This is a genomic window from Marinobacterium sp. xm-m-383, from assembly GCF_013283255.1.
GTDB lineage: Bacteria > Pseudomonadota > Gammaproteobacteria > Pseudomonadales > Balneatricaceae > Marinobacterium_E.
This window is the reverse complement of record NZ_WBYT01000006.1, coordinates 57,672-114,770: the sequence shown is the minus strand read 5'-3', so window position 1 is coordinate 114,770 and position 57,099 is coordinate 57,672. Positions and strand designations below refer to the sequence as shown.

Here is a 57,099-nt window from a genome sequence, read left to right as displayed (position 1 = left end):
TTGTCTTGTTAAGCTTTTGTGCTCAACCTCAACAAGCGCCCACACGCATTACCTGATTAATTGTTAAAGAGCGTGCCACCGATCTCTTGGTGGCTGCTTGAGTACTCGTCTCAAGCGAGGTGCGTATATTACCGACACCCGATTTTTATTCAACCCCTTTTTTGTAAAAAAACACACTTTTTTGAACATTTATTTTTACTGGGTTTGCAGTAATGAAAAACGCACCTTTAATAAGGTGCGTTTTTTGTAGGAGTGGGAGAAAGATCAGCGCTTACGCTTTTTATCTTTCGCTCGCTTCTTCATCTCTTTAATGTGCTGACGATGTCTCTCTTTTTTAGCCTCCTGGCGACCGGAGAGTTTATTCACTCTGCCAGAAAAAGGGTTATCGCCCGTTTTAAATTGGAAGCGAATCGGTGTTCCGCGCACTTTTAGAAGCGAGGTAAAGCGATTCTCAAGATAGCGCTTATAAGAGCCCGGCAGTGCGTTGGTCTGATTTCCATGCACTACAATGATAGGCGGGTTTGAACCACCCTGGTGAGCAAAGCGCAACTTAATACGGCGATTATTGACCGCTGGTGGCTGATGATCAGCTACAACATCTTCAAGCAGACGAGTCAGCTCATTAGTCGACCATTTTTTCATTGCACAACGGTAGGCTTCGTTCACTGACCGATAAAGATCGCCAACACCCGTTCCATGCAGCGCCGAGATGAAGTGGAAACGAGCAAAGGTCGCAAACCCCATGCGGCGCTCTACTTGAGTCTTAACCTTCTCTTTTGCTTCATAGTCCATGCCGTCCCACTTATTCAGTGCAACTACCAGAGCTCGGCCAGAGTCGATCACGAAGCCGAGCATGTTTAGATCTTGCTCAGTGACACCATCACGCGCATCAATGATTGCGACAACAACATTGGCATCTTTGATAGCCTGAAGCGTTTTGATGATTGAGAACTTCTCTACCGCCTCTGTCACTTGACGACGACGGCGAACCCCGGCCGTATCAATTAGAGTGTATGGCTGGCCATCTCGCTCGTATGGAATGTAGATACTGTCTCGAGTCGTCCCGGCATGGTCGTATACCACTACGCGCTCTTCACCAAGCATTCGGTTTACCAGCGTAGATTTACCCACATTAGGGCGACCAACAATGGCGATACGAATATTGCCATCATCTTCCTCTTCCGGCTCTGCGCCCTCTTCAGGGTATGGCACACCGGCTTCATCTAATGTCATATCAATCAACTGACGAACACCGCGACCATGAGCCGCTGCAATGGAGAGCGGATCCCCAATACCCAGCGCATAGAAGTCAGAGCGAGCGATATCAGGATCCAATCCATCGGTCTTATTGACTACAAGGTAGACTTTTTTCTCGTGACGACGCAGATGATCTGCAATCATTTCGTCAGCTGGGTTGATACCTGCACGAGCATCCACAAGGAACAGAACGATATCGGCTTCATCAACTGCTTGAAAAGACTGCTGTGCCATTTCACGGTCAATACCGCTCTCGTCACCCGTGATACCACCAGTATCTATGACAATATAGTCTCGCTCCCCTAGATCACCTTCACCGTACTTACGGTCACGTGTCAATCCAGGAAGATCGGCAACCAGCGCATCACGCGATCTGGTCAAGCGGTTAAACAGGGTCGATTTACCGACATTAGGGCGCCCAATTAGGGCAATTACCGGAAGCATATTGCTCACCTGATTCCAAAAAACAGAAGGCGGCAACCCGCTAGTCAGGTCACCGCCTTATATAAAATTAAAAGGCTTTTGCTATTTTAGCGTTAAAGCACTCAATTTACCCGAGTTACTGAGTACAAATGTTGTATCCCCTACCACGACCGGATCCGCCGTGACAGGTGAACTACCCAAATTGACTCGAGCGATAGGACGTCCGTCGATTTGCGACAGGGCATGTAGGTAACCCAGAGCATCCCCAAAAATTACTTCGTTACCAACCACTACCGGTGCCGATAAGCCTCGATTAGCAAAATCAGAGTTGCGCCAAACACTGGCTGACGACGAGACATCAAAGGCCTCAACCGCTCCCTTTGCATCGACCGCATAGACATTACCAAAACCGACCGCCAGCTCTTGATAAGTAGAGAAGGATTGAGTCCAGACTGTTGACGCCGTGCGCGGGTTGATCGCTACCACACGACCTTGATACCCGCCGGTCAGAATAAGATCGTTTGCTATTGCAAAGCCACCATCCAAATCCATTAGACGCTCAAACTCAGAACGACCCATCGCATCAGCCGCACGAATCTCCCAGGCTGGAATACCTGTTTCGCCCGCCAGTGCGACTACCTTACCGTTAGCAAATCCAGCTACGACACCATCACTCAGCATGAGGGGAGTACCGGTACCACGAAGCGTCAGTGCAGGCTCTTGAGCATCATAGACCCAACGAGATTCACCGGTAATGCGATCAAAGGCGGCTAGCTGACCATTCACCTGCTGAACAACAACCAGTGACGTGCCCACTTGTGGCTGAGCCGTCACTTCGGACTTCAGCTGAGCTCGCCACTGTTCCGAACCATCTTTTGCAGATAGCGCCACCAGTTCAGCGCTATCAAGAACCACTAACGCTAGATCAAACCCTGCACCGACACCTGCACTGATTTCGGCATCCAGGTCAACGCTCCAGTTCAGCGCACCCGATTCCAGCGCATAGGATGAGATTCGTCCTTGCTTATCAGAGATCAGTAACGAATCGTTTGTCACACCTGGCTTAAACTGGTGAAACTCATCCCCAAACGACGCACCCACATCTGCACTCCAAACAAGGTTGAAGGCTTTCTCTTGTTCAAACGCGACCAACTCTTGTGGGCCGGACTCTTTTTCACCAGAAAAAATACCGCAACCAGACAAAAGACTGGTTGCAGCTGCTACAACAAAGGCACGTCTAATGAGATTCATTACGATGCATCTCCAGTCGCTAAATCATCATATTTCAGTTTAATCACCTGCTTGCGCTGAGGATCGGCCGACGCCATTGCCGCTTCATACGAAGCTCTCGCTTCCGAAGCGTTACCCATTGCAGCAGCCACATCTCCCTGAACCTCAGCAAATAGTGATGGGAAATCTGAGCCACTTAACTGTGCTAATGACGCTTTAGCTGCTTCAGCTTGCCCTAATCCTAATTGCACTTTCGCTTTACGGATTGTAGCCAAAGACTTCATATCTAATGGCGAGACTTCACTCGTAATCACATAATCGAGCTGCTCAAGCGCACCTTCTAAATCGCCAGCATTCACTGATACACGAGCTAACACCATTGCCGCCATAGGGGCATAAGCGCTCGATGCATAATCTGCGCGAAGATCTTTCCCAACCTGTATCAAGGACGTAACCGCGGCATCATCCAGTGGCAAAGCGGTTGCGACAGGATTGAGAATCGACTCATACATAGCGGAAGCGTTTGCAGCAAAGTCATCTTGATACTGATTCCAGCCACGCCACCCAAACACAGCAGCCACAGCAATTACGACACCCATGATTAGGGATTTACCGTTCTCTTTCCACCAACTTTTGAGCGCTTCAACCTGCTCTTCTTCTGTACGTAGCTCAGCCACTATACTCTCCAACCTAAAGACTAAATTTACCTTTCAATTCACTGACCAGTGAATCTTGAGCAACTCGAACTTGATCGCCATTACCACGCAGCGGTTTTAAACTCACTTCGGACGCAGCACGCTCATCGTCACCGATAAGAATGGCAAAATCTGCTCCACTCTTATCAGCCTTTTTCATCTGACTTTTAAATCCACCGCCGCCGCAATGCAACTGAACTCGAAGGCCCGCCTCGTGACGAAGCGTTTCAGCAACACTCATCGCGGTCGCTAGATTATCATCCCCCATTCCGATGACATAGACATCGATACGTTGACGAACACTCTCAGGAACCAGTTGCAGCTCTTCAAGGAGAAGAACCAGACGCTCGACACCCATTGCGAAACCGACAGCCGGGGTTGGCTTGCCACCTAATTGACTCACCAGTCCATCGTATCGGCCACCGGCACAGACAGTACCTTGGGCGCCTAACGCATCGGTCACCCACTCAAATACGGTCTTACCGTAGTAGTCTAGACCACGCACCAAGCGAGAATTAACACGGTATTCGATACCCGCAGCCTCGAGCAGTGACTTCAACTGTTCAAAGTGTGCTTTGGACTCTTCGTCGATGTAATCATGAAAATGAGGTGCATCGTTCAATAGCTGCTGGGTGTTTTGATCTTTAGAGTCCAATATTCTGAGTGGATTAGACTCAAGGCGACGCTGACTGTCAGCATCTAGCTGATCTTTACGAGCCGACAGATAGCTGACAAGGTCCTCTTTAAACCGTGCACGAGCTTCAGCTGAACCCAAGGTATTTAATTGAAGCTCAACGGAGTTGATCAACCCTAAGCGCTTCCAAAGTTGAGCACTCATGATGATCACTTCTGCGTCAATATCAGGACCATCCATACCGAAAGCTTCAGCACCTACCTGGTGGAACTGACGATAGCGACCTTTCTGCGGGCGCTCATGACGAAACATTGGACCAGTGTACCAAAGGCGTTGGACTTGATTGTAAAGAAGGCCGTGCTGTTCTGCTGCACGAACACAACTTGCAGTCCCTTCCGGGCGAAGTGTCAAACTATCACCGTTACGATCTTCGAAGGTGTACATTTCCTTCTCAACGATATCGGTTACTTCACCAATTGAGCGTTTGAATAACTCAGTTTGTTCTACGATAGGGGTACGAATCTCAGCATAGCCATAAGCCTGCAGGACCGTTTTTACTTGAGTTTCTAGATACTGCCAGACCGGTGACTGGTCTGGCTGAAGATCATTCATACCACGAATGGCTTGTAGCTTTGCCAATTTTATAACCCGTAATGTGCGATCTAATTATCGCGATAATGTTAAACGGGCTACATTCTTTCTGGTATGAGGTTCTAAATCAACTGTTGAGCCATCAAAAGTTACAGAACTGACTGCATTCGCACGTCCAATGACAATTGAAAACGGGGCTTTACCTTTGATTGTCAGATCCTGTCCTTTTTTTGATAGCCCGTTAAACAGCGCTTCACCGGTAGCATCTTTGATATTCAGCCAACTGACATCGCTAAATTTAATCGTCACACCATCTGAACCACTCGTATTAACAGGTGAAGCGGTCAAGGGTTCGTTAGGCTCGGACTTTTCCGCCGGTTTGGGCTGCTCTGTTTTGACTGGAACGGCCGCCGTTTTAGATTCGAGATCAGGCGTTTCAGCAGGCTTAGGTAGCTCAATCGCTTTGGGCGCTTCAACCACCGCATCTTCATTAGACTCTTGAGTCATTGTTTTGATAGGTATTGAAAGACCCTCAGACTCTCCTGCCAATGGCGGAAGCGCCTGACTGCTCTGCTGCTCTTCAGGTTCAGAACCACCAAACAAACCGGACATCCCAAGTGTCGGCCAATTAATTTGAGAAGCCCCAAAAGCAAGACCTGCTAAAAGAGCCGCAATGATGACCAACCGAAAGAGGAGTGTTAATAGCGAACTTGCACGACGCGGGTTGAGTTTCATCACCGTACCGGCGGTCGCTGAACCCGCTGATTTAATGGCTGAGCGGCGTTTAACAGGCCGCTGACCAATAGCCGCATTGTACTGTTCAACAAAGGTCTCGGGATCCAACCCAACTCGATTACAGTAGTTACGAATATAACCACGCGCAAACACCGGCTGACCCAATTGATCAAGGTCACCCGCTTCAATCGCAGAAAAAACAGCACTGGTTAGCTTCAGATCTCGCTGCAGCGCACCAGCAGAGATACCCAATGATTCACGGGCAGCAATCAGCTTGTGGTTTTCAAATCCTGAGAGGCTATCGCCCAATAGATCATGGTCTGTCACAGGCCAGTATCCTTAAATTTATTATACTCTTCGGAATTCGGATAAAGGTTCTTCAAAAGCAGCGCATAACTTGCCGCTTTTGATGGGTTCCCACTATATCTGGCTAACCTTACACCAACCCAAAGACTTTTGGCAAAGTGCTGGGTCTCTTGAGCATCAAGTTGCTGTTGAAAGATTGCATAGTGTTGAGCGGCCAGTGAAGCCTGTCCTTTATCTAAGTAAAGATCTGCAAGCTCAATATGAGCCGTCACCCGAAGTGGTGACAGTGTCACTGAACGATTAAAGACGTGCTCCGCAGCGGAATCACGATCGATCAGACGGTAGCAGCGACCCAAGTTTTCAAATGCTTGTGCTCGCTGTGTATAGAAAGGATCTTCAGTTGATCTTGCTAAGGCTTTACAGGCCTCTTCAAACCGCTGCTGAGAAAAAAGAAAGGCGCCATAGTTGTTAAAGATCATGGCAGAGTTAGGGTCTGCTTGAGTGGCTCTTTGAAAATATTGATCGGCCAGTTCTGGTTCACGCTCGGCTTGAAACACCATTGCCAAACCATTCAACGCTGGGGCATAGCCAGGGTCGGCCAAAGCAGCCTGTTGAAGAGACTCTTTTGCCGATGCCGTATCACCCGCCTGGAGATATTGCATACCCAGCTTGGTGTAGGCTGCTAGGGCAGATTGATCTATTCGCCCTTTAGGTTGTTCACTCGATGAAAAAGCGGAACAGCCTGCCAAAGTAATAGAGCAAAAAAGAGTTACTGCTTTGAATAGGGACACAAAATACCGTTTAGAAACTTAAAGTTAGTTTCATTAACGATAGTAGAATAGTGTCAATAAATCTAGCTCGTTTGATTGTGAAGTTCGATGTACTTCGCACTGCGACGAGTCTTATCCTCAACCTGACCGACGAGCTGACCACAAGCCGCATCCACATCATCGCCACGAGTACGGCGAACGGTCGTAAGGATATTCCCTTTCAACATCTCAGACTTAAATGCCTGAATTGCCTGCTCAGAGGGGCGATCGTATCCAGAATTTGGAAAAGGATTAAATGGAATCAGGTTAAGCTTACAAGGCACCTGACGAAGCAACTTAACCAGCTGACGAGCATGCTCACGCTGATCGTTCACACCAGCAATCAGTGTGTACTCGATCGTTGCTACACGTCGATCCGACAGCTTATCGAAATAGCGTTTGACCGAAGCCATTAGCTCTTCGATCGGGTAGCGCTTATTGATAGGCACTAACTGATCACGCAGTTCATTGTTTGGAGCATGCAGAGAGATCGCTAATGAGACATCAGCACCTAACTCAGCAAGCTTGTCGATTTTAGGAACCACACCGGCCGTACTCAGGGTCACACGACGCTTAGAGAGACCATAGGCGTTATCTTCCATCATCAACTGTACTGCATCAAACACAGCATCAAAGTTCATCAGCGGCTCACCCATACCCATTAACACGACGTTGGATACGCGTCGTTCACCACTTGGGTCAAACGGCCCAAAGGAACGGATAGCAACACGAAGCTGAGCGATGATTTCGGCAGCGCTAAGGTTTCGGTTGAAGCCTTGCTTGCCTGTTGAACAGAAGCTGCAGTCCAAAGAACAACCCACCTGTGAAGAGACACAGAGCGTGCGGCGATCCCCTTCAGGAATCAAGACCATCTCAATCGCTGAACCACCATCCATCTGGATGACCCATTTACGGGTACCATCTTTGGACGTTTTATCCAGTAACACCTCTGGCTCACGAATTTCAGCAACCTCAGATAGGCGTTCACGTAGGGCTTTGCTGATGTTCGTCATCTCATCAAACGAACTGGCACCCTGCTGGTGAATCCACTTTAGGACTTGAGTTGCACGAAAACGCTTCTCACCCATCTCCTCAAAGAAATCTTCAAGCTTAGTAGGTGATAGACCGATAAGGTTTACTTTCTGTTCTGCCATGAGCTTTGGACCAAAAAAAAGGCGCCCTCCGATCAACGGAGAGCACCTTGGGCGTCATTATGCGCCGAAGAAGTATTCGATTTCGCGTGCTGCAGAAGTAGCAGAGTCAGAACCGTGTACTGCGTTCGCATCGATAGACTCAGCAAAGTCACGACGGATAGTGCCTTCAGCTGCTTCTTGTGGGTTAGTTGCACCCATTAGTTCACGGTTTTTAGAGATAGCGTTTTCACCTTCAAGAACCTGAACAACAACTGGACCAGACGTCATGAAAGAGACTAGGTCGCCGAAGAAAGGACGCTCTTTGTGCTCTGCGTAGAAACCTTCAGCATCAGCTTGTGAAAGCTGTTTCATCTGCATAGCAGAAACTTTTAGGCCTGCTTTTTCGAAACGAGAAACGATCTCACCGATAACGTTTTTAGCAACAGCATCAGGTTTGATGATAGATAGAGTACGTTCAGTAGCCATGACTGTGTAATCCTTTAATTAAATTATGGGTTAAAATTTGTGCGCGGATTATACGTTATGCGACGAAAGATAAATAGCCCTTCAACCACAACAAAAAAGGCCCGCTTTACGGACCCTTTTCAGAGATGCTTTAGAAGGATCAATGCCCTTCTGATACCTGATTGATGGTGTATTTAGGAATCTCAACAACAAGATCTTCATCACCGACAACGGCCTGGCAACTTAGTCTCGATTCAGGCTCAAGGCCCCAGGCCTTATCGAGCATGTCATCTTCTAACTCGTCGGACTCCTCGAGGCTATCAAAACCCTCACGGACGACGACATGACAAGTAGTGCAAGCACAAGATTTTTCACAAGCGTGCTCAATATGAATATCGTTCGCCAGTGCTGCATCACAGATCGTAACACCCGGCTCCACATCGATCACTTTGCCGTCTGGGCACAACTCTTCATGGGGTAGGAAGATCACTTGAGTCATTACATTTACCTAATCTAATTGATCAACGCGCTGGCCTTGCAACGCTTTTTGGATTGATTGATCCATTCTGCGGGCTGCGAAGAAGTCACTTACTTGGGCGAGATGCTCTACGCCGGACTCTATCGCTTTAGAGCTCGCACCATCACGAAGCGAACGCAGAACGTCAATTTCTGAAAGAAGATCCTGTCGCTCCTGATCGCTCAGCAACTGCTCGCCATCTTCAGCAATCGCCGCTTCAAGCGATACGATTAAACGATCTGCCTCAACCTGCTGTTCACGCAAGGCGCGCCGCTCTTTATCATCTGCAGCAAACTGATAAGAATCCGTTAGCATCTGAGTAATTTCAGAGTCACTCAAACCGTAAGAGGGTTTCACTTGAACCGCACTCTCAATACCGGTTGATAGCTCTTTGGCTGAGACATTCAATAGACCATCCGCATCAACCTGAAAGGTGACTCGGATTTTAGCGGCGCCAGCCGCCATAGGAGGGATACCGCGCAGAGTAAATTGAGCCAGTGATCGGCAGTCATCTACCAACTCACGCTCACCTTGCAGCACATGCACCAACATAGCCGTTTGACCATCTTGGTAGGTTGTAAACTCTTGAGCGCGAGCAACAGGAATCGGCGTATTGCGATGAATTACCTTCTCAACCAAACCACCCATAGTCTCCAACCCTAAAGAGAGAGGGAGCACATCTAACAGCAGCAGCTCTGCATCCGGTTTATTGCCCGCTAAAATATCGGCCTGAAGAGCTGCACCCACCGCCACCACACGATCAGGATCTATGTCGGTATGAGGCTGGCGATTAAAGAACGCCTCGACCCCAGCAACAACGGCTGGCACACGAGTTGAACCACCCACCATCACAACATCGTTGATCTCATCTGGCTTGATGCCCGCATCTTTTAAGGTACGTTTGCAGGCACGAAGCGTTTTCGACACAAGGGGTGCCGTCAACTGTTCAAACTGCTGACGCGTCACCAAAACTTCTTGATCATTAGCCAAGGTTAGAGTGACTGAATCTGAATCCGTCAGTGACTCTTTTGCACGGCGCGCTTGAACCATAAGAGATCGCATAACCGCAGGTGTACGCTCTAGTTCAGGCGCTTGTTCTAGCAACCATTCAGCTAAAGCGTGGTCGAAATCATCGCCTCCCAGCGCCGAATCCCCACCCGTAGCCAGCACCTCAAACACACCCTTGGTCAAGCGCAGTATAGAGATATCAAAGGTACCGCCACCTAAATCGTAAACCGCTACGACGCCTTTATCCTGTTGATCTAAACCGTAAGCGACCGCTGCCGCAGTAGGCTCATTCAGAAGGCGAAGAACTTTCAAGCCGGCCAGCGTGGCCGCATCTTTGGTGGCCTGACGCTGTGCATCATCAAAGTAGGCTGGAACCGTAATAACAGCCCCTTCAAGCTCACCACCCAAAGATTCGGCAGCACGAGCTGAAAGCGCTTTAAGAATATCCGCAGAGATTTGAACCGGACTCAAATCACCCAAGGCTGTTTTGAGGTAGGGCATCCCTCCCTCGCCTTCTGAAAACTGATAAGGAAGTTGATCGCCTAAAGTTAACACTTCATTTGAGGAGCGACCCATTAAGCGCTTAATGGATTGAATCGTGTTAAATGGATCGTCGCTTACTCTCGACAGCGCTTCAGCACCGACGATGGCACCAGCCTCTGAGTAGTGGACAACCGAGGGCAGCAAATGGCGCCCTGCCTCATCAGAAAGTGTCTCTGCAACACCATTTCTAACCGACGCCACCAGTGAATTAGTGGTGCCTAAATCGATCCCTACCGCCAACTTACGTTGATGGGGATCCAAACTCATTCCGGGCTCTGCAATTTGCAAAAGCGCCATGACTAAAACTCCTCATCGAGGCGATCTTCCATGGCCTCTATCTCAGACAGTAGTTTCTTTAAAAATTGCAGCTTGCGAACAGACTCTTCAGCCGACTCCAAATCACCACCCGCATAAGCCACCTGAAAATGATCAAAGCAGGCTTTTTCCAACTCCACAGTTTGTGACTCTAAAGCTTCTAGAGTAGCGAAAGGGTCTGCGGCTTCGGGCGCTTCAGCTAAGGTTTCGCGAAGCTCCATCTGCTGCATTAAAAAGTCCATTGGCAGCTGCTTTCTTGACTCTTCACCGGTCAGCACACCTTGTAATGAGAGAAGGTACTGTGCACGCGAGAGTGGTGACTTAAGCGTTTCATAGGCGGTGTTGAGGTGAGTACTGTTCTGCACAGCCTGGCGCTGTTCAGCATCACCTTTGTGAGCAAATCGGTCTGGGTGATACTCTTTTTGCAGCTCTCGAAACGCTGTATCGAGGAGTGTACGATCAAGAACAAAACCTGCTTCAAGACCGAAGAGTTCGAAATAGTTTTGAGAAAGATTCAAGAATTAAGCCTTAACCGGTTTAAACATGGAAACTTTCGCCGCAACCACACTCACTGGCGACGTTCGGGTTATTGAACTGAAAGCCTTCGTTGAGCCCCTCTTTGACGAAGTCGAGCTCTGTACCCTCTAGATAGACAAGGCTTTTTGGATCAACAACAACCTTAACGCCCTCAAACTCGTATACAGAGTCTTCACTGTTAAGTTCGTCAACATACTCCAGAACGTACGCCATGCCTGAACATCCTGAGGTCTTAACCCCTAAACGGATACCAATGCCCTTGCCGCGTTTTTCTAAATACTTAGCCACATGGTTAGCAGCTGCTGACGTCATCGAAATTGACATAAAAACCTTCTACCTAAACTGTCTACCAGAGGTTAAATGCGATTACTTCTGCTTGCCGCGGTAATCTTCAATGGCTGCTTTGATTGCATCTTCTGCCAAAACTGAACAGTGAATCTTAACGGGAGGAAGCGCTAGCTCTTCAGCGATTTTAGCATTTTTCAGCTCAGCCGCCTCGTCCAGTGTCATACCTTTGACCCATTCAGTCACTAATGAGCTAGATGCAATGGCAGAGCCACAACCATAGGTTTTAAACTTTGCATCCTCAATCACGCCGTCATCACTGACTTTGATTTGAAGTCTCATTACGTCACCACATGCAGGTGCACCGACCATGCCGGTACCTACGTGTGGATCATCACTTTCCATTTTGCCAACATTACGAGGATTCTCGTAGTGATCAATTACTTTATCGCTGTAAGCCATGCTGATCTCCTCTCACTGAGTATTAGTGATGTACCCACTCAACCTTAGTTAAATCCACACCGTCCTTGTACATATCCCACAAAGGCGATAATTCACGAAGTTTTTCTACGGCCACACGTGCTTGTGCCGCTGCGTAATCCACCTCTTCATCGGTCGTAAATCGACCAAAAGAGAAACGGATCGAGCTGTGCGCCATCTCATCATTGAGGCCCAATGCACGTAGCACGTAAGAGGGCTCAAGGCTTGCTGATGTACAAGCAGAACCAGAAGAGACCGCCAAATCTTTCAGAGACATCAGAAGTGATTCACCCTCAACAAAGGCAAAACTCACATTCAGGTTGCCTGGGTAGCGCTGCTCAACAGAACCATTGATATGAACCTCTTCCATATCGCTGATTTGTGACCAGAAACGATCACGAAGTTCAGCCAAACGCTTATGCTCTTGCTCCATCGATGCTTGAGCAATCGCGCAGGCCTCACCCATACCAACCAACTGGTGAGTTGCCAAAGTACCTGAGCGCATACCGCGCTCATGGCCACCACCATGTATTTGAGCTTCAATACGTACACGTGGCTTACGACGCACATACAGTGCACCGACACCTTTCGGGCCATACATTTTGTGGCCACAAAGTGACATTAGATCGACCTTCATCTCGGCCATATCGATTGGTAACTTGCCAGCACTTTGCGCAGCATCTACGTGGAACAGCACACCGTGCTTACGAGTCAATTCACCGATCGCCGCAATATCAGTAATCGTGCCAATCTCATTGTTGACGTGCATCAGAGAGACAAGAATGGTGTCATCGCGAAGCGCATCTGCCACCATCTGTGGCGTAATCAGACCGTCGCTACCCGGTGTTAGGTAGGTCACTTCATACCCTTCACGCTCTAATTGGCGACAGGTGTCGAGGACCGCTTTGTGCTCAATCTTAGAGGTAATGATGTGCTTACCCTTCTTATGGTAGAAGTGCGCAACACCTTTAATGGCCAAGTTATCCGATTCGGTAGCGCCTGAGGTCCAGACGATTTCACGAGGGTCTGCACCAATCAACTCTGCTACCTGGCGACGGGCAGTCTCAGCCGCCTCTTCCGCCTTCCAACCAAACAGGTGCGAACGTGACGCTGGGTTACCAAAGTTACCATCTGGGGTAAGGCACGCCATCATCTTTTCAGCAACACGAGGGTCCACCGGTGTTGTCGCTGAGTAATCTAGATAGATCGGCAGTTTCATACTCTCTCTCCAAAAACGTTAAACTGAGTTATGGCTCTTATGCGCTGGCAACAGAGGGAATTAACCCGTCAGCTGCCGTACTTTGGCTTTGACGATCTGCAACAGCCATTACATCCCTGCGTTTCAAAAGATCTGCAAGGCTAATATCACTAAGAAAGTTGTGGATCTGATCGCTAAGATCGCTCCACAGATGGTGCGTCAAACAGGTCTCACCGGCCTGACAGTTACCTTGGCTGTTACAGCCTGTAGCATCAATCGATTCATTAACCGCATCGATGATAGATGCTACAGTAATCTGTTCGCACTCCAGATTGAGCAGGTAGCCTCCACCTGGCCCCCGCACACTGGTCACCAGTGCGCACTTACGCAACTTGGCAAAAAGCTGCTCAAGATAGGATAAAGAGATACCCTGTCTTTCAGAAATATCCGCCAAACTGACTGGTCCTTTCTCTTTGTTGAGCGCCAAATCAAGCATCGCGGTTACGGCATATCGCCCTTTGGTTGTAAGTCGCATAAGACCTTCCTACACCCTATTGTGTTAAAGGTATTATCTAAAACCCTACAAAAACAGTCAACTATTAATCCTACAATTTTAGTCAACTATTAATCTTTACGGATTGAGCGATTTATCTTGGTCAAAATGCCACGCAAAATATTGACCTCTACTTTGTCTGGTACCGCCCTTAGTAGCAGTCTTCTTAACCGAGTCATTAACTGTCTTGGATTATCAGGCTCGAGAAACTTAATATCGATCAGTGTCTGCTCAAGATGATTAAACATCAGCTCAATCTCTTTTTGATCTGCCAACTCAATATCCCAATCCACACCCCATTGCGGCGCTTCTTCAACCACCGACTCTTGCAGCGCCATGCGCAGTTCATACGCGATCACCTGCACAGCTGCGCCGACATTTAATGAGCTAAAATCGGGATTGGTCGGAATATGAACATGCAGATGACAAGCGTGCAGCTCTTCATTGGTTAAGCCACGATCTTCACGACCAAACAGAATAGCTACTTTGAAATCACCTGAAGAGTGGGAGAGTCGCTCTGAAACTTGAGCTGATAACTCTCTAGGGTTAACGATCGGCCAAGGGATGTGACGACCTCGAGCACTGGTGCCCACCACCAACTGACAATCCGCAACTGCTTCCTGTAACGACTCAACGACCAGTGCAGATTCAAGAATATCATCCGCTCTCGAAGAGCGAGCATTGGCTTCAGGGTGAGGAAAGAGTTTGGGCTCTACCAGACAGAGTTCAGACAGCCCCATATTCTTCATAGCACGCGCAGCAGCACCAATGTTCCCTGGGTGGGTGGTATTAACTAACACGATTCGGATTTTATCTAACATCTGTCTCTCCCTGAGCGGGCGTGATTCTAACAGATGACGCCATGAATCACATCTGCTCGATAGTAGCGGTTTTGTAGCGGTCTGAGGTATAATGAAATTCGCTCTTTTAACAATTCCGGATACTTACTGATGCAACCAATGGTTAACATCGCCCTACGGGCTGCCCGTCAGGCTAGTGAACAGATCACTCACGCTTTAGAACGTCTCGACCTCATTAAAAGCGAGCAGTCGAGTGTCGCTACTTTTTTAAGCGATACGTGCAAAAACGTTGAACGCACTATTGCGTTTAACATCCAAAAAGCGAACCCACACCACAGCATCTTCGGTGAGTATTCAGGTGAGTACCCAGCTCAAGAAGAGGGCCCTAACCCTTGTGAGTGGCGAGTACACCCTATCGACAGTGTTGTTCACTTTTCAAACGCAATCCCCTCTTTTGCGCTGTGCATTACTGGAACTATCCGCGGTAAAGTTGAACACGCACTGATTCTTAACCCCATTACCGGTGAAGAGTTTACTGCGAGCAACGGTCAAGGCGCACAGCTAAACGGCAAACGCCTTCGTGTCAGCAACAGCAAAGCGCTTGATAGCACTCTGATCGGAACCGGTTTCTTGGGTCGTCCTTCAGACAAGAGCAACCTTGATCTACAACTGAACATTAACCGCGCATTGATTGAAGCGAACGCTGACATTTTCAGCACCGGTTCTGTCGCACTGAATCTAGCTTACACTGCAGCCGGTCGAATTGACGGCGTTGTTCAGAAAGGCGTGGTGGCAGAAGAGATCGATGCAGGCCTACTCATTCTTCGCGAAGCGGGTGGCCTATCGGCTGATTTTACAGGCGGAACTGACATCCGCGGCAAAGGTGAGCTGATCGCCGCTAACCCGAAACTGTTTAAAGCACTGGTTACCAAGGTTCATAGCCTTAAATAATCATTCTAAAGGCGGGTTGATCCCGCCTCTGTTTTTTCTATACTGGGTGTTCTAAAAACAAAAAGAACACAACAGTGAACGCTCAATCGATATTTACCGCTTCGTCCAGCAACAGCGATCCCGAACTGGCCGTGAAAGAGCTGAAACATCAGCTCAACGATCCCTCAATTCAATTTGTACTGTTCTTCTGTTCAGCCTCTTTCAATCTTGCGAAGTTGGGCTATGCATTAAACGAACAGTTTCATGACATTGGCATTTCAGGCTGCACGACAGCCGGAGAGATAACCCCTAACGGCTATGAGCGCGGCTCGATTACAGCCATTGGTTTCTCTAACCAGGATTTTTGTGTTCAAGTCGGCTCCGTGAAGAACCTGAAACGCTTCACTCTAGGCAATGCTCAAACCATGCTGGATCAGTTGCGGTCACAGTGCACCCTTTCAAGCGCTGCACTGAACGGCTTTGCCATTACTTTGGTTGATGGCCTTTCAATTGACGAAGATATCTTTCTTGCCACCCTCAACTCTGCACTTGGCTCAATCCCCAGCTTTGGCGGATCGGCGGGTGATGACGTCAATCTAGCCACCACCCATGTCTTTTTTGACGGTGATTTCCATACCGACGCGGCGGCCGTTTTGATGGTCAATACACGATTTGAGTTTGAGGTTTTTACAACCCACCACCTACTCCCAACCGATAACAAGTTTGTGGTGACGGACGCTGAACCGCAAAACAGAAAAGTCAATGAACTCAATGCCGACCTAGCGGCGACCGAGTATGCCGATGCACTTGAGCTATCAGTCGATCAGTTAAATAACGATATCTGCACGCTCAACCCCTTGGCTGTCAAAATTGGTGAGCAGTATTTTATTCGCTCCATCCAATCAATTGAGCCCGATTCCAGCCTGACGTTCTTTTGCGCAATGGAGAATGGCATCGCGTTAACACTGATGCAGCCCAAGGATTTAAAAGAGAATCTGATCGATCTATTCAATGGCATTGAGAGTCGCATTGGAAAACCACAGATAGTGATTGGCTGCGACTGTTTTTTACGACGCAGGGAAGCCGAACTTAAAGGTGAAGATCAGCAGGTTTCAGAACTTCTAAAAGCCTTTAATGTGATTGGTTTGAACACCTACGGTGAGCAATTCTCAGGCATGCATATTAACCAAACTTTTACTGCAGTCGCCATCGGACAGAGACGGTTGAATGAGTCAGTCTGAGTTAGACGCTGCGCAGAAAGAGAACGCAAAGCTGCGCAAGATCAACCAAGCGCTGATAGAGCGACTGGAGTCAGGCGCCGTTCAACTGGCAAACCCCTACTCCGCCTTTGAGCATTCCGTTACGCTTGCTGAACAGGTCAGAGAGCGCACCGATGCACTGAACCAAGCGCTGGAAAAGCTTAACCTAAGCCATAGAGAGCTGAGTCAAGCCAACCAAGTCGCCGAGCAAGCCAATCTCTCAAAAACGAAATTCCTAGCGGCCGTTAGCCATGATCTACTGCAACCTCTGAATGCCGCCAGACTGTTCGCCACCACTCTCGCCGAGCAACCCTTGGATGATCGTCCAAAGTCACTGGTAGATTCGATGACTCGTTCACTCAACGATGTAGAGAACCTTTTGAGAACGCTGGTCGATATCTCCAAGTTGGATGCAGGCGTTGTCCATGCGGATAAAACCAATATCAGAGTTGCACCGATTTTGGAGCAACTCTCAACGGAGTTTGAGGCTGCGGCTCAACATGCCGGACTGAAGTTTAAACATCGAACCTGTAACGCTTGGGTACACAGTGACTCGCTGCTACTGATTCGATTACTGCGCAATCTTCTGACCAACGCGATCCGCTATACCAAAACAGGCGGCGTCCTACTCTCCGCAAGGCAACGTGGTGACAAATTGCTGATACAGGTATGGGACACTGGTGAGGGAATTAGCCAAGAGGATCAGAAGAGCATCTTTGATGAGTTCAAACGACTACCCAATGCGGACAAAGCGCACGATAAAGGGTTAGGGCTTGGCCTATCGATCGTCGATAAAATTGCAAAGGTGTTAAACCATACGTTGACTGTGACATCGACACTGGGCAAAGGATCAGTCTTCAGCCTTGAGATCCCAATTTTAAATAGAGCACAGGAGCCGGCTAACGATCCATCCCCCCTCCATCCTTCTCTCTCCTCATCCCTTCAGGGTAAACAGATCCTCGTGGTCGATAACGATGCGACCATTTGTGAAGCCATGAGTCAGCTTCTCACACACTGGGGGGCTAATGTCGCGACCTCACTGAACGGTGAAGCCTTAGGGGATAAGATCGATCTGGGAAGCGTTGATCTGTTAATCGTAGATTACCATCTGGATCAGGGTACCGGCATCGATCTAGCAAAGCGTTTACTTGAGCAGAGCTCCATCGATATTCCTGTACTGGTCGTGACGGCCAACCATAGCCAGAGTCTCAATGAGACGATTCGACAAGAGGGTTTTAGCCTGCTGCACAAACCGCTAAAGCCTTTACTCTTTAGGCAGCGCTTGCGACAGCTGTTGGGCTAGAGATAGATCGAAAAGTCTATGGAAGAGGCTTGATTAGCCGCCTGAACACGGTTATCGACACCCAATCGACGCAGTATTTCAGAGACGTGCGTTTTAATTGTGCTCTCTGAAAGGTTTAACTCATCACCAATCTGTTTGTTTGAGCGCCCTTGGGCAAGCTGCTCTAACACCAAAAGCTGTTTTCGAGTCAGCGCCCTCAGCGTATCGTGAAGCTGATGACTACTATTCTGCTGAGGTGACGCTTGGCGCAACAGCTCTGCAGGCATGTAGAGATCACCCGCCAGTATTTGCTCTATCGCCTTACCGAGGGCCTGCTTAGGCAGAGACTTGGGCACATAACCCACGGCTCCAAGTGCTAAAGCTTGCAGTACTAGTTGTTTATTCTCCTCTGCGGAGACAATGGCAACCGCAACATCGGGATGGTGAGATCGAATGTGTTGCAGTCCTGATAAACCTTGAACCCCAGGCATATTAAGATCCAATAGAACCAGGTCCGGCTGCTGCGCTTCAATGAGTTGATCAACCTCGCTGAATTGACCGCACTCGGCGACTTGCTCATCGGGGTAGAGGTCGATTAAAACATTAACGACCGCCTCTCTATAGAGGGGGTGATCATCAACGACTAGGAACTGGTAAGAAGGCATAGGTTTAAGCGTCTCGAATCATGCCAATGTGAGCAATACCGCACTCATCGTAGACTTCACCATAGGATTGAAAACCAAAGCGCTGATAAAACGCCTCGACGGGTAGTTGTGCCGACAAGCGAATAGCGACACCCGGCGCGAGGGTCTCCAGTATATGAATCGCCTCTTCTGTTAGGGTGTTTGCAAACCCTTTTCCCCGTTCGGCTTTGGGAACTAGGACCCTACCGATCGAGGATTCAGCATAGACTTGGTTGGGTAAGAAGAGTCGTGCATAGGCAACCAGTTCACCGGCACTGTTTTCTAACCAGAGGTGCTGCGCAATCTGATCTTTATCATCCAGATCTTCACATTGACAGCTCTGCTCTAAGAAAAAAACGTTCGAGCGGTGTTTCATGATCTTGTAAAGCTGATCAATCGATAGCTCGTCAAAAGTTTTGAGAAAACGTTTTGTGGTCACTGACTACTCCTTGAAAGTAGTTCGATTCTATCACTACTTTCTCGCACACCACATTGCTCTTTCAAAAACGGTACTTTAGTACCAATTAAAAAGAGCCTTATGGCCGATAGGGGATCTTATCGAAACTCTTCATAGTGAGGTCAGGCTAATCAATAGCCCCTCGACTAAAAAAAACAAATGAGGATTCTTCGATGATCTATGCAAATCCAGGCAGCGCAGGCGCTGTTGTCTCTTTCAAAGCAAAATACGGCAACTACATCGGCGGCCAATGGGTAGAACCAGTTAAAGGCCAATACTTCACAAACCACACTCCTGTAAACGGTGAAGCGATTTGTGAAATCCCACGTTCGACTGAAGAGGATATCAACCTAGCGATTGATGCTGCTGAAGCAGCTAAAGATGCATGGGGCACAACCTCTGTTACAGAACGCTCTAACCTACTGTTAAAAATTGCTGACGTTATCGATTCAAACAGTGAAATGCTGGCGGTTGCTGAAACTTGGGACAACGGTAAAGCCGTTCGTGAAACCCTAGCAGCCGATATCCCACTCTCTTCTGACCACTTCCGTTACTTTGCCGGCTGTATTCGTGCACAAGAGGGAAGCATTGGTGAAATTGATAATAAAACGGTTGCCTACCACTTCCACGAGCCACTGGGCGTGGTTGGACAGATTATCCCATGGAACTTCCCACTACTGATGGCTGCCTGGAAACTGGCACCAGCTCTTGCCGCCGGTAACTGTGTGGTTCTTAAGCCTGCAGAGCAGACTCCTGCCTCAATTTTGGTTCTAATGGAGCTGATTGGCGATCTTCTACCAGCGGGCGTACTTAATATTGTAAACGGCTTTGGTGAAGAGGCCGGTCAGGCATTGGCTAGCAGCAAACGCATTGCGAAGATTGCCTTCACAGGCTCTACGCCTGTTGGCTCACACATCATGAAGTGTGCAGCCGAAAACATTATTCCATCAACCACTGAGCTAGGCGGCAAATCACCTAACATCTACTTCTCGGATGTTATGAACGCTGAACCTGAATTTGTCAGCAAAGCCGTTGAGGGTGCGGTACTAGCCTTCTTTAACCAGGGTGAAGTGTGTACCTGTCCATCACGTCTTCTTGTACAAGAAGATATTGCAGACGAGTTCCTTGCGATGGTGGTTGAACGCGCTAAACAGATCAAACGTGGTAACCCACTGGATACTGACACCATGGTGGGTGCTCAGGCATCACAAGAGCAGTTCGATCGCATTCTTAACTACCTACAGATCGGTCGTGATGAGGGTGCAGAGGTATTGATGGGTGGTGACGTTCACGCAGTGGATGGCGATCTATCCAAAGGCTACTACATCCAACCAACTCTTCTTAAAGGCAGCAATGACATGCGCGTCTTCCAAGAGGAGATCTTTGGACCGGTTGTCTCAGTCTGTACCTTCAAAGACGAAGCGGAAGCACTGGCAATCGCTAACGATACCACTTTCGGTCTTGGTGCTGGTGTATGGACACGCGATAGCAACGTTCAATACCGTATGGGTCGCGGCATTCAAGCCGGTCGTGTATGGATGAACTGTTACCACCTCTACCCTGCTCACGCAGCATTTGGTGGATACAAGAAATCAGGTGTTGGCCGTGAAACGCACAAGATGATGCTGGATCACTACCAACAGACCAAGAACATGCTTATCAGTTACGACATTAACCCACTGGGTTTCTTCTAACGCTTCCAAAGTGCTTGCCCCCGCCAGGGGGCTTTTTTATTCCCAGGATGGGATGTATCCAGCGGTTTCAGGGATGAAATAGAGCTGGGCATATCCAGGATGGGATGTATCCAGCGGTTTCACGGATGAAATGGAGCTGGGAATACCAGCTTTGCTGGCAAAAAAAAGCCGGCTTATTAAGCCGGCTTTCTAGTATCAAGCAACGAATTACGCGTCGTAGGGATCACGTAAAACGATGGTTTCAACACGGTCTGGACCCGTCGAAACGATGTCGATAGGCGCTTCCATTAGCTCTTCGAGCTTAGCGATGTATGCACGCGCATTCTCTGGCAACTGTTCTAGAGTTTGAGCACCGATTGTCGACTCACTCCAACCAGGCACTGACAGGTACTGTGGAGTCACTTTTTCGTAATCTTCACTGCCGTTCAAAGAGTATACGTCGTTACCTTCAGCATCTTTATAGCCGGTACAGATCTTGATCTCTTCCAGGCCATCCAATACGTCCAGTTTAGTCAGACAGATACCAGACACAGAGTTCACTTGAATCGCATGTTTCAGTGCAACTGCGTCGAACCAACCACAACGACGAGCACGACCTGTAGTCGAGCCAAATTCATGGCCACGTTCAGCAAGGCGCTGGCCGATTTCACAATCCAATTCAGTTGGGAAAGGACCACCACCAACACGTGTCGTGTAAGCTTTAGTAATACCTAGGATGTAATCTAGGTAGAGTGGACCAAAACCAGAACCCGTAGAAGTACCACCCGCCGTTGTATTCGAAGAGGTTACGTATGGGTAAGTACCGTGGTCGATATCAAGAAGAGAGCCCTGCGCCCCTTCAAACATGATATTTTGACCCGCTTTACGCATTTCGTGCAGTTTAGCGGTCACATCCACGACAAGCGGAAGCAACTCTTCTGCCATTTCGAAACACTCTTTAAGGACCGCTTCGTAGCTTACCGGTTCTACTTTGTAGTAATTCTCTAGCATGAAGTTATGGTACGCCATCACCTCTTCTAGTTTCTTAGCGAACATCTCGCGATCCTGAAGATCACCAAGACGTAGACCACGGCGAGATACTTTGTCTTCGTATGCTGGTCCAATACCACGACCTGTAGTACCGATCTTGGCATTACCGCGAGCGATCTCACGCGCCTGATCCAGCGCAATGTGGTAAGGCAGAATCAGGGGGCAAGCTGGGCTAAGACGTAGACGTTCACGAACAGGAACACCGGTCTCTTCAAGCTGCTTCATCTCTTTTAACAGAGCGTGCGGAGACAACACCACACCGTTACCAATCAAACACTGAACGTTTTCACGAAGAATGCCTGAAGGAATCAGGTGAAGGACGGTCTTTTCACCATCGATTACCAGAGTGTGGCCCGCATTGTGTCCGCCTTGAAAGCGAACAACCGCTGATGCTTTATCCGTTAGAAGGTCAACGATTTTACCCTTGCCCTCGTCACCCCATTGGGTACCGAGAACTACGACATTTTTGCCCATTAGTATCTCAACTATTCGTTTACTTAGAGAGTGGTAACAGTCCACTCAGAATTTTCTTTTACCAGACGACGATCGCAGTGCGTTGGCACTGCTGCATTGTCTAGCTCATAAACCACTCGTTCGCCCTGCGCACGCAGTGCTGCGACAGCTAGGACCAACGATGAATCTTCCATTTTCGGCGCCAAAATCGCCAAACCTGGCTCTGGCACTTCATCCAACGCCAATGTAACCAGTGTTTTCAGATCGGCACTGAAGCCAGTAGCGGGACGCGCACGACCAAAGTCCGCTCCGATCTGGTCATAGCGACCGCCTTTTGCTAGTGCTTGGCCAAACTTAGGCGAGTAGGCCGCGAATACAACGCCTGTATGGTAGCTGTAACCGCGCAGTTCACCCAGGTCAATGTAGATACCGATTGATGGGTGCGCTGTTTTAACACGATCAGCAATCGCAGCAACGTGATCGACAGCAGCAAGAATGGCCGCGTTATCCGCAAAGAGTTCGCGTGCACGCTCCAGCGCCTGCTCTGAGCCATTTAAGGTACCCAAGGCGGCAAGCTTGTTTTTGATCGAGTCTGATTGATCAAGCTGATCAACAAATTGCGCCAGCTCAGGCAACGCCTTACGCTCTAGAATATCGATGTAGCTGGTAATCTCTGCTTCAGAGAGGCCCGCTTCAGCCACCAATTCAGTGAATACACCTACATGGCCTAGATCCAGATTGATTGCTCCTTTGACACCGACCTGAACCAAAGTGTCGAGCATCAGAGCGATGACTTCTGCATCACTGTCAACGCCTTCGTGCCCGAACAACTCAGCGCCAATCTGCATGGGGTTGCGCGATGCCAACATATTCACCGCACGAGTGTGAAGTACTGAACCACAGTAACAGAGACGGCTCACGCCATCTGAACGCAGACGATGGGCATCAATACGCGCGACCTGTGGCGTAATATCCGCTCGAATACCGAGCATGTGACCAGAAGTCTCATCGGTCACTTTGAAGGTACGCAGACCTAAGTCACCACCCACACCGGTCAACAGTGACTCAAGGTGCTCAGCAACCGGAGGCATCACTAACTCGTACCCCCAGCCATGAAACAGATCCAACACTCGACGACGAACCAGCTCAACCTCGCGCGCAACGGGAGGGAGCAACTCTTTCATACCGTCAGGAAGTAGCCAGCGATCAGCCAACGCCATTATAAAAAACTCCGATACTCTTTATTTAGAAAGTATGAGTAGTGCAGTGCCTATTAACATAGAGGCCAGGCCAAAAGCACGAAGGGTCTTATCATTCACCATCGCCAGTTGACTCACCATAGAGCGCCAGCGGTGTGGATAGAGAAAAGGAATGATCCCTTCTATCACTAAAACCAAACAAAATGCGAGCCAAAGCTCGTGCCAAAGTTCAGACATCTTAAGTACTGCTAAATCACAAAAAAACCGGGGCACGCCCGGTTGATCAATTTTAACACGAAAACGGGTGCCAATGGCACCCGCTTTTTAACCCGACCTTGGTTTAGTTGGTCGCGTTTGGAGATGCGTTCTGCAGGTAACGGAAGAACTCACTATCCGGCTTCAGCAGCAGTACATCAGATCCATTATTGAATGACTCTTTGTAGGCAAGAAGACTGCGGTAGAAAGAGTAGAATTCACTGTCCTTGTTAAATGCTTCTGCATAGATACGTGCCGCTTCTGCATCACCCTCACCTCGAGTCACCTCCGACTCACGATAAGCGTTCGCTAGGATAACGGTGCTCTGACGGTCAGCATCTGCACGGATACCTTCTGCAAGCTCTTGACCACGTGAACGAAGCTCACGTGCCAGACGCTCACGCTCTGTGCGCATACGTTGGTAGACCGAGTTTGACACTTCAGACGGTAGATCGATTCGTTTAACACGAACATCAATCACGCTTAAGCCTAGCTCTTTTTCACTCAGCTCTGTCAGTGATGAAACGACGGTATCCATCACCTCTTCACGCTCACCAGAGACAACCTCAGTTAGGGTACGAGTACCAAACTGGTTACGCAGACTGGTCTCAATACGCGTCGACAAAAGATCTGCCGCACGGAACGAGTCACCAGAGGTTGCGGTGTAGTACTTCTCCACATCCGAGATAATCCACTTAACGTAAGAGTCTACCACTAGACGTTTTTTCTCTAGTGTAAGGAACGACTGTGGGCGAGTATCCAAGGTTTGAACACGAGCATCGAACTTACGAACGGTGTTCACAAATGGAATTTTAAAGTGCAGACCGGGTTTTAGATCGCTTTCGACCACTTCACCAAACTGCAGCTTCACGCCACGCTCGGTCTCTTTAACGATGTAGACCGAGTTACTAACAATCAACAACACCAATACGGCAAGTACCGATGTAAACATCGAAGTCGGTTTCATATTAACGACCCTCCCGTAGTGTACTAGTGCTTGAGCTGCCGATGCGGTTAATCACCTGCTGCGTTAACTCACGCATGCTGGAGTCATCTAAACGCACAGAGCGTGGCGTGTTAGCAATGGTATCTGCTTGGCGCTTCATCAATTGATCCAGCGGTAGGTACATCATGTTATTACCACCATCGACATCCACCATCACCTTAGGCGTTTTGCCCAACACCTCTTGCATCATATCGATGTAGAGACGTTCACGGGTGACACCAGGAGCCATCTGATATGCTTGCAGAAGTGATGTGAAACGATCAGCTTCACCGCTTGCTCGAGCAACGACTTCCTCTTTGTAAGCATTCGCTTCTTCGATCACACGCTGAGCGGTACCACGAGCTTCCGGAACAATACCGTTAGCGTAAGTTTCCGCCTCGTTTTTAACACGCTGCTCATCCTCACGCGCTTTGATCACGTCATCAAACGCATCTTGAACCTGCTGTGGTGCGGTTGCGTTTTTGATATTGACACGTGAAAGAGCAAGACCTGTGCCGTAACTGTCCATGTAGCTTTGTAGACGTGCCTGAACCTGTGTCGCGAGAATCTCACGACCTTCGGTCAAGATGCCGTCCAGGTTAGTCGAACCAACCGTATGGCGAAGTGATGATTCAGATGCATGTGACAGACTGGTTTCAGGGTCACGAACATTAAGAACAAATGCACGTGGATCACTGATCACATACTGAACCGTCATCTCTACATTTACGATGTTCTCATCACGAGTCAGCATCAAAGAGCCGTGGTCGTGGGTACGAACTCGAGTCACATTCACCTTAGTGACTTCATCCAGTAGTGGCGGGTTCCACTGCAGACCTGGCTGTACAGTTTCATGGTACTTACCAAGGCGAAGAACAACACCACGTTCCTGTTGATCGACTGTGTAGAAACCAAAGCCAGCCCAAGCAACCACTACAACCAGAGCAATGATGCCGAAGAAACCTGCACCAGGTCCTTTAACATCACCACCATTAGAACCACCAGAACCCCCAGAGCGTTTACCGCCAAAGATAGAGTTCAAGCGTTCTTGCAGCTTCTGCAACGCTTCATCTAGATCGGGTGGTCCCTGTTCAGGGCCGCCTGATCCACCACGGCGGCCATTATTGCCACCTGAGTTCCATGGATCCTGGTTGTCTTTACGACCACCGGGCTCATTCCAAGCCATAGTATTGCTCCATTACTTTAAAAATCTAAAACAAGCTAAACTTGTTACCACTGCTCTTCTTCAGCCGGCAGATAGCGCTCATGCGGAATATCTAAACGGCTTAAAATCTTTCTCAGCTCCTTCTCTTGGAGCCTTACCTCTAACCTAATACGACCCTCATCGGTAAACTGTTCATCGACCACCGCGTTTTGTGCAAACAACATGGCTCTGAACTGCCCCTGATTATGATCAAGCTCCACAATCTCGTGGAACATATCATTGGCCAGACGCTCGCGCAGCGCTTGAACAAGAAGATCAGTACCTACACCGGTTCTAGCCGATAACCAAACCCGAACAGGCACGCCTTGATCATCTCGATCGATACGAGGCTCTACACCCTCGAGTCCATCAATTTTATTGTAGACCTCCAGTGTAGGAACTTCATCCGCTCCTATCTCGTGTAACACATTATTAACTTGTGCAATGTGCTCACGACGCTCTTCATCTACCGCATCAATGACATGAAGAAGCAGTGTAGCTTCAACCGTCTCTTGAAGGGTCGCACGAAAGGACTCTACTAGTTTATGGGGGAGGTCTCGGATAAATCCAACCGTGTCAGCCAAAATAACTGAACCAATATCACTTAGCTCTAGCTTTCTTAAGGTTGGATCGAGTGTCGCAAACAGCTGGTCGGCCGCATAGACGTCCGCTTCGGTAATTCGATTAAACAGTGTCGATTTACCTGCGTTGGTGTAACCAACCAGAGAGAGCGTCGGAATCTCTGCACGGGCACGTGCTCTACGGCCCTGTTCTCGCTGCTTACGAACCTTCTCTAGGCGACCGGTAATCGCTTTAATTCTGGCGCGCAGTAGACGTCGGTCGGTTTCAAGCTGGGTTTCACCAGGGCCACGCAGACCGATACCACCCTTTTGACGCTCAAGGTGGGTCCAACCTCTGATTAGGCGAGTCGACATATGTTCAAGCTGAGCCAACTCAACCTGCAGCTTCCCCTCATGGGTTCGAGCGCGTTGTGCGAAAATATCAAGAATCAGGCCTGTACGATCAAGTACTCGACACTCAATTTCACGTTCGATATTTCGTTCTTGGCCGGGGGTTAGAGAATGATCAAAGATAACCAGTTTGGCATCATGCAGGCGCACGAGCTCTGCAAGCTCTTCAACCTTACCTTTGCCTAAAAAGAATTTTGAACTGGGTTCGGAGCGAGTCCCGAAGAGATACTCAACGGGATCAGCACCGGCAGAGAGAGCCAGCTCTTCTAGCTCTCTAGGATTGTCATTCGCATTAGGTCCAGGGAAATCAATGTGGACGAGAATCGCTGTCTCGCCCGATTCGGGACGATCGAAAAACAATTAGAAACCTCAGTCAGCTGGCTTTTCGTCAACCTGAGGTAGTTTTACAGGACGAGATGGAACCACTGTCGAAACAGCGTGTTTGTAAACCATCTGGCTAACGGTGTTTTTAAGCAGAATGACAAATTGATCGAAAGACTCAATTTGGCCTTGTAGCTTGATGCCGTTTACTAGGAAGATTGATACTGGAACGCGCTCTTTGCGCAAAACGTTCAAGTAAGGGTCTTGTAGGGTTTGCCCTTTTGACATAGTCATCACCTTTAGAGTAATCGTTATTAAGACTCTACGACCGCCGCCCAATATTTCAGGCTCGAGACAATCCTCGATACAGCCATTACGTAGAGAGAAAATGATATTAGATTCGTGGAATCAATGCCAAAGTTTTCTTAAAAAGATTTTCACCAAAGGGATCAATCACCTCTGCACCCTGCCAGCTGCGCAACCATGTCATCTGACGTTTAGCTAGCTGACGTGTCGCTACCACTCCTTTATGGTGCATCTCTTGCCAATCCAACTCACCCTCCAAATACTGCCACATTTGGCGATAACCAACACAACGCATTGAAGGCAGATTCAGATTCAGATCCCCACGCTGACGAAGCCTAACCACTTCCGCCTCAAAGCCTTGCTCCAACATCAGCTTGAAACGCAGCTCAATACGCTGATGCAGTTGAGCGCGATCTTCTGGCATTAACGCGACGGGAATGAGGTTCCACGGCAACTCTAGGGCTTTCTGTTCCTGCCAGTGGCTCTCAATACTTCGGCCTGTCATCAGAAAGACTTCCAATGCACGCTGGATTCGCTGTTGATCGTTGGGCCCCAAACGCTCACCCGAAGCCGGATCTAACTGAGCTAAGCGAGCGTGAACGGCCGGCCAACCCTCCTGCTCAGCCTGAGCCTCAATCTCCGCTCTGATCTCTGCATTGGCTTCGGGGAGTTTTGCCAACCCTTCTGCCAACGCCTTAAAGTAGAGAATGCTCCCCCCCACAAGAACAGGCAACTTGCCCTGCGCGTGTGCTTGATCGATTAATTGACGTGCATCCTCAGCAAAGTCTGAGGCTGAATAGACCTCTGTTGCATCTAAAATATCCACCAACGCATGCGGGTACTTTTCCAATGTCTCGCGATCAGGTTTGGCCGTACCAATATCCATCTCTCGGTATATAAGAGCACTATCAACACTGATAATCTCAACGTCCATATGATCAAACAGATTAAGGGCAAGGTCCGTTTTGCCTGAGGCTGTTGGCCCCATCAAAAAGAGTACTGGCAACTTTTCGGCCACTACTGCCCCCTTAGGAAGAGCTTATCCAGCTCATTCATGGTCATCTGCACATAGGTAGGACGGCCGTGGTTGCACTGACCACTTCGTTCAGTCGCTTCCATATCACGCAATAGAGCATTCATCTCTGGTAGCGTAAGCTGGCGGTTGGCCCGAACCGAGCCATGGCATGCCATGGTCGCCAACAGCTCATTAATGCTCTCTTCAATACGGCTGCTACTGCCATAAACCTTCATATCGGATAGAACATCACGAACCAAGAGCGAAACATCCGATCGAGCCAGTGCAACAGGCACTTCACGAATCACAACAGACTCTTGGCCCATTCGCTCAACAGAGAAGCCTAACTTAGCAAACACCTCGGAGCGCTCTTCAGCAATATCCACTTCGGCTTCACTTAAATTCAGAGTAACCGGAACCAATAGCGGCTGACTGCGCAATCCATCAGATTCCCATGCACTCTTCATTCGCTCGTAAACAATACGTTCATGCGCGGCGTGCATATCGACCAAGATGAGTCCTTCTGCAGTTTGGGACAAAATGTAGATGCCATGCAGTTGCGCCAATGCAAAACCCATTGGGGGAATATCTTGAGTCTCTGACGACGGGTTCAATGAACCATCCTGATTCAGTGTAGAGGTAGGATGAAGAGCCCCATAACCGGCTAGCTGCTGCTTCACCTCACCGGCTGATGGCGTTGCAGGTCGAACGTAATTAGAGAAGTTAATCCCTGAAGTGCTACTACCTAGCCCAGTACCTGAACCGGTTGACTGAAGTGAGATGCGCTGCTGATCAAACTGCTGCTGAATCGGTTGAGCCTGCCCCTGCAAAAGGGATGACACAGAGGTATCGCTGTTCTGTTCACCGGGACGCGTTTCCGCGATCACCCGGTGAATGGTACGGAATATGAAATCGTGAACTAAGCGCCCTTCTCGGAATCGAACTTCATGTTTGGTTGGGTGTACGTTGACATCAACCAGCGCCGGATCGAGCTCTAGATAGAGAACATAACAAGGGTGTCGACCGTTATAGAGAACGTCTGCATAGGCCTGGCGAATAGCATGAGTCACCAGCTTGTCACGAATGATGCGTCCATTAACAAAGAAATATTGCTGATCAGCTTGCGAGCGTGAATAGGTTGGTAAACCGATCCAGCCCCACAATCTGAGACCTGAGGCTTCTGCACTGATGTCTAAGCTGAGTGCATTATCAATAAAACCCGACCCAAGTAGAGAGGCTATTCGGCGCTCGCGCATCTGCTCACTGTTGGCAGGCTTCAGTTGATGAACCACACGGTTGTTGTTACTTAGCTGAAACTGAAGATCGAAACGACTCAATGCAAGACGTTTAACCACCTCTTCAAGATGTCGATACTCTGTATTCTCTGTCTTCAAAAATTTACGGCGCGCAGGGGTATTAAAGAACAGGTCACGCATCTCAACGGTTGTCCCTTGCGGATGAGCTGCCGGTGATACCTCAGCGACCATGTCACGCCCCTCCGCTTTGACCTGCCAGGCGCTATCATCATCGACTGAGCGCGACGTGAGAGTTAAACGAGAGACCGAACTGATACTGGCCAGTGCCTCACCGCGAAAGCCGAGGCTTGCCACCGCTTCAAGATCCTCAAGCGCTGTGATCTTGGAGGTCGCATGACGACTCAACGCCAGTGGCAGATCCTCTTTATCGATCCCCTTACCATCATCACGAATACGGATCAGCTTCACACCGCCCTGTTCAACCTCGACCGAGATCTTTTCTGCACCCGCATCGATGGCATTTTCCAAAACCTCCTTGACGACGGATGCGGGGCGTTCTACCACTTCACCGGCAGCGATCTGGTTGGCCAACTGCGGCGATAAAAGATGTATTCGACTGCTCATATTAACCTGCAGGTATCTTTAGAACCTGACCTACTCTAATACGATCAGACTTCAAATTATTATAACGACGCAGTGCGTCCAAACTGACGCCATTACGCTCGGCAATCATTGAGAGACTGTCACCCGGAACCACTTTATGGCTACGATTAATATCCTTAGGCACTTTCCCCTGAGCCTTCAAAGAGGCGACAAGCGTAGCCGCGGGCGGGCGCTTCCAAAAATGACTAATAATGCCGTCCGCAATCGCTTTCGCCATCCGCTTTTGGTACTTAGGATCACGAAGCTTTTTAGCCTCTTGTGAATTCGAAATAAAACCCGTTTCAACAAGAATGGAGGGGATGTCAGGAGATTTAAGCACCACAAACCCCGCTTTCTCCACGTAGCTTTTGTGCATTTTGGCAAAGCGCGCGATGTTCTGATGAACCGCTAGCGCCACCTCTGAGCTACTGGTACGCGCATAGGTCATCGACATATCCAGCAGCACACTGGCGAGCGTCTCATCTTTATCTTCAAGACTGACACTACCGACACCGCCGATTAAATCAGCTGCGTTCTCTTTTTTCGCCAGCCAACGACCCATCTCACTGGTGGCACCGCGGTTTGAAAGAACCCAGACAGAGGCTCCGCGTGCCCGTTTGTTTTGTGCGGCGTCTGCATGAATCGATACAAATAGGTCTGCATTTTTTTGGCGCGCTTTCTTGGTACGATCACGAAGGCGGATAAAGTAGTCACCGGTTCGTGTTAGCTCAGCACGAAAGCCCGGCTGCTGATCAATCAGCTTTTTAACCTCTTTGGTGATGGCGAGAACAACCTGCTTCTCTTTAAGGCGTCCGGGGCCAAGCGCACCCGGATCTTCACCACCATGCCCCGCATCTAAAACAACAACAATTTCGCGCTGCCCCGTAGGCAAAGTCACAGGCTTAGGCGCAGCAGTGGGTTTTAATTGCGCTCCACCTTGATGGGCCAGATCGATTACCAATCGATCCCCATACTTCTCATTGGGCGCTAACGTAAAACTCGAGGGTTTCACCGGTTGCGATAGATCTAGAACGATACGCAACTTATCACTCTGTTCACCGGTTCGAATGCGACTGATAGGACTTCCCGTCAAATCAACGGTACTAAAATTGGATTTCGCTCGACCCTTGGGTATATCAATAACAATTCGATCCGGATTATCGAGGGTAAACAGGGAGTGTTCGGTGGAGCTATCCAGATCAAAGACCAATCGAGTGCTGTCAGGCGACTGCCACAAGCGCAAACTATCAACCGAAGCAGCCCAAGAGAGCAGAGGAAGCACTAACAGAGCGCAACCAAAGAAGAGTCTCTTAAACTGATTCAACGCTGATTGATTCCTTAATAACATCATTAAGCCTTAACAGACCTCAACTCTTGGAGTCTCTGCACAATGGATTGACCTAACTCGGTGCGAGCGTAGATTGTTATTTTACGTCCCAATGCTTCGGGTTCAAGGAAGAGATCTAGATCAGCTGCCGGCAAGAAACCTTCGCCCTTCTCTGACCACTCCACCAAACAGAGCGAACTGTTCTCAAAATAGTCGCGAATCCCCATATACTCGAGCTCTTCAGGATCACCCAAGCGGTAAAGGTCGAAGTGATAGACCCTACGATCATCAAACTCATAAGGTTCTACCAACGTGTAGGTAGGACTCTTCACTGCGCCTTGATGGCCTAACGACTGAATTACACCACGTGCGAGGGTCGTCTTACCCATGCCAAGGTTGCCATGCAGAAAGAGGACCCCCGAACTCATTGCACGGGAAATCAATGCACCAGCAGCGATTGTTTCAGCCTCATCTGCAAGAGACCATGAGATCGATTGTGTCACGAATTCATTACCCTAATAAACTTCTGATATGAGGAAGAAGGTCTGTCGCAATCAACCCTCTTTCACCCTCGGCACTGGCCATATCACCCGCTTTAGCATGGAGCCAAACACCTATCTGCGCAGAATCTAACAGAGAGTAGCCCTGCGCCAAAAACGTTGCGATGATACCAGAAAGCAGATCCCCCATCCCAGCCGTTGCCATACCTGGATTGCCTAGGTTGCAGATAAAGGCTTTATGACCATTGCAGACAATGCTGCCGGCACCTTTTAACACGATGACACCACCCAACTGGCTCTGAAGCGCAAATGCACTCCCGACAGGGTCAGACTGGACTTCTGCTATAGAACAGCCCAACAATCTAGCAGCCTCACCGGGGTGTGGCGTAAAGACAGCATGAGGATGAAAACCAACTTTATTCTGTGCAATAAGGTTCAGTGCATCCGCATCCACCACAGTCGGTTTATCTAAAGAGTTGACCCTTTCTAAACAGCTGAGAGCCCAATCGCTCTGCCCCAAACCGGGCCCTATCGCGATGGCATCCATGGATTGAATCATCGACTCAAAGGCCGCAATGTCACTGGCTAAACGCACCATCACCTCTGGCGTACGAGAGAGCATCGCTGTGACCGCCGATTCACTATTGGTCAGTAGCGTGACCCGCCCCGCCCCTGTTCTGAGCGCAGCTTCACTCGATAGCATCGGTGCTCCGCCAAACCCAAAATCACCGCCAATTACTACGAGGGACCCTTGACTGCCTTTGTGCGCAGCGCGATTCAGTGGAGCCATTTGGCTCAATGGTTCAGAGATCAATTGACTCTGTGACTCTGGGAAGAGCTCTGCTGGCACGCCCAAGCTATCCACCATCACACGACCAACATAGTCACGCGCTTGATTGATAAACATCCCCTGCTTGGGAGCGATAAAGGTCAAGGTCGCATCGGCCTTAACGGCAGAACCCAAGACAGATCCAGTATCAGCCGACAGGCCTGATGGGATATCCAAAGAAAACACAGGCCTTTGCTGCCGGTTAATCCAATGAATAACAGCAGCTGAGTCTGAGCGAACCTCGCCATTCAGACCAATCCCTAGCAGAGCATCCACGATGAGATCTGACTCGTCATTAACAGCCGGATCAAAGGGACGTTTTGGAAGGTCAGCAGGCAGGTCATTCCAAGCCTCTAAAGCTTCACCGCTTAGCTGAACTTCAAAATCAGTGCTAGCCAGAGTGATTGTCACAGCGTGACCTGACTTAAACAGCAGTTTGGCTAACGCCAGTCCATCTCCACCATTATTGCCGGCACCACATACAAGATTAAACGAGCTGGCCTTCGGATAGAGTCGTGTGATCCAGTGTTGCGCCGATCGTGCAGCACGACACATCAATTGATAACCCGGTATCGGCATAGACTCAATGGCCAAACGATCAATCACTTTGCATTGAGCGGCAGTAAAGAGCGAAGAGCCAATTGGGGACTCATTCATTCGAGGCACTCCTGATGCTGACTTATTTGACGTATAGTAACACCTCATCATGAAAACAAGCTGATAATGACTCGCGTGCACAAGATCGAACTGTCCAATATTGCCGAAGGTTTAAAAGAGAGAGCGAAGCAGCTTGGATTTCAGCAGTGCGCAATCACCCTGCCAGATCTACAACATGAAGCGAGCCACCTGCGTAGCTGGCTGGATAAGCACTACCATGGCGAAATGAGGTTTCTTGCCGAACATTTCGAAAAGCGAATCGATCCAACCCTGCTGGTTGAAGGCACTCAGCGTATTGTTCTACTGCGTATGGACTACCTTCCCGCCGATGTCAGCCTGTTCAAAACGTTGACCAATGCCGACAAGGGTTACATAGCACGTTACGCATTGGGGCGTGATTATCACAAGTTGATTCGAAAACGCATTAAACAGCTTGGACAGTGGTTAGAAGAGCAGTGCCAAACCACGATTAACTTCCGCCCTTTTGTCGACAGCGCTCCGATATTAGAGCGCCCGCTTGCTCGTGACGCTGGTCTGGGCTGGATCGGCAAAAATACACTACTGCTCAATAAAAGCGCGGGGTCTTGGTTTTTTTTGGGCTCACTGTTTACCGATGTCGAGCTACCTATAGATCCACCAGAAACGGCTTCACACTGCGGATTATGCACCGCTTGTTTGGATGTTTGTCCCACCAACGCATTTCCCAAACCCTATGAGCTGGATGCTCGACGATGCATCTCCTATTTGACCATAGAGTACTCTGGCAGTATTCCAGAAGAGTTACGCCCGCTGATGGGCAATCGCATCTTTGGCTGCGACGATTGCCAACTGGTCTGCCCGTGGAACCGTTTTGCTCAGCACACCCAGGAGTGTGATTTCTCGCCACGCCATCAACTCGACGATATCGATCTGATTGAGCTGTTTCAGTGGAGCGAAGAGACCTTTCTACAAAGAACTGAAGGATCAGCCATTCGCAGAACGGGCTACCAGGGATTTAAACGAAACATTGCGGTAGCCCTAGGCAACAGTAAGGGTGGTGACAGAGTCATTGAGCTGCTTGAAGCTTGTTTAGCCTCTAACGAGAGCGCGCTAATAAAAGAGCACGCTCAATGGGCGGTTGAGCATTTAAGAAATCGAACGGCCGATGCGAACGCACTGAAAATTATCGATTTCCCACTTGCTCAACGTTTAGACCTGTAAAAAGTGCTCACGATAGACTTTTAACTCTTCAATGGAGTCACGAATATCATCCAGGGCTAAATGAGCCCCCTTTTTAACCACCTTTTCAGTCACATCAGGGCGCCAGCGGCGTGCCAGCTCTTTCAGCGTGCTGACATCCAAATTACGGTAGTGGAAGAAGGCTTCTAGTTCGGGCATGTAACGATGCAAAAACTTACGATCTTGATGGATAGAGTTTCCACAAATCGGCGAAGCACCCTGGTCGACATGCTCTCTCAAAAACGCCAACATCTGCTGTTCTGCTTCGGACTCACTGGTACGGCTCTGTTTAACTCGTTCAATCAAACCTGAGCCACCATGCTGCTTTGTATTCCACTCATCCATGGCATCAATCAGTGCATCGGATTGGTGAACGGTAATCACAGGACCTTCGGCTAGAGTGTTCAATTCAGAGTCGGTCACAATCGCAGCCATCTCAATGATGCGCTCACGCTCGACATCCAGACCCGTCATCTCTAGATCGATCCAGATAAGATTATCTTGTCGTGACATGCCAAAGCTCCCTTTAAAGTGTCTAATCTTTTATGAACAAAGTATGATGCACAGTATACCGACTAACACAGCGATTTAGCAGAGATTGAATGGCGCAACGTAAAGTTAATCGCCGCCAAGCATGGCGTATTAAGAAGATTCAAGAAGAGCGTGCCGCTCGAGCCAATAAACGTGACACTCAAATCGACTCACAACTCGAAGGGGGCGATTTAGGTGCCGAACAGCGTGGCCTGATCATCTCGCACTACGGAAAACAGGTCGATATTGAAGCCTTAGATGGCGATCGTAGCGGTGAAATCATTCGCTGCCATATGCGTACCCACCTAGGGCAATTGGTGACCGGGGATAGGGTGATCTGGCGTCCCTCCCCCGATGCGGGTGTGGTCGTCGCTGTTGAGGATCGCCACTCTGAACTTAAGCGCCCAAACAATCATGGTGAGTTGAAGCCAGTCGCAGCCAACATCGATGCAATATTAATAGTCATCGCCGTCGAACCCCATGCGCACGCCAACCTGATTGATCGTTACTTAGTTGCCTCTGAACTCTCTGGCATAGAGCCTATTATTGTCTTAAATAAGACCGATCTACTCGATGACAAGCATCGTGAACGATTGATACCTCTTCTGGATAGCTATGCCGAAATTGGCTACCGCACCATCTATGCATCCACAGAGAACTCCAACGGCTTAGATGAGCTGCACGAGTTCTTAAAAGATCGCACGACCGTCTTTGTTGGACAGTCTGGTGTGGGTAAATCGTCGCTGGTCAATGCGCTACTGCCTGGCGTTGATCTGAAAGTGGGCGCCCTATCTGAGTCGAATCGAACCGGGAAACATACAACGACCACTGCTCGTCTATTCCACATACCCGAAGGGGGCGATCTCATCGACTCTCCTGGCATCCGTGAATTTGGTCTATGGCACATTGATCCCAACGATCTGATTGACGGATTTAAGGAGTTTCGCCAGGTCACAGGCCACTGCAAGTTCAGAGACTGCAAGCACGAACAGGAGCCTGGCTGTGCCTTCTATGATGCGATCGATATGGGCGTCATCAGCGAGCAGCGCTTTTTCAGTTACAAACAGATTTTGGATTCCATGTTGGAATCTGACTTCACGGTGCGATAGAGAAAAAGCACTAGCTCAGGTATCATCACAACCCAACTTAAAGAATCACTCAGGCGGAGTTTTTAGTGAAAGATAAACTGTTCATTCTGTTTCAATACATCGTGCCACAGCACTTGTTATCACGTGCCGTTGGCCGCCTAGCTGAGTGCACAAATAGCCGTATTAAGAACTGGATTATTCAGCGATTTATAAAACAGTTTAACGTCGATATGAGTGAAGCGGAGCGCCAGCAACCGGAACAATTTATCAACTTCAATGACTTCTTCACTCGCGCCCTTAAAGAGGGAGCTAGACCGATTGCAGAGGGCGAAGATGTCGTGGTGTCGCCTGCTGACGGGGCAATCTCAGAGATGGGTACCCTTCAATATGGGCGTATTTTGCAAGCAAAGGGACATAGTTACAGCGCCGTTTCTCTGCTGGGTGGTTGTACCGAGCGAGCAAAACCCTTCATCAATGGCGAGTTCGCGACCATCTACCTATCACCAAAAGATTACCACCGCGTACACATGCCAGTAGCCGGTGCACTTAAAGAGGCCTACTACGTTCCTGGTGATCTTTTCTCGGTCAACCAAACCACAGCCAACAATGTTGACAGCCTGTTTGCTCGTAATGAACGCCTAGTCTGTCTATTTGAGACAGAGCGTGGCCCAATGGCGATGGTACTCGTCGGCGCAATGATTGTTGCCGGTATAGAGACCGTCTGGAGTGGCCAGGTAGCCCCTCTCAAAAAAGAGGCTATGAAACTGTTTAGCACAGAAGCTGACGCCCCTCTTCTACTGGAGAAAGGTGCAGAAATGGGCCGATTCAAACTCGGTTCAACGGTGATCCTTCTCTACCCTGAAGGCGTAATCAATTGGCGCGACCATCTAGCGGCCGGCGCACCGGTCAAGATGGGTGAAGTCATTGCCCATCAAACAGAGTCTTAAGTGATACCACAACCCTTTTTAGTGAGCTGAGCTATGAACATTGCGATAACGGATGCCAAACTGTTCTCCGTCGAAGGCGTTGATGCAGCCTCTTTTTTACAAGGCCAGCTGACCGCTGATGTTGCTGCACTTAACACTGGGGAGCACCTCATCGCCGCACACTGCTCAATTAAGGGAAGCATGGTTGGGCTCTTCAGAGTCATGCGCATCAGTGACGAATGTTTTTGGCTGCGGGTCCATCAAGAGATCGCAGAAAGCGCCTTTAACAACCTAAAAAAATACAGCATCTTTTCCAAGGTGGAGCTTAACTTCATAGATAACGCCAATGGGTTTTGCCTATCGAAAGACTATTTAGAGTCAATTAAAAGCTCAGAGAGTGACCGATCCTTTGCTGCTCAAATCGATGCCGAGCATGTTGAGTTCTGGACCACCGATCTTGAAGTACAAAACAGATTGGCCAAGGATGCTACCGACTCATTAGAGGCTTGGTATGAGATCAATGTCCGCGCCGGTATCTTCGATTTAAGAGAGGCTACCCAAGAGACATTCATTCCTCAGATGTGTAATTTACAAGCCATTGATGGCGTAAGCTTCAGCAAGGGGTGTTACACCGGTCAGGAGATAGTAACCCGTTTACAGCATCGCGGTATTTTGAAAAAAGCGATGTACGGATTCACGCTACCGCAGGGCCATTCCATCAGCATTGGGGAGCCACTGTTTAATGCTGACCAAGTTGAGGTCGGCACCGTTGTACTGACCAGTTCAACTGATCAAACCTCTCTACTTGCTGTCATTCAACAGTCAGAAAAAGAGGGGGTGATTTTCACAGAGAGTGGCGCAGCCCTAACCGCTTTGGAACTACCTTACACCCTAGATCCAAAGTTATTTGAATCCAAGCGTTAGCCATCAACCGAACAGATCTGCCTGTCCTATCACCGGCAGCTCCCAGTTGATCTCAGAAAAGCCCTTCTCAGCGAGCCAAGCGTTGGCTTTAGAAAACGGCTGACTACCAAAAAAACCTCGGTGTGCTGATAGTGGCGAAGGGTGAGGTGATTGAATCACCAAATGCTTTGCCTGATCGATCATGCTCGTCTTTTTCTGAGCATAGCTTCCCCAGAGGATAAACACCGTGCCCGTGGAGTGTTCGTTAACCTGCTGAATGATACGATCGGTGACACTCTCCCAACCCTTGCCTTGGTGTGCATTGGCGTTGCTATCCTCTACCGTAAGGACCGCATTGAGTAAAAGGACTCCCTGCTCTGCCCAGGCTTCAAGAAAACCATGTTCTGGGGCAGCGATCCCTAAATCACTACTCAACTCTTTGTAGATATTCCTCAGCGATGGTGGCACTTGAATACCAGGTAAGACAGAGAAACTTAAACCATGCGCCTGGCCTGCCTGATGATAAGGGTCTTGGCCAAGAATGACGACGCGTGTCGACTCTAGCGGGGTCAACTCCAAAGCACGAAACCACTGATCTTGAGGTGGGTATATTGTGACACCCTCAGCTGTTCGTTGATCCAGAAACGCCATAAGAGATTGATAGTTTGGCGTCTCGGATATCTCTTTCAGCAGCTGCTGCCAACCCTTCGAAAGCATCGGCACCTACCTTGAATCCGACTGATTAAAGCTGAGTTCAGCTGAGCTTTTTATGACTCGCCCGAAAAAGGGTGAGTAGTATCGAACCTTGCCAGGCGCGTGTGAGAAGTAGCCTGAAATGATGACGATCAGACAGAACAGCACCGTTGTTAGGTGAGGAGCGTTCATCGCTAACAACAGTAGAAAAATTTTAGTAATAACCGCCAAACCCCGCAGTTGAATCAACCAAATTGCATCAACGTAGAGTTCGACCAGTAGCATTAAGGAGCCAGTCGTCAGCGCTAGTATGGCATAGGGCCGCCAAAGCGATTCCGGTAAGTCATATAAGAAAAAGCCCGCAAAACCTGCAATACCAAAAAGGTGCAGTGTTCGCAGGCTTATGCTGAGATAGCGCTTCGCTGTGAAGTCACGTTTCTGTTTGGGAAACAGCCTAGACAACACAGCAAAATCCTTCTGTACGCTTAATTGCGCTTAAGCGCGTGGGCGCATTGCAGGGAAGAGAATGACGTCACGAATCGATGGTGAGTCAGTCAGTAGCATCACCAAACGGTCAATACCGATCCCCTCACCTGCTGTGGGTGGTAGTCCATACTCAAGTGCCGCAACAAAATCAGCGTCAAAGTGCATCGCCTCATCATCGCCTGCATCTTTCTCTGCGACCTGTTTGCGGAAACGTTCCGCTTGATCTTCAGCGTCATTCAACTCCGAGAAACCGTTTGCCAGCTCACGACCCGCGACGAAGAACTCGAATCGATCGGTCACAAACGGGTTGTCGTCACTACGACGAGCGAGAGGAGAGACCTCGGTAGGGTACTCTGTAATGAAGGTTGGTTGCTGCAGAAGGTGTTCAACGGTCTCTTCAAAGATCTCAATCTGGATTTTACCCAGACCCCAGCTATCTTTTACGTCGATGTCCAGACGCTCGGCAATCTGACGAGCGGCATGTTCATTCGCCAATGCTTCCGCTGTAATGTCAGGGTTGTACTGCAGAATGGCATCAAATACTGACAATCGAGTAAAAGGCTTAGCCAGGTCATATTCAAACGTCTCTAGCACTTCACCCTCTTCATTACGAACCGTATTGATGATGGTTGTTGTGCCTAGCACCTGCTGTGCAACAGTACGGAGCATCTCTTCCGTTAGGTCCATTAGATCTTTGTAATCAGCATACGCCTGATAGAACTCGATCATAGTGAACTCTGGGTTGTGACGTGTTGACAGGCCCTCATTACGGAAATTACGGTTGATCTCAAAAACGCGCTCGAAACCACCGACAACCAGGCGTTTCAGGTAGAGCTCTGGCGCGATGCGAAGATACATATCGATATCAAGTGCGTTGTGGTGTGTCACAAAAGGACGAGCCGATGCACCACCAGGAATCGCCTGAAGCATTGGCGTTTCCGCTTCAAGGAAACGGCGCTCACTTAAGAACTGACGAATCGCGGCAATCACCTTAAAACGCGTCTCAAACACATCACGTGATTCAGGGTTAGTAATCAGATCAACATAACGCTGACGGTAGCGCATTTCAGTATCTTGAAGCCCTTTGTGTTTATCTGGCAGTGGGCGCAAGCTCTTTGTCAGCAACTGGTACTCTGCCATATCAACGTAGAGATCACCTTTACCTGACTTGTGCAATTCACCGCTAATGCCGACGATATCACCAAGGTCTAGCTGCTTAGCAAAGCTACGAGCCTCTTTGTTAACGTACGCCTGGATGCGGCCAGACATATCTTGGATCACCATGAACGCGCCACGGTTGAGCATCACTCGACCGGCAATAGAGACCTTAATGCCTGCAGCTTCTAGCTCCTCTTTGCTCTTCTCACCGTGTTCAGACTGCAGATCCTCTGCGTAGCTGTCGCGACGAAAAGTGTTCGGGAAGGCTTGGCCCTGCTCACGCAGTGCAGAGAGTTTTTCACGGCGCTCTGCAATCAAGCGGTTTTCATCAAGCTGTGTGTTATCAGACATGGTGTCTATTTCCTGTGTTAACTTTTAGAGACCAGCTTTTAAGCTAGCTTCAATAAACATATCCAGATCGCCGTCGAGCACGCGATCACAATTCGACGATTGAACGCCAGTGCGAAGATCTTTGATACGCTGATCATCCAGTACGTAACTGCGAATCTGACTGCCCCAACCTATATCGGCTTTAGTATCTTCAACCTCTTGGGCAGCCTCACGACGTTTCAGCATCTCCATTTCGTAAAGCTTGGAGCGTAACTGCTTCATACAGTTATCTTTATTCTGGTGCTGCGAACGCTGCGACTGACTCTGTACAACGATTCCAGATGGACCGTGGGTAATACGGACCGCCGACTCAGTTCGGTTGACGTGCTGACCACCCGCACCGGATGCACGATAAACATCGACACGAAGATCAGCCGGGTTAATGTCGATCTCAACATTGTCGTCGATCTCAGGAGAGACGAAGACAGATGAGAAAGAGGTATGGCGGCGACCACCAGAATCGAATGGGCTCTTACGAACGAGACGGTGAACACCCGTTTCTGTTCTTAACCAACCGAAGGCGTACTCACCCTCAAAACGAATCGTTGCAGATTTAATACCGGCCACGTCACCGTCAGACACTTCCATCAACTCGGTTTTAAAGCCTTTGCTCTCACCCCAACGAAGGAACATTCGAAGCATCATATTGGCCCAATCCTGAGCCTCGGTACCACCCGAACCCGCCTGGATATCCAAGAAGGCGTTACTTGAATCCGCTTCACCCGAGAACATACGGCGAAACTCAAGTTGCGATAACATGCCGCCTAGACGCTCAACTTCACTGCGAACCTCTTCAACGGTATCTTCGTCATCCTCTTCAACTGCCATCTCCAGCAGCTCCAGGCAATCAGCAGTCCCCTCAGTCAGCTCATCGATGGTCTTAATCACAGACTCAAGGCTTGATCGTTCGCGACCTAGCTTTTGTGCATGCTCTTGATCATTCCAAATATTGGGATCTTCAAGCTCACGCTCAACCTCTTCAAAGCGCTCAAGCTTCTCGTCATATTCGAGATAGCCACGCAACTCTTTAGTGCGTTCGGCATACTCTTTAAGGCTGTTAACAATCGGATTAATTTCCATAGTCGAGCAAATGTCCAAAAGGTCTTAAAAAAGGGGGCACATTTTACAGGATTTATCCTCACCTTTAAATCACCGTCTCGGCCTTTATTTCAACGTTTTTCATGCACCTCTATTGAGATAACGGACAAGCTAGTCCATCGTATGGGAATGACAAATTTTATCGATTTAACAGGCACCCTATATGGCTACCTAGCGGTACTCACCTTCCTTGTCGGGTACTATTTTGTGATCAGCGAAGACCGCACTCACCTAGCCAAATCCAAGCCGATGATGGTGGCCGCTGGTTTAATCTGGTTATTAGTCGGCCTTAGCTATTCCATCAATGGCCAACCAGAGCAAGCTGGCGCACTACTGGAACAGACCCTGCTTGAGTACGCAGAGCTTTTTCTGTTCCTGCTCAGCGCCATGACATTTATCCACGCCCTTGAGGAGCGCCACCTATTTTTGGCATTGCGTAGCTGGCTGATTGCTAGAGACTTTTCCCTAAGAACCGTGTTCTGGGTCACGGGTGGGTTGACCTTTGTCCTATCCCCCATTGCTGACAACCTCTCGACAGCGCTACTGATGGGCTCAGTAGTGATGGCTGTTGGCACCAGAACAGCGTCGTTCGTAGTGCTCGGCTTGATCAACGTGGTTATTGCCGCCAATGCAGGGGGCGTTTTCTCCCCCTTCGGCGATATTACTTCACTGATGGTTTGGCAGCAGGAGAAACTAAAATTCCTTGAATTTACCCATCTTATTGTTCCCGCACTGATCAGCTGGTTCGTGCCTGCTTTAGTGCTTAACCATTATCTTCCGACAGGCCCAGCGCAACTCCCGCATGAACAACAATCCATGAAGCCTGGAGCGATCGGCATGCTGATACTCTTTTTAGCCACGATAACGGCGTCAGTGTTAATCCATTCACTTCTGAAATTACCCCCGGTAATTGGAATGATGACGGGGCTAGGCGCGTTAAAGATTTATGGATACCTATTGTCAAAACAGGATCCTCTGTTGCAAGAGAGTGAATTGCGTGGACACCACATGGGTGCGATGACAAAACACCTCAAAGGGGATCACGGTGAAGTCGTCATGCGTTTTGATAATTTCCGAGTGGTTGAACGCGCCAGCTGGGATACATTAATGTTCTTCTATGGCGTTGTACTGAGCGTTGGTGGTTTAGCTGCCCTGGGCTATTTAGCCCTGATCTCAACGTCGCTTTACGGCAACTTTGGAGAGACCACCACCCATCTAATCATCGGCCTAAGCTCCTCATTGATCGATAACATACCCGTGATGTACGCCATTCTGAGCATGGATATGCCGATGTCGACTAACCAATGGCTATTGGCGACCCTCTGTATTGGCATTGGTGGCTCTCTGCTATCGATTGGCTCAGCGGCAGGTGTGGCTCTGATGGGCCAGGCGAATGGCATCTACACTTTCAGAGCCCACCTCAAATGGAGTTGGGCGATACTCCTTGGGTATGCACTATCAACCGGATACCATATAGTTTTTACATTGTGATTTTGTATTCATTAGCGAGCTTATCAACATGCAGAAAAAAATTGTCACCGTCTGGGATCTAAGCACTCGACTCTTTCACTGGCTTCTAGTCATGCTATTTGGCTTAAGCTGGCTGAGTGCAGAATTAGGTGGCAACTGGATGATCTGGCACACTCGCTTTGGATTTGTAGCTGCAGGCTTAATCACATTCCGCATTATTTGGGGAGTGATTGGCAGCGACTCCTCTCGATTCTCCCAATTCGTGAAACGTCCAAGCAGCGTCATAGCCTACCTCAAGGGAGAGGGGCAAAGAGACTACAACACACATAATCCTGCTGGCGCACTCAGTGTCATAGCCCTGCTAGGCTTAATGTTTCTACAGATGACGACGGGGCTGTTTAGTAACGATGACATTTTTATTGAAGGGCCATTAGCCTATCTAATCTCTTACGACGCTCAACTAGCGATGACGGAACTGCATGAGGCGATTTTTAATCTATTGATTTTGTTTGTCGCCCTGCATCTGGCTGCCATTATTTGGTATCAACGTTTCAAAGGTGAAAAACTGGTGCAAGCCATGCTGCATGGTAGAAAGGAGAGTGAAGAGGAAGCACCTAAGATTCGAGGCGGCATTCCTCTCTTTGTAGCAATCCTAGTAGGAGCGACTGTCAGCGCACTCCTATTTTGGATCTGATTAAAGGGTTAACGTTTCTCGCGGTAGTTGTCGTGACACCCTTTGCAGGATTTCGCGACAGCACCAAAGGCTGCTTTGGCATCCGCCAATTCACCACCAGATACGGCGACTAGCTTTTCAGCGGCTTCAGTCATAGTAACAAAGCGCTGATTGACATCATCTAAATTCTCCCAAAGCTCATCTTTAGCAGACGTCTCACCAAAATCAGAACCTTCGATAAACCCCTCAGCAGCAAGCGGCGCAACCGCTAAGAACGACTTAGCGTGATGAGCAAATTGCTCTGCATCATAATCAACCTTACCGCGAACCATGGCACCCATAGCACCAAAGTGCCAACCGTAGGCTTTAAAGATCCCTTGGCGATATTCAATAGCATCTTCCGCTCGATCAGCCTGTGCCAAAGGCGCAGCCAATAAAGCACAAGACAAAGTCGTTAAAACAACTTTCTTCAAAGACATAATCTCTCTCCGAGTTAACACTTCAATTTACAATTGTGGATAGATCAGATTGAACCAACGCTCCACACGATCTCTTGTTTCAAAGGACTGTGTATCCTCATCCAAGGCCAAACCCACGAAGGCCGTTTCACAAGGGATTAGCGCTTTTGAGGACTCAAAATCGTAACCTTCGACAGGCCATTCACCTATCAGCTTAGCACCCTTTTGTGAAATCTGTGCGGCAACTGTACCCATCGCATCAAGAAACCAATCGCCATATCCCAATTGATCACCCAATCCAAACAGTGCTACGCGTTTGCCACTGAAGTCGATTTCACAAAAACTCGACCAAACTTCTTCGAAATCTTCTTGTAACTCACCAAAGTTCCAAGTGGGCACACCAATAATCAGTGACGAAGCCTGTTCAACATCGGCATTAATCATGCTATCGATTGAAATTAGCTTTAGAGGCACCTCCCCTGGCCAGCACTCAACCATGAGTTGCGCTACGCGTTCAGTATTGCCTGTAGTACTTCCGTAAATGAGAGGGATCAAAAACTATTTGCCACCCATCGATTGAGAGGCAATTTTTTGAATCTCCTCTTGGGCGTTTTGAACCGTTTTCATATTCTGCTCAGCAGCCGCTTTAAGTGCAGCCTCTAAGCGCTGTGTATACTCTTTTTGCGCTTCGATGAACTCTTCAGGTGATTTTAGACCCTGAAGTGAATTAGCCTGATTCATGGTCGCTTGGATACACTGCTGGGTGTACTCAATCTGCTGATTGGTAATGCGCTGTAGCATCTCTTGTTGAACCTTCGCCAACTCTTGAAATGATTCAACACTCTGTTCGAACAGCTTTGTCATATCTTGAAACATTTGATAATCCTCAATGTCCATTTAAATTGACAGGTTTAACCTGCGCTACATCAATCATTACGTTACTCATAATAGAAATTCAGAGCAAGCGCTGTGGATTATGCAGTGAAAAGGTTATGATAGCGCCACTTTGATAACACTAACGGTTATTGACCATTAATTTGTTGGAATAGAATAGGAGGTCAGGTTTGACCAAAGCTCGTCTATTATCACTAGCCTTTGCATTGGCTCTTCCAGTCATGTCTGTTGAAGCCGCATCCATCATCGCAGCTGAGCGTGCCATTCAGTCAGCCGATTACACCAAAGCCCTTGAAGAGCTTAAGCCTCTAGCCAAAGAAGGTGATTTAGATGCTCTCTATCTAATGGGTACGCTTTACCGTGATGGTCAAGGTGTTGAAAAGAGCAAAGAGGATGCCAAGCAGTACTTCAGCAGTGCCGCTCGCCAGGGCCACCTAAAAAGTATCAATGCGCTTCGCGTCATGCGAAATGAGGTATACCTTGCCGAGTTCACACAACTTCTTCCCAAAGCGGAAGCGGGTGATGCCGATGCACAAAACCGAATTGGTGAAATGTACGAGTTTGGCCAAGGCGTCGAACGCGATCTAAACCTTGCCCTGCAATGGTTCGATAAAGCCTCTCACAATGGTTCACTGGTCGGGCTTCACAACTTGGCTAGAAGCTACAACTTCGGAAGCGGTACCGAGCAAAACTTTGCACAGGCAGAGAAGCTATACCTGCAAGCTGCTGAATCGGGATACTCTGAATCGATGTTCTTCTTAGGCACGCTTTACGCTACGGGTAATGGTAATGACCTCTCTGTAAATCCAGACATTACTGCTTACGCATGGATGAAAGCGGCAGCCAATGCTGGCTCAACGACGGCTCAGACCATTGAAGCACGCCTGCTGATGAAACTGTCTGATACCGAACAGAGCGAAGCCAAAGCACTTGCTGACAAGCTCTCACAGCAGTACATAAAATAACCAATATCAGATGGGTCATGAAGAGCGCTACGGCGCTCTTTTTTATAAGTGAAACATTTTTAATAACTTATTTGTATATAAAATCACCAAACATTCTTGGAAGAGTTATTAAAAGATCATTAGTATTGCCACTCCTAAAAGGAGTCGAGCATGAATACTTTAAACACGACATCTACAGACTTTAAAACCCAGCTTCTTGAGCCAAACAAGCTATTTTGGCTTATGCTCTCTTCTGCTTTGTTGGTTGCTTCCGCTGTTTATGTGTTTAATGAGCACGGCACCTTTGAACTACTTGCTCTCATTTTAGGTGCAGCCCTGGGTGTCTGCTTGCTTCAAGCGTCTTTTGGTTTCACGACCGCATGGAGAGAGCTTATCTCTAAACGTCGTGGTGCGGGCATCCGCGCTCAGATGATCATGCTCTCCCTGAGTGTACTGCTATTTTTCCCGACCCTGGCCTCAGGCGAGCTGTTTGGACAATCGGTCGCAGGATTTGTTAGACCTCTCGGCCTCTCCGTTGTTGCCGGCGCGTTCATGTTCGGTGTAGGTATGCAGATCGCAAGTGGCTGTGCTTCGGGTAATCTTTACCATCTTGGCGGTGGACAACTGAGAGCCATTCCCGTCATGGCAGGCTTTAGTGCCGGTGCGCTATGGGCAACAGCTGACTATGAGTGGTGGACAACCTTGCCACAACTAGCGCCCATTGGATTGATCGAACTGCTGGGTCCAATCACCGCCATCGGTCTAAACCTGCTGTTATTCACTGCTATCTATCAGTTCACTAAACGTCTTGAAATTAAAGCTCACGGCTCGCTTGAAGAGTGTCAAAGTACTGGCACGACCAGCTTTGCAAGCAAACTGATTGCTGGACCCTGGCCACTGATTTGGGGAGCGGTTGGACTCACCATTCTAAACTTCGCGACGCTCGCTTTAATGGGCCGTCCATGGGCTGTCGCCCTGGCTTACCCTGTATGGGGAGCGAAAGTGGCTCAATGGTTAGAGCTCGATCTAGAGATCGACTTCTGGACCTACTGGATGGCACCTGGCCGTGAAGAGGCGCTCTACAACAGTCTCAGCCAGGATCCCGCGTCATTGATGAATGGTGGTGTCATCCTAGGCGCTTTCTTAGCGGCGGCGATCGCCGGCAAATTCACACTCAAGATGAAAATGCCGATTCAAAACTTCTTAGCCTCTCTGCTGGGTGGCGTGCTATTGGGCTACGGTGCAACCATCGCTTATGGGTGTAACATTGGCGCATTTGTAGGCGGTGTGGTCTCTGGCAGTTTACACGGCTGGCTATGGATCTTGTTTGCATTTGCCGGTTCAGTGATCGGACTTAAGCTTCGTCCACTGCTTCGTTTAAAGTAAACTTTTCAGTACACTACGGCTCCGACAAAGGAGTTCAGTATGCCCAGACCGTTTCACGATGATGCTAACCAACATCAACTACCCTCTCTAATCATTAGAGTGATGGCAATGGTCTATGACACTCTGATCATTCTTGCCATTTGGTTCTTAATTGGTGCTGTTGGAGTCATCCTAAATCAAGGTGAAGCGGTCGACAGCTTTCTCGGCCAAGCGGCCTTAAAGTCCGCACTGCTCTGCTCAACATTCCTATTCTTTGGATACTCTTGGACCCGTTCCGGTCAGACGATCGGCATGATGGCATGGCGACTGCGAGCGCAGAGTGAAAAGGGGTTTTCGTTAACCTGGACTCAGGCACTGATTCGCTTTTTTGGTGCCGCTATCTCTATTGTCACTCTAGGAGCCGGTTACTGGGCGACACTGTTAAGTGATGAGCGCCTAACCTGGCATGAGCGCTGGTCAAACAGTGTCACCGTTCGACTACCAAAACCTGCCAAAAAGAGTTAGCGAACTCTAGAGAGTAACCATAAAGCGATGGCAAAGCTGATCGCAATGGGTAACAGCGCGGCCAGTAACGGAGAAAATCCTAGCACCTGACTGGCCGGCGCCAAAAGATCCTGACTGAATTTAAATACCAGTCCAATCACGACACCGGTGATAATTCTTTGGCCTACCGTAACACCGCGCATCGGTCCAAAAATAAACGCAACGCCAATCATCACCAAAGCGATAATTGACAAGGGTTGTAGCAATTTATTCCAAAGGGCTAACTCATAAGAGGTTGAATCCACCCCTTGATCATTCAGATAGCTAGAGTAAGAAGATAGACCTGAGATAGGGAGTTCAACAGGGGGCACCAAAATGACTCGCAGCATCTCTTCCGTCAATTCGGTTGACCAAAAAGTCTCATCTAAATGACCTTTTTCAATACGCTGATCATTGATCAGTGCCGTTAATTCAACGTCAGTTAGCAACCAGCCTTGACGCTCTTCAGAGTAATACCCCGACTTGGCAAAACTGGTTTGTTTGAGCCTAAGCTCTGAATCAAATTGGTGACGAGTGACACCTAAAATTTGCCCGTCAGGAGTGATTGCAGAGACATGAATGTATTCACCCGGTTGACGATACCAGCCGCCATCACCGTTATTTATTCGTCCAGACTCAGATTGAGCGGAAGCTTTAATGGCCCTAGCCGACTGCTGAGACTCAGGAACGCCCAACTGACTTGCTATTAGAGCAATGAATGCGATCAAACTAATCGGCTTTGCTACCGATAGAATCAAACGCATCATTGAAACGCCTGCAGCTCGCATCACCGTTAACTCGGAGTTAGAGGCCAACACCCCCATACCGATCAACGTCCCTACAAGAGCACTCAGGGGTAATAGCTGATAGGCCAATCCCGGTAAGCTTAATAAGGTGTAGCTGAACGCCGCACCGGATGTGTAGTGTTTATCAACCTCTCCCAGCTCATCCAAATAGAGCGAAATTCCCATCAAACCGACGATAATTAACAGAACAACGGCGATAGCAGAGAGAATATGAACGGCAATGTATCGATCGATTCGACTGATCACGATGCCTCCTTATTTCGAAACGGGAGAGCTGGAATCTTAGGTAGCTTATTCATGACTCGCTCCCAAGCCCCCTCATACAACACCATGTTGACGCCCACACCTAGAGCAATCAGATGCACAAACCAAATCATCCAACTACCTGCATCGCCCTGCTCTACTGCTGATCGAGCAGCCGTCAAACTTCCGATGTATATTTGATACATCAATATTGCAGGAATTAATTTGGCGTACCGCCCTTGGCGCGGACTGGTTTTAGCCAATTGAACGGCCAACAACACCACAATGATCGGGATAAAAGGCAGAGAGAGGCGCCAGTGCAGTCGGCTCACATACGCCGGTCGATCACTGCCTATCAAATCGAGCGTAGGGATAGCATCTAGATGATCAACCCTGACCGACAGTTCTGGATCATCAATCTTCAGCCCGTACTGCTCAAAGCCTATCTCTTCTAAAGCGAAATTTTCAGGGAAGTTGTAACGGTATCCTTCGTTAAATACCAAAAAGCGGCCCTGATCCTCAATGAACTGCTGCTGACCTTCACCGGCAACCAGAAGGTAGGATCGGCCCTGTTGATCACGACCAGAGACAAACAGATCAACCAGGTTACCAGCCTCATCAATTTTGCGAGCATAAGAGACCTGAGTGTTAGAGTTCGACACTTGGAATACGCCGGGTACCAACATATCGAGTTCGCTTCTCGAGCGCTGTTCGGCAACGATACGCTTCGCCTCATGCATGCCTGTAGGGGTCAGGTAGAGACTGATTGAAGCAACGATTGCAGCGACCAATAGAGCCGGCCCCATCGCATACCCGATCAGTTTCCAGGGCCCAGCGCCACAGGCCTTAAGAACCACCATTTCACTTTCAAGATAGAGACGACCATAGGCCAGCAAAATGCCCAAAAAGAAGCCAAGCGGAAGCAGAAGTTCTAGGATGAGCGGGATTCGGTTAACAACCAAATCCAGAATAACAGCAGTATCCAACTCCCCCGTAGCGGCGTCGGTTAAGTAGCCAATTAAACGGGTGCTGACAATGATAAGAAGCAAAATCGCCGTTACTGCAAAGGTTGTCGTCAACACTTCACGGGAAAGATAACGAAAAACAATCAAACGGCCGTTCCTACTAGGTGCATGGATTTCAAACTGATGCGATACTGTAGGGCACATTATCACCTAAACCTAAGTGCTTGTCTTGTTAGAGGAAACAGAAATGGATTTTGAGATCGTTAACGGATCGATTGAGAGTGTAGAAGCAGATTGTATCGTTATTGCGATTGCGGCAGACGGTGAACTTTCGGACTCGGCTAAAGCGATTGATAAAGCCAGTTCAGGGGCCATAAGCGATGTTGTTGCATCGGGTGATTTTTCCGGCAAACAGGGCTCTCTGCTTCTATTGCGCAGCCTTCCTGGTATCAACACTAAGCGCATCCTGTTAGCTGGTGTAGGGGCACAGAGTGAACGAACCATCATCAAACAGCAGCAACTGATTAAAAGCGCGGTGGATACCATCAAAACTCTGGGTGTTAAAACACTCTGCTTTGCCCTGGATCGGATCAGCGGCAATAGCGACGACATCTACCGTGACACACGAACTCTAGTAGAAGCTTCGTCGGCCGCGCTCTACCAATACGACACCACCAAATCCAAGTCTGCACCTGCATTAACACTTGAGCACATTCATATCCACCTACCTGAGGAAGATACTGAATTTGGAGAGGGTGCCCTTCTGGATGGCGTTGCTATCGCCAATGGGGTATCAACTGCTCGTGAGCTGGGTAATTTGCCAGGCAATATCTGTACACCTCTCTACTTGGCAGAGCATGCTCAAAATCTTGCGGAAGAGTTCGACAGTGTCAGCTGTGACATTCTAGATGAGAAACAGATAGAAGAGCTGGGTATGGGTGCGCTTCTAAGCGTCGGCAAAGGCAGTGTCATTCCGCCTCGCCTCATTGTATTGAAATACCAAGGTGCAGAGGATGCTAATGAGGCTCCGTATGCTCTGGTTGGTAAAGGCATCACCTTCGATACCGGCGGCATCTCATTGAAACCAGGCCCTGAGATGGACGAGATGAAATTCGACATGTGTGGTGCAGCCAGCGTGTTAGGTGCCTTCGAATCAGTGGCAGAGATGAACTTGCCATTGAACCTTATTACGATCGTTGCTGCGGCTGAGAACATGCCTTCAGGTGAAGCCTCTAAACCAGGTGACGTGGTAACGACCATGTCAGGTCAAACAGTAGAGATCCTTAACACCGACGCTGAAGGCCGACTGGTACTTTGTGATGCTTTGACCTATGTGCAACAGTTCAATCCTCAAGCCGTCATCGATGTCGCGACCCTGACAGGCGCCTGTATTATTGCACTTGGACATCAAGCAACGGGAGTTCTTGCGAACGATAATGAGCTTGCAGCTAAGTTGCTTGATGCAGGTGAATTTGCTGGCGATCGTGGCTGGCAGCTACCTTTATGGGACGAGTACCAATCACAACTGGATAGCAATTTTGCCGATATGGCTAACATCGGAGGTCGACCTGCAGGGACCATTACCGCGGCCTGCTTCCTATCACGCTTTACCAAAGAGGTTAGCTGGGCTCACCTAGATATAGCCGGTGTTGCTTGGAATAGCGGCAAAGCCAAAGGGGCAACGGGACGTTGTGTTCCTATGCTGACGCAATATCTTCTCGATATTGCTGAGCAGATTGAGGCCTAAACGTGCCTCGCGCAGACTACTACATACTCCCCAGCAGTGATCACGACAGTCGTGAACTGCTGGCGTGTAAACTCTGTGAAAAAGCCTTATCCCTTGGCCAACGCATCCATATACACACTGAAAATGAAGCTGATCTACATCAGCTAGATCAGACTTTGTGGAATTTTCGATCGGACAGCTTTGTACCGCATGCCATACTGGGTACTGAACTTAAATCGCCTGTCTCTATAGCCTGTGGTGAATTGCCCTCAGAACCTATTGATCTGTTTATCAATCTAGGCTTAACCGCACCAGAGGGTTGTCAATCAGCTTCTCGCTGCATCGAGATTGTCACTCAATCCGAAACAGTGCTTGCAGCCACACGACACTCTTGGGCCGCACGTAAAGCAGCCGGTTGGGAGCTACAGAGACAAGACCTTAGAGATCGATCTTAAATTTGTCCTACGGAGGATATTCAATGAAAAAACTGCTTATTCTCCCCCTCCTTGCTGCTGCGGTGATCAGCTACTCGCTCTTTTGGCCAGAGCCTCCAATCAGCGTTGAGTTAGTCCAAGTTGAACAGGGCGCAGTCGAGCAGATCGCCGCTAACAGTCGCTCAGGAACCATCACCCCCTGCCGTCAGTCCAGCTTATCCCTAACCATTGGGGGCATCATAGAGTCAATCAACATTGCTGAGGGCGAGGTGGTCGAAAAAGATCAGACCCTACTCACATTGAACAGTGATGTTCAAAGGGCTCAAATAAAACTATCCAAAGGGGAGTATCAAGCCGCAAAGATCGAAGAGGAACGAGCCTGCGAACTGGCGGATCTTGCAAAACGCGAGCTCGTCCGAGGTCAGTCCCTTAAGGAGAAAGGGCTCATTTCAAACGAACAATTTGATCAACTAAATAGCGAATCAGCCAGCAGCGCCCATATCTGTGAGTACCAAAGATCACTATCAAAACTCGCGGCAGACAAAATTAATCTTCTTAGCATTGATCAGAACCAGCGTACTCTAAAATCTCCGTTTGCCGGTACCGTTAGCAAGATCAACGGTGAAGTCGGTGAATACCTGACCCCCTCACCTCCAGGCATCATGACGCCAGCGGCTGTTGAGTTGCTTGATACCAGCTGCCTCTATGTGACCGCCCCAATTGATGAGGTCGAGGCCTCCCGACTTAAGATAGGTCAATACGCCCGTATAACCCTAGATGCTTTTAGAGGTGAAATCTTTGATGGTGTCATCAGCAAATTAGGCTCTCGAATTTCTGACAATGAGAAGCAGGCAAGAACGCTTGAAGTCGAGGCTGCCTTTATCAATCCTGATGAAGATATGACGCTTTTAGTGGGATACAGTGCTGATATCGAAGTGGTGACCTCATCAACAGGCAGTGTGTTAAGGGTCCCTACCGAATCTGTCATTGGCGGATCTGAAATCGTGATATTCAACGAAAAAACCAATGAGCTTGAAATTCGACCTATTAAAGTCGGCGCCTATAACTGGACGTGGAGCGAGGTGACGGAAGGACTCGATTTAAATGACCGTTTCCTGAAGAACACCAATGATGTTGAAAACCTTCTAAATCGACGAGTTATTCCACAATGATCGAGCTTAAGCATCTCTGTAGAAGCTATCCAATGGGCAGTGAAACGGTGAATGCGCTTCAGGATTTCACACTCGATATCGAGGCAGGTGACTACCTCAGTATCATGGGCCCTTCTGGATCAGGTAAATCCACACTACTCAATCAATTAGGACTGCTCGATTCACCAAACTCCGGTGAATACTGTCTGGATGGCACTGCAACGACTGAATTAAACGAAGCAGAAAAGGCTCGATTTCGAAACGACAATATCGGCTTCGTTTTCCAAGCCTATCATCTCATCAATCGACTAACGGCGTTGGAAAACGTTGAGTTGCCGTTAATTCTTAAAGGGATTCCTGCCAGCCAACGCCGAGAAAAAGCCTCCGAGTTACTGAAAACCCTGGGATTAAAAGATTTTCTTAACCGCAAGCCACAGCAACTCTCTGGTGGCCAGAGGCAGCGTGTTGCCATAGCGCGCGCTGTGGTCACTCAACCTAAAATACTTCTCGCCGATGAGCCGACCGGTAATCTTGATCGCGCATCAGGTCAGGAGGTCATTAACCTGCTTGAAACGCTAAACAGCCAAGGAATTACTCTAGTAGTGGTGACTCATGACAGTGATCTTGGCGCCCGAGCAAAACGCCAGATAACTATGGTTGATGGTCAACTCCTAGAGATCAAAAAGAGGGGATAGCCGTGCTCTTGATTGATCATCTTCGGTACAGCCTAGCGACCTACTATCGGCAGGCATTTAAAGCGTTGATGATACTTCTATCGGTAAGCATCGGAGTCATGTCCGTTGTTCTATTAACCGGTCTTTCGGAGGGAGCAAGACAGTTTGTCTATCAGGAGTTCTCTCTGCTAGGGAAAGAGGTATTAATCGTTCTTCCAGGGCGCAAAGAGACGGAAGGCGGCATCCCTCCAGTGACTGGGGAGGGAACTCGCGACTTAACCCTTGATGATGCAAAGGCTATCCATAAACTGCCACAAGTGAATGAAATCGTTCCGATTATTGCAGGTATTACCGAGGCTCATAGCAACGGTTTAAATCGGGAGATCATCGTACTTGGGACCAACCAAAGCCTACTTACTATCTTTGGAATACCCGTAAAAACCGGAACCAATTTGACGCAAAGGGATGTTGATACGGCAGCGTCAGTCACCCTACTGGGTAGCACGCTTGCTCAGGAGATTTTCCCTAATGGAAACGCTTTAGGTGGGTGGGTCAAATTTTCTGATCGACGCTACCGGGTCATTGGTATTATCGAGCCCAGCGGCATCAACTTTGGTACCAACATGAATGAGACTGCCCTCATTCCTGTCACCTCTTCTCAAACCCTTTTTAACGCTCCCGGACTCTTCAGGATGCTAATCAAACTACAATCAGATCAACAGATTGAAGAGAGTCAGCAGCTTATAGAGCAGCTGATAATGGAGCGACATCAAGGTGAAAGAGACATCACTATCGTGACTCAAAACGCTCTACTTAACACCTTCAGTGACCTATTGAACAAGCTCACCCTGGTCGTCATCGCGATTGCTAGCATCAGTTTATTAGTGGCTGGCATATTGATCATGAACATCACTCTGATCAGTGTCTCACAACGGGTTCCAGAAATTGGGTTACTCAAAGCACTTGGCGCCTCACATAACACCGTCACTTCCATTTTCCTCTTGGACTCCATTTTAGTAGCCACAACCGGAGCCATAATCGGTGTTAGTCTAGGCATAGCTTCGCTGTATGCCATTCATCTGACTTGGCCAAGCTTTCCTTTTGCTATCCCTTATATGGCAACACTGGCCGCTCTTTTAGTATCACTCACGGTCTCTCTGATTTTTACATGGCTACCCGCCAAAAAGGCTGCAACGGTCGATCCCGTTGCCGCATTGCGAGGTGAGATCAATGCCTATCGCTGATCTCATCAAACTGGCTGCAGGGACACTGACCGTCGATATTAGAAAGAGCTTTTTGACCGCCTTAGGCATTACAGTCGGTATCTTTATGGTGACATTGATCACCAGCTTAGGCAGTGGCCTGCAAAACTATATGCTCAATAGCTTCTCTCAATTTGGCACCCGAATCATCGCTATTACACCGGGACGTACACAGACGGGGGGCGTCGGTGGCCTCATCGCCAATACTCGCCCGCTCACGCTAGACGACGCCCAATCACTTAAAACCTTATCGGGTATCCGACAGGTAGTGCCCGTTATTCAGGGTAGCGGAGCGATTGAGTATCAATATCGCGTCCGTCATGTGGATATTCTTGGCGTCAGTTACAGCATGCCTGACGCCTGGAATTTCACCATTCAGAAGGGGCATTTCTTACCTGACAGCCGGGGGCGAACCCCTCTACCCTACGCAGTTCTTGGTGCAAAAGTAGCCAGTGAACTGTTCGGTAACCAGCCAATACTTGGGCAATTTATCAGGGTTGGTGGCGAGCGCTATCGGGTGTTAGGTGTACTCGAATCTAAGGGACAAATGTTGGGTTTTGACCTCGATGATATTGTCTATATCGACACCCAGAGAGCACTCACCCTATTCAACAGAGATGGCGTGATGGAGATTGACGTCACGTTTTCAGCCAACAGCAAAACGGATCAACTGATGCAATCAATTAAGGAGCACCTGAGCCTGCGCCACAACGCAGAGGATTTCACACTGACCTCCCAAGATCAGATGCTCTCTACGCTCAATAAGATTTTAGACGTATTAAAAATTGCACTGATAGGGTTAGCGGCCATTTCCCTACTGGTCGGGTCAATCGGCATTCTAACCATTATGTCGACACTGGTTGATGAGAGACGCAGCGAGATCGGACTGCTACGTGCTTTAGGCGCCAGTAAAAAAACAGTTGCATCGCTCTTTCTGACCGAAGCGATTATGTTCTCAATCATCGGCGGAATCGGAGGTATTTTGACTGCTTATGCTGCAATTTACGGCTTTAGGCAGCTCCTCCCAGGCTTACCTCTTGAACCGAATATTCTTTTCTTAGTTATTTCACTGCTGATTGCAGCAGCAACAGGACTACTCAGTGGCTTAATACCCGCCCTGAAAGCCGCCAAAATCGAACCTATAGAAGCGTTGCAGAGCGAATAAAGAACCGCTCAACCACTGTCTATAAGGGCTCTCAAAGGGTATACTCCCACCCTTTAAATTTTTTCCA

59 protein-coding genes are annotated in these 57,099 nt (G+C 48.8%); 19 read left to right on the top strand and 40 right to left on the bottom strand.

Annotation, left to right across the window (positions count from 1 at the left end; translation table 11 throughout):
• Nucleotides 1–264: 264 nt before the first annotated feature.
• The 16 genes from der to XMM383_RS10710 form a co-directional block, all read right to left on the bottom strand.
• Entirely contained in the window at nucleotides 265–1,701 is a 1,437-nt protein-coding gene (gene der, locus XMM383_RS10785) for a ribosome biogenesis GTPase Der (RefSeq protein WP_173480725.1), read from the bottom strand.
• An 81-nt stretch (nucleotides 1,702–1,782) separates the two neighbouring features.
• Nucleotides 1,783–2,931: an outer membrane protein assembly factor BamB gene (bamB, locus tag XMM383_RS10780; RefSeq protein ID WP_173480724.1), complete on the bottom strand. Its 1,149-nt coding sequence runs from the start codon at nucleotides 2,929–2,931 to the stop codon at nucleotides 1,783–1,785.
• A complete protein-coding gene (locus XMM383_RS10775) occupies nucleotides 2,931–3,587 on the bottom strand; it encodes a tetratricopeptide repeat protein (RefSeq protein WP_173483754.1) in 657 nt (218 codons plus the stop codon). The genes bamB and XMM383_RS10775 overlap by 1 nt, the downstream gene beginning before the upstream one ends.
• A gap of 13 nt (nucleotides 3,588–3,600) precedes the next feature.
• Nucleotides 3,601–4,878, bottom strand: a complete 1,278-nt coding sequence (gene hisS / locus XMM383_RS10770; RefSeq protein WP_173495074.1) for a histidine--tRNA ligase — start codon at nucleotides 4,876–4,878, stop codon at nucleotides 3,601–3,603.
• Between the two features lie 27 nt (nucleotides 4,879–4,905).
• Nucleotides 4,906–5,892, bottom strand: a complete 987-nt coding sequence (locus XMM383_RS10765; RefSeq protein ID WP_173488647.1) for a RodZ domain-containing protein — start codon at nucleotides 5,890–5,892, stop codon at nucleotides 4,906–4,908.
• A complete protein-coding gene (gene pilW, locus XMM383_RS10760; RefSeq protein ID WP_217363641.1) occupies nucleotides 5,889–6,662 on the bottom strand; it encodes a type IV pilus biogenesis/stability protein PilW in 774 nt (257 codons plus the stop codon). The genes XMM383_RS10765 and pilW overlap by 4 nt, the downstream gene beginning before the upstream one ends.
• Nucleotides 6,663–6,724: 62 nt before the next feature.
• Entirely contained in the window at nucleotides 6,725–7,834 is a 1,110-nt protein-coding gene (rlmN, locus tag XMM383_RS10755; RefSeq protein ID WP_173480720.1) for a 23S rRNA (adenine(2503)-C(2))-methyltransferase RlmN, read from the bottom strand.
• 57 nt (nucleotides 7,835–7,891) lie between these two features.
• The gene (gene ndk / locus XMM383_RS10750) at nucleotides 7,892–8,299 is read right to left on the bottom strand and encodes a nucleoside-diphosphate kinase (protein WP_173495073.1); all 408 of its coding nucleotides are present in this window, start codon (nucleotides 8,297–8,299) and stop codon (nucleotides 7,892–7,894) included.
• Between the two features lie 139 nt (nucleotides 8,300–8,438).
• Complete coding sequence (fdx, locus tag XMM383_RS10745; protein WP_173480719.1) at nucleotides 8,439–8,777, bottom strand: ISC system 2Fe-2S type ferredoxin; 339 nt, start codon at nucleotides 8,775–8,777, stop codon at nucleotides 8,439–8,441.
• A gap of 9 nt (nucleotides 8,778–8,786) precedes the next feature.
• Entirely contained in the window at nucleotides 8,787–10,643 is a 1,857-nt protein-coding gene (gene hscA, locus XMM383_RS10740) for a Fe-S protein assembly chaperone HscA (RefSeq protein ID WP_173483756.1), read from the bottom strand.
• A 2-nt stretch (nucleotides 10,644–10,645) separates the two neighbouring features.
• Nucleotides 10,646–11,179 (bottom strand): Fe-S protein assembly co-chaperone HscB, encoded by a 534-nt coding sequence (hscB, locus tag XMM383_RS10735; RefSeq protein ID WP_173480717.1) that lies wholly within the window; start codon nucleotides 11,177–11,179, stop codon nucleotides 10,646–10,648.
• Between the two features lie 19 nt (nucleotides 11,180–11,198).
• Nucleotides 11,199–11,522 (bottom strand): iron-sulfur cluster assembly protein IscA, encoded by a 324-nt coding sequence (iscA, locus tag XMM383_RS10730; protein ID WP_173480716.1) that lies wholly within the window; start codon nucleotides 11,520–11,522, stop codon nucleotides 11,199–11,201.
• A 42-nt stretch (nucleotides 11,523–11,564) separates the two neighbouring features.
• Complete coding sequence (iscU, locus tag XMM383_RS10725) at nucleotides 11,565–11,945, bottom strand: Fe-S cluster assembly scaffold IscU (protein WP_173480715.1); 381 nt, start codon at nucleotides 11,943–11,945, stop codon at nucleotides 11,565–11,567.
• A 22-nt stretch (nucleotides 11,946–11,967) separates the two neighbouring features.
• Nucleotides 11,968–13,182 (bottom strand): IscS subfamily cysteine desulfurase, encoded by a 1,215-nt coding sequence (locus tag XMM383_RS10720; protein ID WP_173480714.1) that lies wholly within the window; start codon nucleotides 13,180–13,182, stop codon nucleotides 11,968–11,970.
• Between the two features lie 37 nt (nucleotides 13,183–13,219).
• Complete coding sequence (iscR, locus tag XMM383_RS10715) at nucleotides 13,220–13,696, bottom strand: Fe-S cluster assembly transcriptional regulator IscR (RefSeq protein WP_173480713.1); 477 nt, start codon at nucleotides 13,694–13,696, stop codon at nucleotides 13,220–13,222.
• Between the two features lie 89 nt (nucleotides 13,697–13,785).
• Nucleotides 13,786–14,535, bottom strand: a complete 750-nt coding sequence (locus tag XMM383_RS10710; RefSeq protein WP_173495072.1) for an RNA methyltransferase — start codon at nucleotides 14,533–14,535, stop codon at nucleotides 13,786–13,788.
• 129 nt (nucleotides 14,536–14,664) lie between these two features.
• On the opposite strand from XMM383_RS10710, the gene XMM383_RS10705 reads away from it, so the two are divergent.
• The 3 genes from XMM383_RS10705 (at nucleotide 14,665) to XMM383_RS10695 (ending at nucleotide 18,006) form a co-directional block, all read left to right on the top strand.
• Nucleotides 14,665–15,465: an inositol monophosphatase family protein gene (locus XMM383_RS10705; protein ID WP_254442795.1), complete on the top strand. Its 801-nt coding sequence runs from the start codon at nucleotides 14,665–14,667 to the stop codon at nucleotides 15,463–15,465.
• Nucleotides 15,466–15,539: 74 nt separating this feature from the next.
• A complete protein-coding gene (gene nosP, locus XMM383_RS10700; RefSeq protein WP_173495071.1) occupies nucleotides 15,540–16,685 on the top strand; it encodes a nitric oxide-sensing protein NosP in 1,146 nt (381 codons plus the stop codon).
• Nucleotides 16,672–18,006, top strand: a complete 1,335-nt coding sequence (locus tag XMM383_RS10695; protein WP_173480710.1) for a hybrid sensor histidine kinase/response regulator — start codon at nucleotides 16,672–16,674, stop codon at nucleotides 18,004–18,006. Before nosP ends, XMM383_RS10695 begins: the two co-directional genes overlap by 14 nt.
• Here the strand turns inward: XMM383_RS10695 and XMM383_RS10690 are convergent.
• Both XMM383_RS10690 and XMM383_RS10685 read right to left on the bottom strand, forming a co-directional pair.
• Complete coding sequence (locus XMM383_RS10690) at nucleotides 18,003–18,650, bottom strand: response regulator transcription factor (RefSeq protein ID WP_173480709.1); 648 nt, start codon at nucleotides 18,648–18,650, stop codon at nucleotides 18,003–18,005. The two genes, XMM383_RS10695 and XMM383_RS10690, sit on opposite strands and share 4 nt — an antisense overlap.
• A gap of 4 nt (nucleotides 18,651–18,654) precedes the next feature.
• Nucleotides 18,655–19,107: a GNAT family N-acetyltransferase gene (locus XMM383_RS10685; protein ID WP_173480708.1), complete on the bottom strand. Its 453-nt coding sequence runs from the start codon at nucleotides 19,105–19,107 to the stop codon at nucleotides 18,655–18,657.
• Between the two features lie 191 nt (nucleotides 19,108–19,298).
• Here XMM383_RS10685 and XMM383_RS10680 point away from each other — a divergent pair, with 191 nt between their 5' ends.
• Nucleotides 19,299–20,819 (top strand): aldehyde dehydrogenase family protein, encoded by a 1,521-nt coding sequence (locus XMM383_RS10680; protein WP_173495070.1) that lies wholly within the window; start codon nucleotides 19,299–19,301, stop codon nucleotides 20,817–20,819.
• A 207-nt stretch (nucleotides 20,820–21,026) separates the two neighbouring features.
• On the opposite strand, the gene XMM383_RS10675 is transcribed toward XMM383_RS10680, so the two are convergent.
• The 12 genes from XMM383_RS10675 to XMM383_RS10620 all read right to left on the bottom strand — a co-directional run bounded on the left by XMM383_RS10675 (nucleotide 21,027) and on the right by XMM383_RS10620 (nucleotide 33,768).
• Nucleotides 21,027–22,322 carry an adenylosuccinate synthase gene (locus XMM383_RS10675; protein ID WP_173483580.1) on the bottom strand — a complete coding sequence of 432 codons (1,296 nt, stop codon included), beginning with the start codon at nucleotides 22,320–22,322 and terminating at the stop codon, nucleotides 21,027–21,029.
• Nucleotides 22,323–22,345: 23 nt separating this feature from the next.
• Nucleotides 22,346–23,521, bottom strand: coding sequence for an ATP phosphoribosyltransferase regulatory subunit (locus XMM383_RS10670; RefSeq protein ID WP_173495069.1), 1,176 nt, complete (start codon nucleotides 23,519–23,521; stop codon nucleotides 22,346–22,348).
• 21 nt (nucleotides 23,522–23,542) lie between these two features.
• Nucleotides 23,543–23,737 (bottom strand): DUF2065 domain-containing protein, encoded by a 195-nt coding sequence (locus XMM383_RS10665; protein WP_173480704.1) that lies wholly within the window; start codon nucleotides 23,735–23,737, stop codon nucleotides 23,543–23,545.
• 103 nt (nucleotides 23,738–23,840) lie between these two features.
• Entirely contained in the window at nucleotides 23,841–24,722 is an 882-nt protein-coding gene (hflC, locus tag XMM383_RS10660) for a protease modulator HflC (protein WP_173483577.1), read from the bottom strand.
• 1 nt (nucleotide 24,723) lies between these two features.
• Nucleotides 24,724–25,926, bottom strand: coding sequence for an FtsH protease activity modulator HflK (hflK, locus tag XMM383_RS10655; protein WP_173480702.1), 1,203 nt, complete (start codon nucleotides 25,924–25,926; stop codon nucleotides 24,724–24,726).
• Nucleotides 25,927–25,970: 44 nt separating this feature from the next.
• Nucleotides 25,971–27,275 (bottom strand): ribosome rescue GTPase HflX, encoded by a 1,305-nt coding sequence (hflX, locus tag XMM383_RS10650; RefSeq protein ID WP_173483576.1) that lies wholly within the window; start codon nucleotides 27,273–27,275, stop codon nucleotides 25,971–25,973.
• Between the two features lie 9 nt (nucleotides 27,276–27,284).
• A complete protein-coding gene (gene hfq / locus XMM383_RS10645) occupies nucleotides 27,285–27,524 on the bottom strand; it encodes an RNA chaperone Hfq (RefSeq protein ID WP_173480700.1) in 240 nt (79 codons plus the stop codon).
• Between the two features lie 106 nt (nucleotides 27,525–27,630).
• Nucleotides 27,631–28,560, bottom strand: a complete 930-nt coding sequence (gene miaA, locus XMM383_RS10640) for a tRNA (adenosine(37)-N6)-dimethylallyltransferase MiaA (RefSeq protein WP_371731408.1) — start codon at nucleotides 28,558–28,560, stop codon at nucleotides 27,631–27,633.
• Nucleotides 28,560–30,437, bottom strand: coding sequence for a DNA mismatch repair endonuclease MutL (gene mutL / locus XMM383_RS10635; RefSeq protein WP_173495068.1), 1,878 nt, complete (start codon nucleotides 30,435–30,437; stop codon nucleotides 28,560–28,562). The genes miaA and mutL overlap by 1 nt, the downstream gene beginning before the upstream one ends.
• A 1-nt stretch (nucleotide 30,438) precedes the next feature.
• Nucleotides 30,439–31,779 (bottom strand): N-acetylmuramoyl-L-alanine amidase, encoded by a 1,341-nt coding sequence (locus tag XMM383_RS10630; RefSeq protein ID WP_254443137.1) that lies wholly within the window; start codon nucleotides 31,777–31,779, stop codon nucleotides 30,439–30,441.
• A 26-nt stretch (nucleotides 31,780–31,805) separates the two neighbouring features.
• Complete coding sequence (gene tsaE, locus XMM383_RS10625; protein ID WP_173483573.1) at nucleotides 31,806–32,285, bottom strand: tRNA (adenosine(37)-N6)-threonylcarbamoyltransferase complex ATPase subunit type 1 TsaE; 480 nt, start codon at nucleotides 32,283–32,285, stop codon at nucleotides 31,806–31,808.
• Nucleotides 32,286–32,292: 7 nt separating this feature from the next.
• Nucleotides 32,293–33,768, bottom strand: a complete 1,476-nt coding sequence (locus tag XMM383_RS10620) for an NAD(P)H-hydrate dehydratase (protein WP_173495067.1) — start codon at nucleotides 33,766–33,768, stop codon at nucleotides 32,293–32,295.
• A gap of 66 nt (nucleotides 33,769–33,834) precedes the next feature.
• On the opposite strand from XMM383_RS10620, the gene queG reads away from it, so the two are divergent.
• Nucleotides 33,835–34,968 carry a tRNA epoxyqueuosine(34) reductase QueG gene (gene queG / locus XMM383_RS10615; RefSeq protein WP_173480695.1) on the top strand — a complete coding sequence of 378 codons (1,134 nt, stop codon included), beginning with the start codon at nucleotides 33,835–33,837 and terminating at the stop codon, nucleotides 34,966–34,968.
• On the opposite strand, the gene orn is transcribed toward queG, so the two are convergent.
• Nucleotides 34,957–35,499 carry an oligoribonuclease gene (gene orn, locus XMM383_RS10610; RefSeq protein WP_173484552.1) on the bottom strand — a complete coding sequence of 181 codons (543 nt, stop codon included), beginning with the start codon at nucleotides 35,497–35,499 and terminating at the stop codon, nucleotides 34,957–34,959. The genes queG and orn overlap by 12 nt on opposite strands.
• A gap of 89 nt (nucleotides 35,500–35,588) precedes the next feature.
• Here orn and rsgA point away from each other — a divergent pair, with 89 nt between their 5' ends.
• The 3 genes from rsgA to XMM383_RS10595 all read left to right on the top strand — a co-directional run bounded on the left by rsgA (nucleotide 35,589) and on the right by XMM383_RS10595 (nucleotide 38,455).
• Nucleotides 35,589–36,626: a small ribosomal subunit biogenesis GTPase RsgA gene (rsgA, locus tag XMM383_RS10605; RefSeq protein WP_173480693.1), complete on the top strand. Its 1,038-nt coding sequence runs from the start codon at nucleotides 35,589–35,591 to the stop codon at nucleotides 36,624–36,626.
• Between the two features lie 65 nt (nucleotides 36,627–36,691).
• Nucleotides 36,692–37,552 (top strand): archaetidylserine decarboxylase, encoded by an 861-nt coding sequence (gene asd, locus XMM383_RS10600; RefSeq protein WP_173480692.1) that lies wholly within the window; start codon nucleotides 36,692–36,694, stop codon nucleotides 37,550–37,552.
• A gap of 33 nt (nucleotides 37,553–37,585) precedes the next feature.
• Complete coding sequence (locus XMM383_RS10595) at nucleotides 37,586–38,455, top strand: folate-binding protein YgfZ (protein ID WP_173488643.1); 870 nt, start codon at nucleotides 37,586–37,588, stop codon at nucleotides 38,453–38,455.
• A gap of 3 nt (nucleotides 38,456–38,458) precedes the next feature.
• On the opposite strand, the gene ung is transcribed toward XMM383_RS10595, so the two are convergent.
• The 4 genes from ung to prfB are packed head-to-tail and all read right to left on the bottom strand — an operon-like array spanning nucleotide 38,459 to nucleotide 42,241.
• Nucleotides 38,459–39,151 carry a uracil-DNA glycosylase gene (ung, locus tag XMM383_RS10590; RefSeq protein WP_173495066.1) on the bottom strand — a complete coding sequence of 231 codons (693 nt, stop codon included), beginning with the start codon at nucleotides 39,149–39,151 and terminating at the stop codon, nucleotides 38,459–38,461.
• Between the two features lie 6 nt (nucleotides 39,152–39,157).
• Nucleotides 39,158–39,589 (bottom strand): hypothetical protein, encoded by a 432-nt coding sequence (locus tag XMM383_RS10585; RefSeq protein WP_217363640.1) that lies wholly within the window; start codon nucleotides 39,587–39,589, stop codon nucleotides 39,158–39,160.
• 33 nt (nucleotides 39,590–39,622) lie between these two features.
• Nucleotides 39,623–41,122, bottom strand: coding sequence for a lysine--tRNA ligase (gene lysS / locus XMM383_RS10580; RefSeq protein WP_173483567.1), 1,500 nt, complete (start codon nucleotides 41,120–41,122; stop codon nucleotides 39,623–39,625).
• 24 nt (nucleotides 41,123–41,146) lie between these two features.
• Complete coding sequence (gene prfB / locus XMM383_RS10575) at nucleotides 41,147–42,241, bottom strand: peptide chain release factor 2 (protein ID WP_173480687.1); 1,095 nt, start codon at nucleotides 42,239–42,241, stop codon at nucleotides 41,147–41,149.
• A gap of 147 nt (nucleotides 42,242–42,388) precedes the next feature.
• On the opposite strand from prfB, the gene nhaD reads away from it, so the two are divergent.
• Complete coding sequence (gene nhaD, locus XMM383_RS10570; protein ID WP_254442793.1) at nucleotides 42,389–43,750, top strand: sodium:proton antiporter NhaD; 1,362 nt, start codon at nucleotides 42,389–42,391, stop codon at nucleotides 43,748–43,750.
• A 28-nt stretch (nucleotides 43,751–43,778) separates the two neighbouring features.
• Nucleotides 43,779–44,423 carry a cytochrome b/b6 domain-containing protein gene (locus tag XMM383_RS10565; protein WP_173495064.1) on the top strand — a complete coding sequence of 215 codons (645 nt, stop codon included), beginning with the start codon at nucleotides 43,779–43,781 and terminating at the stop codon, nucleotides 44,421–44,423.
• Between the two features lie 8 nt (nucleotides 44,424–44,431).
• On the opposite strand, the gene XMM383_RS10560 is transcribed toward XMM383_RS10565, so the two are convergent.
• Genes XMM383_RS10560 through XMM383_RS10550 form a run of 3 tightly spaced genes read right to left on the bottom strand, consistent with a single transcriptional unit; the run spans nucleotide 44,432 to nucleotide 45,736 of the window.
• Nucleotides 44,432–44,881 (bottom strand): cytochrome c, encoded by a 450-nt coding sequence (locus tag XMM383_RS10560; protein WP_173483564.1) that lies wholly within the window; start codon nucleotides 44,879–44,881, stop codon nucleotides 44,432–44,434.
• Nucleotides 44,882–44,908: 27 nt separating this feature from the next.
• A complete protein-coding gene (locus XMM383_RS10555) occupies nucleotides 44,909–45,415 on the bottom strand; it encodes a flavodoxin (protein WP_173495063.1) in 507 nt (168 codons plus the stop codon).
• Nucleotides 45,416–45,418: 3 nt separating this feature from the next.
• Complete coding sequence (locus tag XMM383_RS10550) at nucleotides 45,419–45,736, bottom strand: phasin family protein (RefSeq protein ID WP_173480682.1); 318 nt, start codon at nucleotides 45,734–45,736, stop codon at nucleotides 45,419–45,421.
• A gap of 188 nt (nucleotides 45,737–45,924) precedes the next feature.
• Here XMM383_RS10550 and XMM383_RS10545 point away from each other — a divergent pair, with 188 nt between their 5' ends.
• From XMM383_RS10545 to XMM383_RS10535, 3 genes are all read left to right on the top strand, one after another.
• On the top strand, nucleotides 45,925–46,719 hold the full coding sequence (locus XMM383_RS10545) for a tetratricopeptide repeat protein (protein WP_173480681.1): 795 nt from the start codon (nucleotides 45,925–45,927) through the stop codon (nucleotides 46,717–46,719).
• Between the two features lie 150 nt (nucleotides 46,720–46,869).
• Nucleotides 46,870–48,084, top strand: coding sequence for a YeeE/YedE family protein (locus tag XMM383_RS10540; protein ID WP_173480680.1), 1,215 nt, complete (start codon nucleotides 46,870–46,872; stop codon nucleotides 48,082–48,084).
• A 39-nt stretch (nucleotides 48,085–48,123) separates the two neighbouring features.
• Nucleotides 48,124–48,588: an RDD family protein gene (locus tag XMM383_RS10535; RefSeq protein ID WP_173480679.1), complete on the top strand. Its 465-nt coding sequence runs from the start codon at nucleotides 48,124–48,126 to the stop codon at nucleotides 48,586–48,588.
• On the opposite strand, the gene lptG is transcribed toward XMM383_RS10535, so the two are convergent.
• Together lptG and lptF are read right to left on the bottom strand one after the other, a co-directional pair.
• Entirely contained in the window at nucleotides 48,585–49,658 is a 1,074-nt protein-coding gene (gene lptG, locus XMM383_RS10530; RefSeq protein WP_173483561.1) for an LPS export ABC transporter permease LptG, read from the bottom strand. The two genes, XMM383_RS10535 and lptG, sit on opposite strands and share 4 nt — an antisense overlap.
• Nucleotides 49,655–50,824: an LPS export ABC transporter permease LptF gene (gene lptF, locus XMM383_RS10525; protein ID WP_173483560.1), complete on the bottom strand. Its 1,170-nt coding sequence runs from the start codon at nucleotides 50,822–50,824 to the stop codon at nucleotides 49,655–49,657. Before lptF ends, lptG begins: the two co-directional genes overlap by 4 nt.
• Nucleotides 50,825–50,867: 43 nt before the next feature.
• On the opposite strand from lptF, the gene XMM383_RS10520 reads away from it, so the two are divergent.
• From XMM383_RS10520 to XMM383_RS10495, 6 genes are read left to right on the top strand one after another with little or no spacing between them, the layout of a single operon-like run.
• The gene (locus XMM383_RS10520) at nucleotides 50,868–52,367 is read left to right on the top strand and encodes a leucyl aminopeptidase (RefSeq protein ID WP_173480676.1); all 1,500 of its coding nucleotides are present in this window, start codon (nucleotides 50,868–50,870) and stop codon (nucleotides 52,365–52,367) included.
• Nucleotides 52,368–52,369: 2 nt separating this feature from the next.
• The gene (locus XMM383_RS10515; protein ID WP_173480675.1) at nucleotides 52,370–52,801 is read left to right on the top strand and encodes a DNA polymerase III subunit chi; all 432 of its coding nucleotides are present in this window, start codon (nucleotides 52,370–52,372) and stop codon (nucleotides 52,799–52,801) included.
• A gap of 23 nt (nucleotides 52,802–52,824) precedes the next feature.
• Nucleotides 52,825–53,952, top strand: a complete 1,128-nt coding sequence (locus XMM383_RS10510) for an efflux RND transporter periplasmic adaptor subunit (RefSeq protein ID WP_173495061.1) — start codon at nucleotides 52,825–52,827, stop codon at nucleotides 53,950–53,952.
• The gene (locus XMM383_RS10505) at nucleotides 53,949–54,626 is read left to right on the top strand and encodes an ABC transporter ATP-binding protein (RefSeq protein ID WP_173483556.1); all 678 of its coding nucleotides are present in this window, start codon (nucleotides 53,949–53,951) and stop codon (nucleotides 54,624–54,626) included. Before XMM383_RS10510 ends, XMM383_RS10505 begins: the two co-directional genes overlap by 4 nt.
• Nucleotides 54,627–54,628: 2 nt before the next feature.
• Nucleotides 54,629–55,849, top strand: a complete 1,221-nt coding sequence (locus XMM383_RS10500; protein ID WP_371744240.1) for an ABC transporter permease — start codon at nucleotides 54,629–54,631, stop codon at nucleotides 55,847–55,849.
• Nucleotides 55,836–57,032 (top strand): ABC transporter permease, encoded by a 1,197-nt coding sequence (locus XMM383_RS10495; protein WP_173480672.1) that lies wholly within the window; start codon nucleotides 55,836–55,838, stop codon nucleotides 57,030–57,032. Before XMM383_RS10500 ends, XMM383_RS10495 begins: the two co-directional genes overlap by 14 nt.
• Nucleotides 57,033–57,099: the final 67 nt, after the last annotated feature.

Coding starts and splice junctions, on each gene's coding strand:
- der (WP_173480725.1), bottom strand. CDS start 1,701: ATGCTTCCGGTAATTGCCCTAATTGGGCGCCCTAATGTCGGTAAATCG.
- bamB (WP_173480724.1), bottom strand. CDS start 2,931: ATGAATCTCATTAGACGTGCCTTTGTTGTAGCAGCTGCAACCAGTCTT.
- rlmN (WP_173480720.1), bottom strand. CDS start 7,834: ATGGCAGAACAGAAAGTAAACCTTATCGGTCTATCACCTACTAAGCTT.
- ndk (WP_173495073.1), bottom strand. CDS start 8,299: ATGGCTACTGAACGTACTCTATCTATCATCAAACCTGATGCTGTTGCT.
- fdx (WP_173480719.1), bottom strand. CDS start 8,777: ATGACTCAAGTGATCTTCCTACCCCATGAAGAGTTGTGCCCAGACGGC.
- hscA (WP_173483756.1), bottom strand. CDS start 10,643: ATGGCGCTTTTGCAAATTGCAGAGCCCGGAATGAGTTTGGATCCCCAT.
- iscA (WP_173480716.1), bottom strand. CDS start 11,522: ATGTCAATTTCGATGACGTCAGCAGCTGCTAACCATGTGGCTAAGTAT.
- iscU (WP_173480715.1), bottom strand. CDS start 11,945: ATGGCTTACAGCGATAAAGTAATTGATCACTACGAGAATCCTCGTAAT.
- XMM383_RS10720 (WP_173480714.1), bottom strand. CDS start 13,182: ATGAAACTGCCGATCTATCTAGATTACTCAGCGACAACACCGGTGGAC.
- iscR (WP_173480713.1), bottom strand. CDS start 13,696: ATGCGACTTACAACCAAAGGGCGATATGCCGTAACCGCGATGCTTGAT.
- XMM383_RS10710 (WP_173495072.1), bottom strand. CDS start 14,535: ATGTTAGATAAAATCCGAATCGTGTTAGTTAATACCACCCACCCAGGG.
- XMM383_RS10705 (WP_254442795.1), top strand. CDS start 14,665: ATGCAACCAATGGTTAACATCGCCCTACGGGCTGCCCGTCAGGCTAGT.
- XMM383_RS10695 (WP_173480710.1), top strand. CDS start 16,672: ATGAGTCAGTCTGAGTTAGACGCTGCGCAGAAAGAGAACGCAAAGCTG.
- XMM383_RS10690 (WP_173480709.1), bottom strand. CDS start 18,650: ATGCCTTCTTACCAGTTCCTAGTCGTTGATGATCACCCCCTCTATAGA.
- XMM383_RS10680 (WP_173495070.1), top strand. CDS start 19,299: ATGATCTATGCAAATCCAGGCAGCGCAGGCGCTGTTGTCTCTTTCAAA.
- XMM383_RS10675 (WP_173483580.1), bottom strand. CDS start 22,322: ATGGGCAAAAATGTCGTAGTTCTCGGTACCCAATGGGGTGACGAGGGC.
- XMM383_RS10670 (WP_173495069.1), bottom strand. CDS start 23,521: ATGGCGTTGGCTGATCGCTGGCTACTTCCTGACGGTATGAAAGAGTTG.
- XMM383_RS10665 (WP_173480704.1), bottom strand. CDS start 23,737: ATGTCTGAACTTTGGCACGAGCTTTGGCTCGCATTTTGTTTGGTTTTA.
- hflC (WP_173483577.1), bottom strand. CDS start 24,722: ATGAAACCGACTTCGATGTTTACATCGGTACTTGCCGTATTGGTGTTG.
- hflK (WP_173480702.1), bottom strand. CDS start 25,926: ATGGCTTGGAATGAGCCCGGTGGTCGTAAAGACAACCAGGATCCATGG.
- hfq (WP_173480700.1), bottom strand. CDS start 27,524: ATGTCAAAAGGGCAAACCCTACAAGACCCTTACTTGAACGTTTTGCGC.
- mutL (WP_173495068.1), bottom strand. CDS start 30,437: ATGAGCAGTCGAATACATCTTTTATCGCCGCAGTTGGCCAACCAGATC.
- XMM383_RS10620 (WP_173495067.1), bottom strand. CDS start 33,768: ATGAATGAGTCCCCAATTGGCTCTTCGCTCTTTACTGCCGCTCAATGC.
- queG (WP_173480695.1), top strand. CDS start 33,835: ATGACTCGCGTGCACAAGATCGAACTGTCCAATATTGCCGAAGGTTTA.
- orn (WP_173484552.1), bottom strand. CDS start 35,499: ATGTCACGACAAGATAATCTTATCTGGATCGATCTAGAGATGACGGGT.
- rsgA (WP_173480693.1), top strand. CDS start 35,589: ATGGCGCAACGTAAAGTTAATCGCCGCCAAGCATGGCGTATTAAGAAG.
- XMM383_RS10595 (WP_173488643.1), top strand. CDS start 37,586: ATGAACATTGCGATAACGGATGCCAAACTGTTCTCCGTCGAAGGCGTT.
- ung (WP_173495066.1), bottom strand. CDS start 39,151: ATGCTTTCGAAGGGTTGGCAGCAGCTGCTGAAAGAGATATCCGAGACG.
- lysS (WP_173483567.1), bottom strand. CDS start 41,122: ATGTCTGATAACACACAGCTTGATGAAAACCGCTTGATTGCAGAGCGC.
- prfB (WP_173480687.1), bottom strand. CDS start 42,241: ATGGAAATTAATCCGATTGTTAACAGCCTTAAAGAGTATGCCGAACGC.
- nhaD (WP_254442793.1), top strand. CDS start 42,389: ATGACAAATTTTATCGATTTAACAGGCACCCTATATGGCTACCTAGCG.
- XMM383_RS10565 (WP_173495064.1), top strand. CDS start 43,779: ATGCAGAAAAAAATTGTCACCGTCTGGGATCTAAGCACTCGACTCTTT.
- XMM383_RS10560 (WP_173483564.1), bottom strand. CDS start 44,881: ATGTCTTTGAAGAAAGTTGTTTTAACGACTTTGTCTTGTGCTTTATTG.
- XMM383_RS10550 (WP_173480682.1), bottom strand. CDS start 45,736: ATGTTTCAAGATATGACAAAGCTGTTCGAACAGAGTGTTGAATCATTT.
- XMM383_RS10540 (WP_173480680.1), top strand. CDS start 46,870: ATGAATACTTTAAACACGACATCTACAGACTTTAAAACCCAGCTTCTT.
- XMM383_RS10535 (WP_173480679.1), top strand. CDS start 48,124: ATGCCCAGACCGTTTCACGATGATGCTAACCAACATCAACTACCCTCT.
- lptF (WP_173483560.1), bottom strand. CDS start 50,824: ATGTGCCCTACAGTATCGCATCAGTTTGAAATCCATGCACCTAGTAGG.
- XMM383_RS10520 (WP_173480676.1), top strand. CDS start 50,868: ATGGATTTTGAGATCGTTAACGGATCGATTGAGAGTGTAGAAGCAGAT.
- XMM383_RS10510 (WP_173495061.1), top strand. CDS start 52,825: ATGAAAAAACTGCTTATTCTCCCCCTCCTTGCTGCTGCGGTGATCAGC.
- XMM383_RS10505 (WP_173483556.1), top strand. CDS start 53,949: ATGATCGAGCTTAAGCATCTCTGTAGAAGCTATCCAATGGGCAGTGAA.
- XMM383_RS10495 (WP_173480672.1), top strand. CDS start 55,836: ATGCCTATCGCTGATCTCATCAAACTGGCTGCAGGGACACTGACCGTC.